The 57,671-nt window shown below is 46.4% G+C and carries 46 protein-coding genes (1 of these 46 running past the window's edge); 31 read left to right on the plus strand and 15 right to left on the minus strand.

Annotated features, from left to right (window positions below):
* The coding region (locus H595_RS0120580; protein WP_037054653.1) for a helix-turn-helix domain-containing protein at positions 1 to 231 on the minus strand (231 nt) is incomplete at its 3' end.
* 200 nt (positions 232 to 431) lie between these two features.
* On the opposite strand from H595_RS0120580, the gene H595_RS24825 reads away from it, so the two are divergent.
* From H595_RS24825 to H595_RS0120595, 3 genes are all read left to right on the plus strand, one after another.
* Complete coding sequence (locus H595_RS24825; RefSeq protein WP_027672811.1) at positions 432 to 692, plus strand: PLDc N-terminal domain-containing protein; 261 nt, start codon at positions 432 to 434, stop codon at positions 690 to 692.
* A 116-nt stretch (positions 693 to 808) separates the two neighbouring features.
* Entirely contained in the window at positions 809 to 1,165 is a 357-nt protein-coding gene (locus H595_RS0120590; RefSeq protein WP_027672812.1) for a VOC family protein, read from the plus strand.
* Positions 1,162 to 2,295 (plus strand): alpha/beta hydrolase, encoded by a 1,134-nt coding sequence (locus tag H595_RS0120595; RefSeq protein WP_027672813.1) that lies wholly within the window; start codon positions 1,162 to 1,164, stop codon positions 2,293 to 2,295. The genes H595_RS0120590 and H595_RS0120595 overlap by 4 nt, the downstream gene beginning before the upstream one ends.
* A gap of 163 nt (positions 2,296 to 2,458) precedes the next feature.
* On the opposite strand, the gene H595_RS0120600 is transcribed toward H595_RS0120595, so the two are convergent.
* Positions 2,459 to 5,656 (minus strand): M1 family aminopeptidase, encoded by a 3,198-nt coding sequence (locus H595_RS0120600; RefSeq protein ID WP_027672814.1) that lies wholly within the window; start codon positions 5,654 to 5,656, stop codon positions 2,459 to 2,461.
* A complete protein-coding gene (locus H595_RS0120605; RefSeq protein WP_027672815.1) occupies positions 5,643 to 6,512 on the minus strand; it encodes an ABC transporter ATP-binding protein in 870 nt (289 codons plus the stop codon). Before H595_RS0120605 ends, H595_RS0120600 begins: the two co-directional genes overlap by 14 nt.
* Positions 6,513 to 6,574: 62 nt before the next feature.
* Here H595_RS0120605 and H595_RS24345 point away from each other — a divergent pair, with 62 nt between their 5' ends.
* From H595_RS24345 to H595_RS0120620, 3 genes are read left to right on the plus strand one after another with little or no spacing between them, the layout of a single operon-like run.
* On the plus strand, positions 6,575 to 6,730 hold the full coding sequence (locus tag H595_RS24345) for a hypothetical protein (RefSeq protein WP_169338573.1): 156 nt from the start codon (positions 6,575 to 6,577) through the stop codon (positions 6,728 to 6,730).
* Between the two features lies 1 nt (position 6,731).
* Positions 6,732 to 8,234, plus strand: a complete 1,503-nt coding sequence (locus tag H595_RS23275) for a sensor histidine kinase (RefSeq protein ID WP_051220039.1) — start codon at positions 6,732 to 6,734, stop codon at positions 8,232 to 8,234.
* The gene (locus H595_RS0120620; protein ID WP_027672816.1) at positions 8,228 to 8,905 is read left to right on the plus strand and encodes a LytR/AlgR family response regulator transcription factor; all 678 of its coding nucleotides are present in this window, start codon (positions 8,228 to 8,230) and stop codon (positions 8,903 to 8,905) included. The genes H595_RS23275 and H595_RS0120620 overlap by 7 nt, the downstream gene beginning before the upstream one ends.
* A gap of 90 nt (positions 8,906 to 8,995) precedes the next feature.
* On the opposite strand, the gene H595_RS0120625 is transcribed toward H595_RS0120620, so the two are convergent.
* Entirely contained in the window at positions 8,996 to 12,250 is a 3,255-nt protein-coding gene (locus tag H595_RS0120625) for a S41 family peptidase (protein WP_027672817.1), read from the minus strand.
* 155 nt (positions 12,251 to 12,405) lie between these two features.
* Here H595_RS0120625 and H595_RS0120630 point away from each other — a divergent pair, with 155 nt between their 5' ends.
* From H595_RS0120630 to H595_RS0120650, 5 genes are all read left to right on the plus strand, one after another.
* Complete coding sequence (locus H595_RS0120630) at positions 12,406 to 13,098, plus strand: tellurite resistance TerB family protein (protein ID WP_027672818.1); 693 nt, start codon at positions 12,406 to 12,408, stop codon at positions 13,096 to 13,098.
* 217 nt (positions 13,099 to 13,315) lie between these two features.
* A complete protein-coding gene (locus H595_RS23280) occupies positions 13,316 to 13,630 on the plus strand; it encodes a hypothetical protein (RefSeq protein WP_037055758.1) in 315 nt (104 codons plus the stop codon).
* A gap of 91 nt (positions 13,631 to 13,721) precedes the next feature.
* Complete coding sequence (gene secD / locus H595_RS0120640) at positions 13,722 to 15,575, plus strand: protein translocase subunit SecD (RefSeq protein ID WP_027672819.1); 1,854 nt, start codon at positions 13,722 to 13,724, stop codon at positions 15,573 to 15,575.
* Between the two features lie 10 nt (positions 15,576 to 15,585).
* Positions 15,586 to 16,527 carry a protein translocase subunit SecF gene (gene secF, locus H595_RS0120645; RefSeq protein WP_027672820.1) on the plus strand — a complete coding sequence of 314 codons (942 nt, stop codon included), beginning with the start codon at positions 15,586 to 15,588 and terminating at the stop codon, positions 16,525 to 16,527.
* A 100-nt stretch (positions 16,528 to 16,627) separates the two neighbouring features.
* Positions 16,628 to 17,893 carry an Nramp family divalent metal transporter gene (locus tag H595_RS0120650; protein ID WP_027672821.1) on the plus strand — a complete coding sequence of 422 codons (1,266 nt, stop codon included), beginning with the start codon at positions 16,628 to 16,630 and terminating at the stop codon, positions 17,891 to 17,893.
* Between the two features lie 25 nt (positions 17,894 to 17,918).
* Here the strand turns inward: H595_RS0120650 and H595_RS23285 are convergent, their stop codons facing one another.
* Positions 17,919 to 18,860 (minus strand): sugar phosphate nucleotidyltransferase, encoded by a 942-nt coding sequence (locus H595_RS23285; protein ID WP_051220040.1) that lies wholly within the window; start codon positions 18,858 to 18,860, stop codon positions 17,919 to 17,921.
* Between the two features lie 149 nt (positions 18,861 to 19,009).
* Positions 19,010 to 19,375 (minus strand): DUF3718 domain-containing protein, encoded by a 366-nt coding sequence (locus tag H595_RS0120660; RefSeq protein WP_027672822.1) that lies wholly within the window; start codon positions 19,373 to 19,375, stop codon positions 19,010 to 19,012.
* Between the two features lie 182 nt (positions 19,376 to 19,557).
* Between H595_RS0120660 and paeA the strand changes: the two genes are divergently transcribed.
* On the plus strand, positions 19,558 to 20,862 hold the full coding sequence (paeA, locus tag H595_RS0120665) for a polyamine export protein PaeA (protein ID WP_027672823.1): 1,305 nt from the start codon (positions 19,558 to 19,560) through the stop codon (positions 20,860 to 20,862).
* A 25-nt stretch (positions 20,863 to 20,887) separates the two neighbouring features.
* Here paeA and H595_RS23290 read toward each other — a convergent pair whose 3' ends face one another.
* Together H595_RS23290 and H595_RS0120675 are read right to left on the minus strand one after the other, a co-directional pair.
* Positions 20,888 to 21,541 carry a DUF5610 domain-containing protein gene (locus H595_RS23290; RefSeq protein WP_169338574.1) on the minus strand — a complete coding sequence of 218 codons (654 nt, stop codon included), beginning with the start codon at positions 21,539 to 21,541 and terminating at the stop codon, positions 20,888 to 20,890.
* A 76-nt stretch (positions 21,542 to 21,617) separates the two neighbouring features.
* A complete protein-coding gene (locus H595_RS0120675) occupies positions 21,618 to 22,970 on the minus strand; it encodes an MATE family efflux transporter (RefSeq protein ID WP_027672824.1) in 1,353 nt (450 codons plus the stop codon).
* 121 nt (positions 22,971 to 23,091) lie between these two features.
* On the opposite strand from H595_RS0120675, the gene H595_RS0120680 reads away from it, so the two are divergent.
* A complete protein-coding gene (locus tag H595_RS0120680; protein WP_027672825.1) occupies positions 23,092 to 24,288 on the plus strand; it encodes an MFS transporter in 1,197 nt (398 codons plus the stop codon).
* On the opposite strand, the gene H595_RS0120685 is transcribed toward H595_RS0120680, so the two are convergent.
* Positions 24,229 to 24,984 (minus strand): pseudouridine synthase, encoded by a 756-nt coding sequence (locus H595_RS0120685; RefSeq protein WP_027672826.1) that lies wholly within the window; start codon positions 24,982 to 24,984, stop codon positions 24,229 to 24,231. The two genes, H595_RS0120680 and H595_RS0120685, sit on opposite strands and share 60 nt — an antisense overlap.
* 441 nt (positions 24,985 to 25,425) lie before the next feature.
* Between H595_RS0120685 and H595_RS0120695 the strand changes: the two genes are divergently transcribed.
* From H595_RS0120695 to H595_RS0120720, 6 genes are all read left to right on the plus strand, one after another.
* Positions 25,426 to 25,950, plus strand: a complete 525-nt coding sequence (locus H595_RS0120695) for an RNA polymerase sigma factor (RefSeq protein ID WP_027672827.1) — start codon at positions 25,426 to 25,428, stop codon at positions 25,948 to 25,950.
* Positions 25,943 to 26,434, plus strand: a complete 492-nt coding sequence (locus tag H595_RS0120700; RefSeq protein ID WP_027672828.1) for a hypothetical protein — start codon at positions 25,943 to 25,945, stop codon at positions 26,432 to 26,434. Before H595_RS0120695 ends, H595_RS0120700 begins: the two co-directional genes overlap by 8 nt.
* Before the next feature lie 9 nt (positions 26,435 to 26,443).
* Positions 26,444 to 27,418: a DUF4097 family beta strand repeat-containing protein gene (locus H595_RS0120705; protein ID WP_027672829.1), complete on the plus strand. Its 975-nt coding sequence runs from the start codon at positions 26,444 to 26,446 to the stop codon at positions 27,416 to 27,418.
* A 169-nt stretch (positions 27,419 to 27,587) separates the two neighbouring features.
* Positions 27,588 to 28,052 (plus strand): nuclear transport factor 2-like protein, encoded by a 465-nt coding sequence (locus tag H595_RS0120710; RefSeq protein WP_027672830.1) that lies wholly within the window; start codon positions 27,588 to 27,590, stop codon positions 28,050 to 28,052.
* A gap of 59 nt (positions 28,053 to 28,111) precedes the next feature.
* Positions 28,112 to 28,939, plus strand: coding sequence for an alpha/beta hydrolase (locus H595_RS0120715; RefSeq protein WP_027672831.1), 828 nt, complete (start codon positions 28,112 to 28,114; stop codon positions 28,937 to 28,939).
* Complete coding sequence (locus H595_RS0120720; RefSeq protein WP_240474962.1) at positions 28,920 to 29,411, plus strand: GNAT family N-acetyltransferase; 492 nt, start codon at positions 28,920 to 28,922, stop codon at positions 29,409 to 29,411. Before H595_RS0120715 ends, H595_RS0120720 begins: the two co-directional genes overlap by 20 nt.
* A gap of 202 nt (positions 29,412 to 29,613) precedes the next feature.
* Here the strand turns inward: H595_RS0120720 and H595_RS0120725 are convergent, their stop codons facing one another.
* Complete coding sequence (locus H595_RS0120725; protein WP_027672833.1) at positions 29,614 to 30,720, minus strand: phosphoribosylaminoimidazolesuccinocarboxamide synthase; 1,107 nt, start codon at positions 30,718 to 30,720, stop codon at positions 29,614 to 29,616.
* A 315-nt stretch (positions 30,721 to 31,035) separates the two neighbouring features.
* On the opposite strand from H595_RS0120725, the gene H595_RS0120730 reads away from it, so the two are divergent.
* Complete coding sequence (locus tag H595_RS0120730; protein WP_027672834.1) at positions 31,036 to 32,343, plus strand: DUF4397 domain-containing protein; 1,308 nt, start codon at positions 31,036 to 31,038, stop codon at positions 32,341 to 32,343.
* A gap of 78 nt (positions 32,344 to 32,421) precedes the next feature.
* On the opposite strand, the gene H595_RS0120735 is transcribed toward H595_RS0120730, so the two are convergent.
* Entirely contained in the window at positions 32,422 to 33,891 is a 1,470-nt protein-coding gene (locus tag H595_RS0120735; RefSeq protein ID WP_027672835.1) for an OmpP1/FadL family transporter, read from the minus strand.
* Between the two features lie 305 nt (positions 33,892 to 34,196).
* Here H595_RS0120735 and H595_RS0120740 point away from each other — a divergent pair, with 305 nt between their 5' ends.
* The 8 genes from H595_RS0120740 (at position 34,197) to H595_RS0120780 (ending at position 49,312) form a co-directional block, all read left to right on the plus strand.
* The gene (locus tag H595_RS0120740; RefSeq protein WP_027672836.1) at positions 34,197 to 35,270 is read left to right on the plus strand and encodes an efflux RND transporter periplasmic adaptor subunit; all 1,074 of its coding nucleotides are present in this window, start codon (positions 34,197 to 34,199) and stop codon (positions 35,268 to 35,270) included.
* A gap of 44 nt (positions 35,271 to 35,314) precedes the next feature.
* Positions 35,315 to 38,593 carry an efflux RND transporter permease subunit gene (locus H595_RS0120745; RefSeq protein WP_027672837.1) on the plus strand — a complete coding sequence of 1,093 codons (3,279 nt, stop codon included), beginning with the start codon at positions 35,315 to 35,317 and terminating at the stop codon, positions 38,591 to 38,593.
* Positions 38,590 to 41,643, plus strand: coding sequence for an efflux RND transporter permease subunit (locus H595_RS0120750; RefSeq protein WP_027672838.1), 3,054 nt, complete (start codon positions 38,590 to 38,592; stop codon positions 41,641 to 41,643). The genes H595_RS0120745 and H595_RS0120750 overlap by 4 nt, the downstream gene beginning before the upstream one ends.
* A gap of 221 nt (positions 41,644 to 41,864) precedes the next feature.
* A complete protein-coding gene (locus tag H595_RS0120755) occupies positions 41,865 to 42,443 on the plus strand; it encodes a TMEM165/GDT1 family protein (RefSeq protein WP_027672839.1) in 579 nt (192 codons plus the stop codon).
* Between the two features lie 143 nt (positions 42,444 to 42,586).
* Positions 42,587 to 42,937, plus strand: a complete 351-nt coding sequence (locus H595_RS0120760) for a DUF4870 family protein (protein WP_027672840.1) — start codon at positions 42,587 to 42,589, stop codon at positions 42,935 to 42,937.
* A gap of 131 nt (positions 42,938 to 43,068) precedes the next feature.
* Positions 43,069 to 44,784, plus strand: coding sequence for a dipeptidyl-peptidase 3 family protein (locus H595_RS0120765; RefSeq protein WP_027672841.1), 1,716 nt, complete (start codon positions 43,069 to 43,071; stop codon positions 44,782 to 44,784).
* Between the two features lie 276 nt (positions 44,785 to 45,060).
* Positions 45,061 to 46,182 (plus strand): efflux RND transporter periplasmic adaptor subunit, encoded by a 1,122-nt coding sequence (locus tag H595_RS0120775; protein ID WP_027672842.1) that lies wholly within the window; start codon positions 45,061 to 45,063, stop codon positions 46,180 to 46,182.
* A gap of 37 nt (positions 46,183 to 46,219) precedes the next feature.
* The gene (locus tag H595_RS0120780) at positions 46,220 to 49,312 is read left to right on the plus strand and encodes an efflux RND transporter permease subunit (RefSeq protein ID WP_027672843.1); all 3,093 of its coding nucleotides are present in this window, start codon (positions 46,220 to 46,222) and stop codon (positions 49,310 to 49,312) included.
* A gap of 42 nt (positions 49,313 to 49,354) precedes the next feature.
* Here the strand turns inward: H595_RS0120780 and H595_RS0120785 are convergent, their stop codons facing one another.
* Positions 49,355 to 50,002, minus strand: a complete 648-nt coding sequence (locus tag H595_RS0120785) for an energy-coupling factor ABC transporter permease (RefSeq protein ID WP_027672844.1) — start codon at positions 50,000 to 50,002, stop codon at positions 49,355 to 49,357.
* A 174-nt stretch (positions 50,003 to 50,176) separates the two neighbouring features.
* Between H595_RS0120785 and H595_RS0120790 the strand changes: the two genes are divergently transcribed.
* Positions 50,177 to 50,557, plus strand: coding sequence for a BlaI/MecI/CopY family transcriptional regulator (locus H595_RS0120790; RefSeq protein WP_027672845.1), 381 nt, complete (start codon positions 50,177 to 50,179; stop codon positions 50,555 to 50,557).
* The gene (locus tag H595_RS0120795; protein WP_027672846.1) at positions 50,550 to 51,749 is read left to right on the plus strand and encodes a M56 family metallopeptidase; all 1,200 of its coding nucleotides are present in this window, start codon (positions 50,550 to 50,552) and stop codon (positions 51,747 to 51,749) included. The genes H595_RS0120790 and H595_RS0120795 overlap by 8 nt, the downstream gene beginning before the upstream one ends.
* A gap of 108 nt (positions 51,750 to 51,857) precedes the next feature.
* On the opposite strand, the gene H595_RS23295 is transcribed toward H595_RS0120795, so the two are convergent.
* Positions 51,858 to 53,813 carry a methyl-accepting chemotaxis protein gene (locus H595_RS23295; protein ID WP_051220041.1) on the minus strand — a complete coding sequence of 652 codons (1,956 nt, stop codon included), beginning with the start codon at positions 53,811 to 53,813 and terminating at the stop codon, positions 51,858 to 51,860.
* Positions 53,814 to 54,141: 328 nt separating this feature from the next.
* Between H595_RS23295 and ybaK the strand changes: the two genes are divergently transcribed.
* On the plus strand, positions 54,142 to 54,609 hold the full coding sequence (gene ybaK / locus H595_RS0120805) for a Cys-tRNA(Pro) deacylase (RefSeq protein WP_027672847.1): 468 nt from the start codon (positions 54,142 to 54,144) through the stop codon (positions 54,607 to 54,609).
* A gap of 49 nt (positions 54,610 to 54,658) precedes the next feature.
* Here the strand turns inward: ybaK and katG are convergent, their stop codons facing one another.
* Positions 54,659 to 56,881, minus strand: coding sequence for a catalase/peroxidase HPI (gene katG, locus H595_RS0120810; RefSeq protein ID WP_027672848.1), 2,223 nt, complete (start codon positions 56,879 to 56,881; stop codon positions 54,659 to 54,661).
* Positions 56,882 to 57,089: 208 nt separating this feature from the next.
* On the minus strand, positions 57,090 to 57,671 hold the 3' portion of the coding sequence (locus H595_RS0120815; RefSeq protein ID WP_240474963.1) for a diguanylate cyclase. It continues 819 nt past the right edge of the window; only the last 582 of its 1,401 coding nucleotides appear in the window; the start codon falls outside the window, past its right edge; the stop codon is at positions 57,090 to 57,092.

Below are 57,671 nucleotides of genomic sequence, written 5' to 3' on the forward strand. Positions count from 1 at the left end.
CGGTATCCAATCCGGCTTAGCCGCAGCAATCCGTTCCATCAGATACGTCTTGAAGGGGTCAAGTTTTGAAGCCCGATCAGCACGTTCACTATAGGCTGGCGTTTTAGCAATATCCCGCAGATACTTACGAACAGTATTGCGTGATACATGTAATGTTTTGGCGATAGCACGAATGCTTTGGCCTTGTCGGTGCAACACATGGATTTCCACTAATAACTCCTGAGTCAGCATTAAAATTACACCGCCTTAATTCAATTAATGTCGGCGGTAATTTTGCCTCAGGTGGGTCAATTTTAAATTGTCGTTAGTGGGTCAGTTTTACATTGCCGGTGACAAAACAGAATGGCTTGGGTAGTAATGCTGTGTGCTCAAGAGAGTTTTCTAAAGATTCGTTGTTTGCTTACATGAAAATTTATAAGTAAGAGGTATTTATGGACATACTTTTTTTGTTTCTTTTGTTTTTCTTTATTCTCAATGTACTTCCTTGGGTTACAGCGTTAATGTCAAAGAAGGCCTCTGGTGAAAATAAAATAATCTGGTTCTTAATTTCCTTTTTCCTGTCATGGCTTGGGTTTATTGTCTATTACTACCTCGTAGTTAAACCTGAGTGGAAAGCACGAATGGATGAAAATAAACCCACGAGGATTTTGAGAAATGATAACGGTATGCCTATAAAAATGTATTTAAAATGATGTACTTAATACGGCAAAACAAAAAATACCAGCGCGCACATAGCAAGTAACGAAAATATTGCGGACAGCGGCTAGCAACAGGTGCTTGCCGCTTTATGGATGAATAGGAACAACACATGTCAGGGCCAGCGCAAAACGGTGTTCTTATCTATTCTGGCGATTTGAACAACCTATCAGAGTTTTATGAGAAACTTTTTGGTATGCGAGTTGTTCGCAAAACCAATGATTTTATTAGCTTAGAAACGAATGGCTTCAACTTAATCATTCATGTACCACCATTCGATATTTCGACTAAAGCCTTCAGCCCCATTAAGCTTTTCCTCACAGTAGATGATATGACTATGTCGCGTGAGAAGGCTGTTAAATTAGGTGGCCAATCATTCGAGGGCGAGTGGAGCAATCCAATATTTAAAGTATCAAACATCGCAGATCGTGATGGTAACCACATTCAACTTCGTGAGTTCAACAAATGAAAAAAATAACCGTAAATTTAATACTTGTGATGATGTGTTTTTTTCACTTTAGCGTTTTTGCTGCTGAAAAATTTGGCAAAATTGAACAAACGACTATTGAGAGCGAAATTTTAACTGAAACGCGCGAGTTGGTTGTGTACCTGCCAGCGGACTATGAAGAGTCAACGCAATCGTTTCCGGTTTTATATATTACAGACGGTGACATACAAGGACCTCATACCGCTGCAACGCTAGATTATTTATCAAAGTTTGATGTAGCACCCAGCATGATAGTGGTTGGTATCGTCAATCCAAGACATAAGCGGGCAGAGGACCTAACATTAACGAAAGACAGTAACGAACAGTCTAAAAGTGTGGCCGGGGCCGATCGTTTTCTTAGCTATATTGAACAAGAGGTTATTCCATTCATTAAAAGCAGCTATCGCACCTCAGCTTACCAGGCATTATCTGGTACATCGCATGGCGGCCAATTTGCAGTAAATGCCTTAATTAAACGCCCAAATTTGTTCAATGGTGTTATTGCGATAAGCCCCTCATTGTATTGGAACAATAAACAACTACTGAATTTAGCTGAAGAGGCGCTTAAAAATCAGGCGCTAAAAGGGCGTTTATTCATGTCTATTGCGAATGAAGAACCTACTATGACTGAACCGTTTCAACAGCTGGTTGAATTAACTAATAGATACCCAAGTAAAAACCTAAATGTGTTAGTAAAAACCTTTAGTGATGAAAGCCATAATTCAACAACATTGCTGGGGCAATATTATGGTTTAAAACATTTATTTCCAAATTGGGCAATACCTGAAACACCGCAAACGCTGGCTGATCTTCAAGCTGTTTTTAAGGCCCGTTCGGCGCTACTCAACCAAACATTGGTGATCCCAGAAGATAGAGCCGCTGGATATGGCCAGTGGTTACAATACCTAAACCGGCAAGAAGATGCGTTGGCGCTGCTTAAGTGGAATATTAAAACGTATCCGCGATCGTTAAATGCGCATAGTGCGTTAATAAAAGCCTACTTACATTTTAATTTGCCGGATGCGGCTAAAGCAGCACTTGAAGCTGCATTAAAGTCGGTAAGTGAACTTAGCACTGAACAAAAAGAGCAGCTTGAAGGCTTATTTACCTAACATTAAGCTTAAGCAATGTGGCCAGAGATATTGATTTCATGTGTGTTGTTTAACGCTAGCCTTGAGTGATTAAAAACTGTCGTGCAACATTATTAATGGCCGATAAAACCGCTGCAGGGCAGCGGTTTTTATTTAAGTGACAGCTCAAAGAGCGCGGCGCTGATTATTCTTCAACTGCTGCCACTTGTTGCAGCAGCTTAATATCTGTTCCCAGTAATAACGCATCAACCAGTTGCTGTTGTTTCGCATCGATTAAGCTTTTCAGTGTCCGCACAAAGTCCATCGACGTGGCAGGAGTGTTTGGATACGCATGTTGTTGCCACAACAATCGAAGTGCATGGCTTAACACATCATCACCTAATTGCTGACGTAGCATGGCAAAGACTAAGGTCGCGCGTGAATACATATCATGCTGCTCTGTCGCATCCACTAATGCTTGCGTTTTAACGCTGGAGCCTATCATCGCACGTTGAAAGCGCTGCCGTTCATAATCAACAAGTGCTTGCATGGCCTGGCTGCCATAGCGCTGCTCAATTAACACCAGTTCGATGTATTTCGCCAAAGACTCCACCAGAAAGGCGCGGTCTTCCAGTACTCCATTGCCTAAATCATGGCCAAACCATTGATGCGCGGTTTCGTGTACCGCCCGTCGATAGCGTTGATCGAATCCTGCATCTTTTGCCGGTGTTGCGAGAAAACCCAGCTGATAGTCAATCATGATCATCTGGGGCAATGCATAGCCACTGGGGCCCACGCTGGGCGTTGCCAACAAGTTCAGCCGCGATCCCCGATATGGCGTAATGTGTTGTGCCATCCAGCTCAATGTATCTTGCATCGCCAGCATATTAAGCCTTGCCGCCGCGTTTATTTCCGGGCTGTAAACCGACAGCGTGACATTATCGTGCTGCTCAGTGAGCACCGTATTGCCAGTGGAATACCAGGCTGCGGCATGTCTAATGGGCGCCATAGTGTGATACTCGGCATAACTGCGGTCCTGTTGTTGCCATTGCTTAACCAGCTCCCCTTGCGCTAGTGGTGTTTGCGAGGCATCGGTAGATACCACTGAATGCAACGTTACCCAGTCGTAACTGGCGTGGTTTGCGTCTGGCTTAGCGAACAAGGTTGATGGCTTGGCCAGATTAAGCGGCGCTAAACCATAACGCTGGCGCAGCTGTTTATCGCGAAGGGTGTACTTCGGTTGAAACCCAACTGTGGGTAACAATGGAAAGCCACGTATATAACTAAACGACGGTTTGACAAATTGTGGTGTTACCGCTGGCCAATGCTGTGGTTGAGTGAATGTTAAGCGCGAGCGCAAATGCACCGTGCTGCCCGGGGTGAGTGGGTTTGCTAATGTCAGCGTGTATTGGCTAAGACGTTTATCATAGTGCGAGGTGTAAGCAACAGATAGCTCAAGTTGCTCAATCGGCGTTGCCGTAGCATGTCCAATAAGGAGTTTATCGATAGTCTTTGTTGTTCGGTTTTCCAGGGTGTAATTCAGCACAAAAACCGCGTTACCAGCTTGCGGAAAGAAATCCACATTGGCGTCAATATGGCTGATAACAGGTTGAGCGGCTGACTCCCAGGCGGCGTAGTGTTGTTCGTACTCTGCACGCCATTGCTGGCGCAAATCTGAGCTCATCAGTGGTCTTTCATCGATGATGTGATTATGTAAATTAATGCCGGTGATTAATGCAATAAGCATAAACACCGCAGAACTGAACGACAGTCTGCGATGTTTATGATTAACCAGCCCAGTGCTGCGGTGTGACCACTGCCCCGCCAGCCATAGCAAGGCTATGGTTAACACTATCCAGAATGTCATAAAGGGCCAGTACACTGATTGGCTTTGCTCTAACCCCCAAAAGGCATCGGCCGGTTGCAGTGGCGACGCAGCAATATTCCACAGTGTGTGGGTAAGGCCTAATTTTCCACTTAGCGGCGTGTATTTCATTAGTAGTATGCCTGCACACCAAGCCCCTGCGATAAGCGGTGAGCGGCAAATGCTATGAAAAACGCTAAACAGTGCCCCCAGCAGCCATAACGATAAGGCAACCTTGCTCAATTGCGCCGGATATTGCTCAAGTCTGATGTCACTGTTGGCGACTAGTTCAGCCGTAATACTGCCAACACCACTGAGCAACATCAGTAATAAAATAAGCCCACTCAGCGCAATAATGTTGCTGGCAATCAGTATGCCGGAGCGCACGGGTGTTGCCGAGATCAGTTCAGCCATGGCGGTTTGCCGGTTATACCAACTGACTTGCCACACCCACAACGCGATTAAAAAGCTACCGAGTAATGGCAGAACATCATCAGTAATGCGATTTAGCGCATCCAAACTAGTGGCACTGATAACGGATAGTGGCTCTGCATAGTTAATACCCGACAGTACCTCATTGAACATAATGAAGGTCCAACCAAGCAGGATAAGTTGGTTCAAGCGCTGCTTAAGCATAAATAACAGTGCCATTCGCGTAAGTTGCCCTAGTTGCCATGCTGCTTTTGGCGTGGCAGTTACTGTTTGGTAATGCCTGTTTAGATTGGCTGGCTGTTCGGCCTTGCCAGGCATTAGTTTAACGCTGTTGCGTTGGGGTTTAAGCCTGAAACTGAGTACAAAAAGCCCGATAGCCAGCAGGCAGTAGAACAGTCGGTTTAGATAAAAATGCCCATCGCCATAAAGATCTGGTGCCGTGTTTGGTGCAATGTTGTTATACATAGCGATCAGGGGCGTATTGCCAAATGGGTCCAGCAGACGCATTGCATCAAACAACCACACAGAGCGAATGCTACTGCCGGCTAACATGGGGGCGCCAGTCAGGCTTGCCAGCACCAGATACATTAGCCATAAGCTGCAAAATATTGCATAGATCACCACGACAGACTTAAAACGTTGGGCGGTGTAGCATGCTAATGCGGTAAAAAACGCGCAGGCTGGCAGGGCCATTAACGCAAAACCCCAGAGGGTTAAGGCCAACAGTAGCGGCTGAAAACCGTATTCCAGGCTGAGCGTAATCCACATAATAAAAAAGCCAAGCAGCATGAGGCCGGCACAGAGCAAACACATGACAATGAAACGATACAACAACCGGTGCAGCGGACTTTGCGGTGTCACCAAAATTAACTCTGACATACTGTGAGTGTGATCACGTAAAAACACTATTGGCGCCAGAGCGCCGCATAAAAGCGGCAGGGCCATCATCAACAGCGTCATCTGCAGAACTTGCAATCGTTTGTCGGCTAAGGTGTCAATTCCACCCATACCTTCAGCAAACACATAGGCGACAAGCGGCAGTAGCACAAAAGCTAGCCACACCACGGGTTGCCTGGCTAAATAGCGCCATTCGTTATAAAACATCATTAGCATTTACCTTGTGTGATAACTCAAAAAAATAGCGATCTTGCAGGCTGGCAACGACGGGGATGGCTTCATCACAAGGTTGTAGCTCACTTAGCAGGCGGTATACGGGCAAACCAAAGCGGTAACTTTCACTGAGAACGGTACTGCTATCTGCTGGCCGCACCGGACTTTGCCAGATCCGTCCTTGCAGCGGTGCTATCAAGCTTTGTACTTTGCCACTTTCAACAATTCGGCCGGTGTTAATGAGTGCTACAAACGGGCATAAATTTTCGATGTCTTCAACAATGTGGGTAGAGAGCAAAATAAGTTTGTCTTTACTGATATTCACCAGCAACGCATGCAAACGCTCACGCTCTGCGGGATCGAGCCCTGCGGTGGGTTCATCCATGATTAACAGGTGAGGGTCGCCTAACAAGGCTTGGGCAATGCCAAACCGCTGGCGCATACCACCAGAAAATGTGGCGACATTTTTATTGGCAACGCTGCTAAGATTGGTTAGTTCAAGTAAGGTTTCAATTTGCTGCTGTTGTTGTGCTTTGTCGTTAATGCCCTTTAATATGGCCATGTGCAACAGCATTGCATAGCAGCTCATGTGCGGATAAACACCAAAATATTGTGGCAAGTAACCCAGCTGGCTGCGCAGGGCCATCGGCTGTTTTAGTGTATCAATGTCGCCAAAGTGTATTTGCCCTTTATCCGGCGTTTGCAAGCAGGCGAGTGTGCGCATTAGGGTAGATTTACCGGCACCATTTGGCCCTAACAAACCCACCATACCTGTGGGCAACTGCAGATTAATATCACGTAACGCTTGGGTACCGTCTGCATAAGTAACACAGAGGTTGTTTATTGATAGCATGGCTTTTTCCTTCAGAATCGTGGTTCAGCATAGGCAGCCCGATACCCGCCAACAAGCACACTATGACGAAACCCCCAGTGATGATGATGAATGAATCACACCGCTTATTTATCTGGAAAATGCTCCTTTTGTCAGTGATATTGGTGTTTTGTCATGTAATCGATGACAACTACCGTATTTGCAGTCAGGCTGGCGGTATTGTGCGCCAAGGAGACTAAGATGCAATTTCAGTTGTCAGTTAGGTTTAAACAACAGTTAACCGCCATCATGGAGAATCAGCTGGGATTAATCGCGGCGTTGTTACTTGAAACATCAATTCGCAATTTCTCTGTGCATAGCCAAAGCGCGGTGGTATTTATCACAACCTTTCTCCAGCTGGTGCTGCAAAGCGCACCGTTGCTGCTTGCTCATTATGTCGCATTTCAACCATCGAAACGCTATGCAGCGGTAATCTGGTGTATTGGCTTTATTGTTTATCCAATGCTGTGTTTTATGTTGGCTGACATGAGTCTTGTGTATGCAAAATGGACACTGTTCGAGATGCAAGCCTGGCTGTTTTTAACCATCGCGAGTATTGGTTTTGGTTTAAGCCAGCTATTGGCCAGAAGTCATGGCAGCCGTTATACCCTGTTTATATCAAGGTTGTTCTCGCTGAATTCAGTGCTGTTGTTGATGATGGTTGTCTGGGCGGTGATGATGGCCGGTATCTTTGCTTCAACCGATGATCCGCTACGAAATCAACCGCTACAAGCCGTTATTCGCAGTGACACTGTTATCATGAATTTTGAATTGTTTATGCAATACTTGTGGCAGTTTATAGTAATAGGTTCGACTTTTTTATTCGTCTTTTGGCTAAACCGCTATGTGCTGATCCGTCGAATATTGGCCCGTAGCGGTGTGTTTGCCTATGTCGCAAGTTGCCTGATTAGCATTATTGTGATGACGCCAATATTGTGTGCTGTGGTGTTATGGTTGCCGCTTAATATTCCGGAATTTACCCTTATACCGTCGCAAGACTACAATGTCTTTGCGCCGATTAATTTTCGCGTTTGTTTTTTCGTTTTAGCGATCAGTGCACCCATCATTTTGGCGTTTGAACGACAACAGCAAGACAAGGCCTTAGCCGAAATTGCCCAGCGCCAAAGCCAGACTGAACTACAACTGCTGCAGCAACAAGTTAACCCACACTTTTTATTTAATACCTTGAATAACTTATATTCGCTAACATTAACCGGTTCTAAGCAAGCGCCCAATCTGGTGTTGCAATTAGCCAACTTGCTACGTTATACCGTATACGAAGGTCAACAGCAGCGCGTAACACTATCGCAGGAAATCCGGTATTTGCAGGATTTTTTGGCGCTGCAGGCGATCCGCAGCCCGGATAAATGCCAACTCAGCACATCGTTCCCAGACCAAGCAGATAAGTGGAAAATAGCGCCGTTATTGTTGATTACCTTGCTTGAAAATGCGTTTAAACATGGCGTTGAACCTAGCCAATCGCCATGTACAATTAATCTAAACATTTCTGTTGAGAACGGCTTACTGCTGATGCGCTGTGTTAATAGTTTGCCTGACAAAGCCATTTCGCATGCTCCAGGCATCGGGCTTGATAACCTGAAGCGGCGCATGGCGTTACTCTATGGCGGAAAGCACCAATTTATGGCGCAACGACAAGGTGCATTTTGGTGTGCCGAGCTAACAATGGAACTAGAGCCATGTTAAACACGGTCATTATCGATGATGAGCCGCTGGCCCATAACGTGATTAAACATCATTTAAATGAGCGTGATGATATTGCAATAGTAGCAAACTGCTACAACGCGACTGAGGCCCTGAGTTATCTTGCTCACCACCGGGTTGATTTGATCCTGCTGGATATCAATATGCCGGAATTAAGTGGGATCGACATGCTCAAAGTACTGAGCAATCGGCCCCATGTGATTATTATTAGCGCCTATCAAGAGTATGCTATTGATGGCTTTGCGCTGGACGTGGTCGATTATCTGTTAAAACCGGTTAGCGCTGAACGTTTAATCGAGGCGTTAAACAAAGTGCATCGTCGAATCGATGTTCCTGTTTCACCGTTAAATGCTTATCTTATGCTTAAAGTTGATCGCGAAAAACGTAAGTTCCTGCTGGGTGACATCACCTGGATAGAAGCTTACGGTAACTACGTAAAAGTATGGCAAGGTGAACACATGACGCTGGTTAGCAGTTCGTTAAAACGGCTGGTTCAACAGCTACCACGGCAGCAGTTTGTTCAGGTTCACAAGTCATTTATTGTCAACAGAGATAAAGTGGTTGCAGTGGACAATGATCATGTTCGAATTGAAGGGGGACTTGTCGTTAAAGTAGGGCGATTGTTTAAACAATCTCTGGTTGGATTGCTGTAACCGTGCGAATGCGGCGCCGTAGACCATTTTAATATGTTAATCATAAAAAAACCGCTGCAGGGCAGCGGTTTTTTGCATTTAGGCGACAGCTTACATACCTAGCTTGGTCGGCATGGCCGGGGCTTTGGTATGGTCTGCTGGTGGGTTAGCTTTTAGTTCGCTAAGCGTATGCTCGATAGCGCGATCCAGCTGTACGTCTATGCCTTTGTTTACGGCGATAGGGTCTAGCTCTACCTCGATATCCGGCGCGACGCCTTCGTTTTCTACCCGCCATTCATTATCTGGTGTATAGAAGCGGAAGAACGGTACTACATGGAAGCCGCCGTCGATCATCGGTGGGTTGGTCGAAATACCAATTAGCCCACCCCAGGTGCGGGTACCAATGGTTTTACCTAAGCCTAAGCGCTTAAATGCCCAAGGTAAGAAATCGCCACCCGAGCCAGCATCCTGGTCAATTAGCATAGTTTTAGGGCCATAAATACCGCCGCCTGGAGTAGAGAACGTTAAACCATCACGGTCTTTCCAGCCGGATAAAAACGCCCGGCCGAGAGTTTCGGTAATGTAATTCGCTGCCTGGCCGCCACCGTTTTTACGCTCATCAATAATAACGGCGGGCTTGTCTGTTTGGGCGAAAAACATGCGGTTAAAGAAGTAGAAACCACCGCCTGCGGTATTGGGCAGGTAAACGTAGGCCACTTTGCCATCGGTTTTGTCTGCCACGTACTGCCGGTTGCGTTCTACCCAGTGCCATAAACGCAGTTCACGCTCATTCGCCACCGGCTCGACGGTAATATTGCGACGGTTTTTGCCCTTGGCATCGTCAGCCAGGGTTAGTACCACTTGCTTGCCCAGTGTGTTGTCGAAAAAGGCGTAAATGTTGTCGTTCGCGCTAAGTTCCTGGCCATTAACTGCCAACAAATAATCACCGGCTTTGGCACTGGCACCCGGGGTAGCAAGCGGTGCTTTTAAAAACGGGCTCCAGCGATCGCCCTGATACACGGTTTTAAACTGGTATTTGCCATTGCTAATTTGGTAATCGGCCCCGAGTAAACCCATTTTGCTGGACACGCCAGCGTAGACATCACCGCCACCAATGCGGTTATGGCCTACTTGCAGCTCGGCAATCATTTCAACTAACACATCGTTTAAGTCTTCGCGACGCTGCACATGAGCCAGCATTGGCTGGTACTTATCATAAATCGCTTGCCAATCAATGCCGTGCAGCTTGGCATCGTAGAAATACTCTTTTTGCATGCGCCAGGCATCATTGAAAATTTGTTGCCACTCTTCTGCCGGGGTAACAAAGCTGCGCACATCGCTTAAGCTAACCGGTTTTGCATCCAGTTTGGCGCCGGCATCTGACACTTGCAATGCGTTAGGCATATTCAGCAGTAAGATTTTTTTGCCATCATTACTCAGGTTATAGCTGGCTATACCTTCTTTAACTATTTCGGCTTTTAGCTCTTCAAAATCAAAGCGATATAAGGTGCCGTCATTGTCGTCGTTGCCAGATGGCTCGTTACTAATACCCGGCTGCACGCGCTCAACGTAAAACAAGGCACCGTCGCTTGCCACCGCAAGGCTGTCGTAGTTACGTTCGGCAACCGGCAGGCCGACAATACGGTCTTGCAAGCCAGTAAAATCCAGTTGTACTGGTTTCACAGCCGTATCGTTTTCTTTGTCTTTTTTCTTGTCATCTTTTTTGTCGGTCTTTTTCTCTACCGGTTCATCACCGTCTTTTGGCAGTAACGGTGATTTACCTTTGGCCGACAGCACATAGGCATAAATCCCTTTTCGTACCGGGCGCTCTTGGGTAGATAAATCTAATCCCACCTGCGACGGACCGGTGTTAACCGAGGCAGTAAAGTACAGGTAGTCCTGGCTGAATACTGGGCTTTCGGCATGGCTCATACCGTCGGTAATCAGCGTGGCTTTGTTGCTGTTAAAGTCGAACAGCTTAATTTGGCTAAAGTAGTTTGCACCACTTAACGTATAGGCCAGATAGCGGCTGTCGGGCGAGAAGGACACTTCAAAGCCGCCGCGCCGCTGTGAAGTATCCAGTTTTTGGCTGCGCTTACTGGCAATATCAAAGGCGTACAGGTTTAAATGGTTATCGTGATAGACAATACGCTTGCCATCAGGCGAAAAACTTAACAGGTTGAAGTAGCCGGTATCTGCCAGTTCAAACTGCTGCGGTGCGCTTAAACCATCCTGGCTTTGCAGCACCAGCTGATGCTTATTGCCTTTATCCGAAATATAGGCAACCTTGCTGCCATCCGGGCTCCATAGGCCGTCAAATTCACGCACGCCACTGCTTTGCGTTAAGTTGCGCGTACTACCATCTTTTACCGGTACGGAAAATACATCTCCACGGGCACTAACTACAACCCGTTGGCCTGTAGCGGATAACCGTGCTGAGGTTAGGGTTTTACTGGCGTCTTTCCACTGCGGGCGTTTTTGCTCTGACTGGGTATGAATAGTAATGCTAAGCGGGCTAACCTTGCCGGTTTTAACGTCAAACTGGGCTAAATATCCACCCGCTTCATAAACAATAGTGTCGCCAAAACCAGCGGCACTTTTTAAATCCCATTCGGTACTGGTGGTAAGCTGCTGCACTTTTTTATCGGCATAGCGGTAGAGGTTAGTGGCTTTGTTGTCTCTGTCGGACAGGAAATAAACGTTGTCACCAAGCCAAAACGGGTTGAAATCGTTGGCATTGGGGTGGGGGATCTTTTCCAGCTTTTGCTGGGCTAAATCAATAATCCACACCGGTGGTGTGCTGCCACCGCGGTGCAGGCGCCAACCGCTTGGGCCACTGTAGGCCATATTATTAGGCCGGTAAGCCAGTTTTTTACCATCTGCCGACAAGTCACCTTCATAGGCTACGGCTTGCATTAATTTATCTTCAAAGCCACCTGTTACCGGTACTTCGTATAGCTGATTGCTGCGGCTATTTTCAATTTCACGGTTTGAGGCAAACAGAACCTTTTTACCATCGGCGCTAAAGCCGTTTACCACGTCGGCACCCGGGTGAAAGGTTAGCCGGGTAGCGCTGCCACCGGTTGCGGGCATGATGTATACGTCGGTGTTGTTATCAAAACTGGCCGAGTAGGCAATCCATTTACCGTCGGGGGAAAAGTGCGGTGCAAATTCGCTTGCCGGGTGGTTGGTAAGCTGGCGTACATTGTTGCCACTGCGGTCACTAAGCCAAATGTCGCCACCGTAGACAAAGGTTAAATGCTCGGCTGAGATATCTGGCTCGCGCAGTAAGCGGGTGCCGTCACTGGCAAAGGCTGAGCCGGTTGCCAGTGCGCAAAACAAGGCAAGATAACGTGGTTTAAACATGAGAGATCCCTGTTGTTATGGTGCTAATTCGACAACAAGTAAAGCACATTAACCCAGTAGGGCAAAACATCAGGTTGTAACAGTTAATGTCAGCAGGGAATTTTTTAGCTTATGCCGGGTCAGACGCTGTTAGATAAACGAATAAAGGTGCTGCGATGAATACAAAAGGTTTATTGGATCAGTTGTTTAAACAAGGTGCTGATTTGTTAGCGGGTAACACAAGCCACGCGTCGTCTGGTAAGAATGATAACAGTGGTGGTGTAAGTGGTTTCTTAGCAGGCAGAGGCGGGGCCGCGCTAGGTGGAGGCGCCCTTGGCTTGCTGCTTGGCAGTAAAAAAGGCCGAAAAATGGGCGGTAAGATATTAACTTACGGTGGTTTAGCTGCGCTGGGCGTAGTGGCATATAAAGCTTACGGCAACTGGCAGAAGCAGCAGGGTAGTAAGGTATCGCAAGCCGAGCCACAAACCGTAGATAGGTTACCCGCACCACAAGCAGAGCAGCACTGTCATGCCATTTTACGTGCCATTATTGGTGCGGCTAAAGCAGATGGCCATATTGATGATCGCGAACGGGATCTTATTGATAACGAAGTTGCCCGACTTACGTCAGACGGTGCGTTATTGCACTGGTTTGACGCTGAGTTGAAAAAACCGTTAGATCCGACAGAGATTGCCAGTAGTGCAACAACCCCCGAGATGGCAGCCGAAATGTATCTGGCCAGTGTGCTGGTGGTGGATGAAGAAAATTTTATGGAGAGAAGCTATTTAACTGAACTGGCTCGGCAGTTAAAGCTAGAACCAGCATTAAAAGCAGAGCTAGAGCAGCAAGCCCGGCATGCGTCAGGGTAAAAATAACCCTCTGCAATAGGTATATTCCTGAACGATACAGCTTGTTTGTATAAATTATCAGCGAAAAGCGATAGCCGGTGCTACTTAGCCGGCTGGCTTTGTGTACTTACTGATATTTTTCTGCAGCTAAGGCTTGTGCTGTAACACACTAATGCCCATTATGCTTTAACGTTGTACTGCTTAGCAGCGCACGATAAAAAGTAGCAAATGAGGTGTTATGCGCTGGCTAAGTAGTGTCGCCATACTGTTTTATCTAAGTTTATTGTGCATGCCACAAGCGTTGGCCGTGCATGATGTGCGCTTATCGCCGCTGGCAGACTCACAACTTTATGCTATTACACCAACGCTACCACAACCGATACTGAGCACGCTGCAGGATATTGATGATGCACCTGTCGCGTTGTTGCCAACACCACTTACCGTTACACAATACGCTGATTTTCCGGTTATTTTGGTCGTTCTGGTGCAAGTTGGCCGGCTATTCACTTTTTCAGTTCAAGCGCGGGCTCCACCGCAACTTTCCTTCCCTTAACGCTTAATCCAGCTACAAGCTAGCTGTTTATGTATTTGCTTTTCCGGTAAGGCGACGCTTTACCGGCTAAGGCTATGTGAAGGAAAAAATTATGTTAAATAAAAACCCGCTTTGGCGCTATATCCTGGTGTCGGGCATGTTATTACTGGCACTGCTGTATGCGTTGCCAAACTTATATCCGCAAGATCCCGCCTTAAATATCAGCGCAACACGCGGCGGTGTTATCACCGCGCAAACCCAGCTTGCATTGGAGCAACATTTTACGGCTGCAGGTATCGCGTCAACTTCTGACATGCTTAGCAACGGTCAACTGTTGGTACGTTTTAACAGCACAGAAGATCAACTGCAGGCCCGTGATATCGCCACTACGCAACTGGGTGATGATTACATCACTGCGTTGAATCTGGCAGCTGCCACGCCTGACTGGTTAACCGCGATAGGCGCATCGCCAATGAAACTGGGGCTGGACTTACGCGGCGGCGTGCATTTTTTATTGGCCGTAGACATTAAAGCCGCGCTGGACAAAAACCTGAATGATATGGCGCAAACCTTTAGGGCTAACTTGCGCGAAGATAATATCCGTTACCGCAGCATTGAAGCAGAGCCTGCCACTGGCCAGGTTTTGCTACAGTTTCGCACTGCTGAAGAGGTAACCAAAGCAGAAGCCGCACTGAAGCAACGTGACCGAGCCCTGATATTTAACGCCGATGTTGCGGCGTTGAGCCTGCAATTCAGTTTTAGCGAGCAACAAATTATAGACATTCGTGATTATGCTATGGAACAAAACATTAGCATTATCCGCAACCGCGTCAATGACATTGGTGTGGCAGAGCCATTAGTGCAGCGACAAGGTTCGGACCGCATAGTAGTGCAATTGCCGGGTGTGCAAGATACGGCGCAGGCAAAAGAAATTTTGGGCGCTACTGCGTCATTGGAATTTCGCCTGGTAGATACCGAGGGCGATATTAGTGCCGCCATTGATGGCAGAACTCCACCGGGATCTGAGTTGTTTTATAGCCGTGATGGCCAGCCGCTGTTGTTGGAAAAGCGTATTATGCTGACCGGCGATCATATTAGTGGCGCCATGTCGGGCTATGATGACTACAGCCGGCCACAGGTCAATATTAAACTGGACACCAAAGGCGGCGTTATGTTGTCAGCAGCCAGCAAAGATGCGGTTGGCCGGCGCATGGCTTCCGTGTTTACCGAATACAAGCCCGGTGCCGAGATTGCCGCTGACGGCAACCGGGTTCTGGTGAAACAGCAGGAAGTCATAAACGACGCTACCATCACCACGCGATTAGGGCGGGACTTTGCCATAACCGGTATCAACACCCCGGCAGAGGCGCAAAATCTGGCAACCTTACTACGAGCCGGCGCACTGATTGCACCGGTGCAAATTATTGAAGAACGTACCATAGGGCCAAGCCTTGGTCAGGAAAATATTGAGTTGGGGCTTACGGCTATCGGTTGGGGCATGGCAGCGGTGCTGGTGTTTATGGCGCTGTATTACAAAGCCTTTGGTTTAGTGGCGAATGTGGCTCTGCTGGGCAATTTGGTACTAATAGTCGGTGTTATGTCGCTGATCCCCGGTGCCACATTAACCTTACCTGGCATGGCTGGCATCGTGCTAACCGTGGGCATGGCGGTAGATGCCAACGTCCTTATTTTTGAGCGTATTCGCGAAGAGCTGGCTGAAGGTAAGTCGGTGCAGCAAGCCATACATTTGGGCTACGACCGTGCTTTTGCCACTATTGCCGACTCTAACATTACAACCTTATTAGTGGCACTGGTGCTGTTTGGTGTTGGCACCGGGCCGGTAAAAGGCTTTGCGGTGACACTGGCCATTGGCATTTTAACGTCAATTTTTACCGCTGTAGTGGGAACGCGCTTAGTGGTTAACGCAATTTGGGGTGGCCGCCGTTTGCAGTCATTACCAGTATAAGGAGCTCAGCATGCAGGTATTTAATCTTTCACAACCGCTGAATTTTATGCGGTTAAAGTGGCCAGCAGTAATGCTATCGATACTACTTCTTATTGGCTCTTTAGCCTCGTTTTTCATCAATGGGATTAACTGGGGATTGGATTTTACCGGTGGTACGGTGATTGAAGCCGGTTTTAGCCAACCCGCAGATTTAGCTGCCGTGCGCCAAACGCTTAACAGCGCCGGTTATGGCGATGCTGTTGTGCAGTTGTTTGGCACCAGCCGTGATGTGATGATCCGTATACCGCTGCGCGCAGAAATTGCTCAGGCCGTGGTTGGCGACACAGTATTACAGGCACTCAATGCGCAGCAGGCCGAACCGGTAACCATGCGCCGGGTCGAGTTTGTTGGCCCAAGCGTCGGTGAGGAGTTAAAACAAGACGGTGGCCTGGCCATGCTTACGGCCCTGGTCGGCATATTGCTGTATGTCGCTTTGCGATTTGAATGGCGCTTGTCGGTGGGGGCAGTCGTGGCGTTGGCACATGATGTGATCCTGACGCTGGGCTTGTTCTCAGTACTGCAACTGGAGTTTGATTTAACCGCACTGGCAGCAATATTGGCGCTAATAGGCTACTCCATCAACGATACCATCGTGGTGTTTGACCGTATTCGGGAGACATTTCGCAAGCTTCGTGATGTTAGTACTGACGAGGTTATTAATAGTGCTATTACCTCAACACTAAACCGCACGGTGATTACGTCACTAACAACCGTGTTGGTATTAATTGTGTTGTTTTATCTTGGTGGTGCGTTAATTCATGGTTTTGCTACCTCGCTGTTGTTTGGTATTGCGGTAGGTACCTACTCCTCTATTTATGTTGCCAGTGCGATTGCTGAAATTCTCGGTATCAGTAGAGAGGATATGTTACCACCAGCACCCGTAGCGGAAGACGGCGAGGGCGCTGTGCTGTGATGTCTTAATGTTAAATCCGCCACGGCTACCATGAACATTTGACCCGCTGGCGCTGCCTTATGCTAAGGTAGCGCCATGGTTATTTTATGTGTCATGCCTTATGCAAAGTACTAAAAATCATAACAAAACCTTGTTTGGCCCCGCTGCTTTAGTTACTGCGGCGTTTATTGGCCCGGGGACGGTGGTTACGGCTTCACTGGCCGGTGCTAACTATGGCTATGGTCTGGTTTGGGCGCTACTGTTTTCGGTGTTCGCTACCATGGTGTTACAGGAAATGGCGGCCAGGCTGGGCATTGTTACCGGGCGTGGGCTGGGTGAAAACCTGCGCGAACTGGTGCAGCATCCTCTGCTGCGTTGGCCATTGTTATTGTTAGTGGTGGCGGCAATGGTGCTGGGTAATAGTGCTTATCAGGGCGGCAATATCAGCGGTGCCGGGCTGGGCGCCGATGCGGTGTTTGGCGATAGCGGCTTGTTATTGGCATGGAAAGCCCATACCGGGCTTAACCTTTGGGCATTGCTAATCGGGGCTGTTGCGGCCTTGGTGTTATGGTTTGGTCAGTACAAGCTGATTGAACGCTGTTTAATTGCGTTAGTGTTGCTGATGAGTCTGGCGTTTATTGGCACTATGTTACTAACAAAACCGGATATACCAGCACTGTTACAAGGTGCGTTTTGGCCGGTGATCCCAAGCGGTGCAGTGCTAAGTGTGGTGGCATTAATTGGCACTACTGTGGTGCCTTATTCGTTATTTTTACATGCAGCTGCATCAGCGCAAAAATGGCCAAAAGCGACAATATCCACAGCCGACGCCTTACACGCTGCGCGGCAGGATATTGCGCTGGCCATTCCACTGGGTGGTTTAATTTCCATCGCTATTGTGTCCACCGCTGCAGCGGCTTTTTTTGGCCAACAGCAACCGCTGGAGAATGTGACCCAGCTAGCGCAGGCACTTACCCCGTTATTTGGCAGTGCCGCTACCTGGTGTTTGGCGCTGGGGTTAATCGCAGCGGGTTTGTCGTCAGCCATTACTGCCCCGTTGGCGGCGGCCTATGCGTTATCGGGTATTCTGGGTAAACCGTTAAATTTAAAGCAACCGGTGTTTCGTCTTACCTGGTTGCTCATTATTATCAGCGGCGTCTTGTTGTCTTCACTGGGTATTAAGCCGGTCAAGGTTATTTGGTTTGCTCAGGTCGCTAACGGTATTTTATTGCCGTTGATTTGCCTGTGTTTGTTGTTGGCAATGAACCACACCATGCTGGGCAATTATAAGAATAGCCGTTGGCAAAATGCGCTGGGTATCATGGTGTTACTGGTAAGCCTGGTGCTTAGTGGCCGCAGCCTGGCCTTGGCGTTTGCCCTGGTTTAATAGTTAACAAATTGATATCAACCGGCTAAAAATAAAGCGGATGAGCTAAATCCAGGCTATTTCTTTGCAGTTTGCTGACACAGTGTTTAGTGTTTGATTTGGGTAACTCTGATGCAAGAATCGGCCATAACTGCGTGTTACCCTCAAGCCATTCGGGGTGGTGTAGAATATCCAGTTTACTTTGGAAATAGGCTGACAGCGTACCGACATCTTGCCAATACTGGGGCAGGCTTTGCTGGCCGGGAATGGTGTTATTGCTAAAGTCGTATACACAGGCTTGTTGCTGGTTAAATAGTTTTGGCAGGATGTCATGGCCAAAATCGTGAGGTTTATCTGAAGCAAGCTTGGCTAAAAGTTGACACAGATAGTTAGCATTAAATAAATAATTACCCATCGACGCAAGAGCATAACCCGGCTTGTTTTTTATCTGCTTAATGTTACCACTCGGTTTTTCAGCAAAGCCACAAACTCTTTGCTGCTTGTCGGTTGTAATAATGCCAAATTGATGAGCATGCGAGACCGGTACGGCGACTGCGGCAACGGTAACGGCTGCTTTATGGTGTTGATGAAACGCCAGCATCTGGCGATAATCCATTTTATAAATATGATCAGCACTTAGAATGGCAATAACATCGGCGTGATAGTGTTGAATAACGTCAAGTAAGCTAGCGACGGCACCGGCTGTACCTTGCTGAAGATGCGATGGCGCCTGATGCACTTTTAACTGGCCATCACGGTTAAAGCGAGGCTGCCAAAAGGTGTTTAAATGCCGGTGTAAAGCTGCAGGGCGGTATTGTGTTAGCACCATGACCTGGTGAAAGCCAGAGTGCCATAAATTACTTAACACAAAATCAATAATTCTGCGCTGGTACGCAAAAGCTAGCGCAGGCTTACACTGTTTTTGTGTCAGCGGCCTTAAACGGCTACCTGTGCCGCCCGCCAATACGATGCTAAGCAATTTACACACAAGCCGCTCTTACGATGTAAACAAGGTGTAGCAAGCTTAGCTGATAACTTCATAGTTGGTTTGATATATATCAAATGAAAAGCGAACATAAAAAAGCGCCATAACGGCGCTTAAGTTAGTTAAACATTTTCAGCCCGGCAACCAGCAGGCTATTCACCAATGCGTGTACGTATTTCGTTTACCAATGGCGATGAAGCAAAGCCATTTGCATCAGCCCATTGTGGATAATCAAACGCGGCTAAGGTTTTAGACGGCATTTGTTTTACAATAAAGGTACCTGATTCATAGGCGTCACTTCTAATAGCGAACTGCAGCATATTTTCGTTGTTGCAGGATATGCTATCAAAAATATTGCGTAGGTTTAGTTTATTATCTGACAACAGCTTACGTAGCTGATTGCGGTTATCGTCTTTAACATAACCGCACATAGTGCCTGCCAATTGTTCATTTGCTTGCACCGTAGACAACGAAGAAACTAAGAATAAAGCACTAACACAGAGTACTGTTTTTAACATTGGATTCTCCAATTAAAGGGGGTTGCTGCAAAATTATAGCCAAGCTTTTAGGATGAGGAGTAAAAAAAAAGCATTATACGATGAATATTTTCAGATAGTTAGCAATGTTTAGCGACAACAAGCGCTATAATAGCGACGTTTAAGTAAGCTGCGTCCGTTGCGAAAAATGCCAAGGAGATACCATGACTACGCTGGAATATATACTGCTGATGTTGTTGCTGGTGAGTAGCAGTGCATTTTTCTCCGTATCTGAAATTGCACTAGCGGCATCTCGCAAGATGCGGTTGCGTTTAATGGCCACCGAAGGCGATATTAATGCCGCCAAGGTGCTGGATTTGCAGGAGCATCCAGGCAATTTTTTCACTATTGTCCAAATTGGTTTAAATGCGGTAGCGATTTTGGGTGGTATTTTAGGTGAGTCTGCCTTTACCCCTTATTTTACCGCCTTATTTTCATTGTTTTTTAGCCAGATCTTTGCCGCTAATGCTGGCTTCGCGGTGTCAGTGTTCTTTGTTACAGCTTTATTTATTTTGTTTGCCGATCTTATGCCAAAGCGCCTGGCCATGATTGCGCCAGAAAAAATTGCCACCCGAGTGGTGTCGCCAATGCTGTTTCTTATTACTGTATTCAAACCCTTAGTCTGGTTATTTAATAGCCTGGCCAACCTGTTTTTCAGTTTGTTTAATGTGCCAACGATGCGCAAAGATGATATTACACCCGACGATATCATTGCCATGATGGAAGCTGGCGCGCAAGCCGGTGTATTGCAAGAGCATGAACACCAATTGTTGGAAAACGTGTTTGATATGGAATCACGTACAGTAACATCGGCTATGACGGCGCGTGAAAGCTTAATTTTCTTTACGCTGAATGAATCACAGGACAACATTAAAACGAAACTTGCAGAGCATCCGCATGCTAAATTTTTGGTGGTGGATGGCGTTTTGGACAAAGTCATTGGGTACGTTGATACGCGTGATATCTTGCTGCAGGTGCTGCACGATCAGCCTATTTCATTAAAAAAAGAGGGTATAGTACGGGCACCGCTGATTATTCCTGACACCTTATCGCTTTATGAAGTTTTAGAGCACTTTAAATCAGCCGGCGTTGATTTTGCCATCATCATGAATGAATACGCCTTAGTAGTAGGCATAATAACCCTGAAAGACGTAATGAGTATTGTGATGGGAGAACTGGTGAGCTCAGAAGAAGAGCAGATAGTGGCTCGTGATGCGAACTCCTGGCTGGTTGAGGGGTTAACGCCGTTACAAGATGTGATGCGGGTGTTGGATATTGATAATTTCCCTAACCCCGAGAGCTATGAAACTATCGCCGGTTTTATGATGTTTACGTTGCGGAAAATTCCAAAACGTACCGACTTTGTTTTGCACGGCGGCTATAAGTTTGAAGTGGTTGATATTGATAGCTATAAGATTGACCAGCTGTTGGTCACCCGTTTGGCAAAAATTGAAGCGGCTGAAAAGTAATAAGCTATCAGCCGCCGGATAGCGTTTAGGCTTTTGGGTTGTTGATGACGTTATTGGTCTTGTCAGTTAGTTCATTTTCAACTGGCTTATCACTGCCGTTATCATCTTGCGCTGGAGGATTGGCGGCCAGCTCAAGCATTTTTTCTCTAAAGTTTTGCAGCCCTTGCATTACCAGACCATAGGTCTTGTCTACATCAGATTCAATATCACCTTCAAACACCTTCAAGCTGGTTAAAATATCCTTGGCGTCTGCAAAGCCTTTTTCAATGCCTTCGCTTATCAAGCTCATAAAGTTGTCTAGCCGCTGTTCTTCAGCTGTGTCGGGGTCTAGATCTTTATAGCGGCTATAAAATGCTGTGGCGTAGGCCGTTATGCGATCTGCCGTGGCTTCAGGCGAGGTATCAATCCCCGAGTCATACACTTTTTGCGCTGCGTTTTCGCCCAACACTGGCTCTAACTCGGCATTGATACCCTCTAAAGCGGTTTTAAATAATAAACTTAATGAATCGTTGTTACTGCGCAGCGAGACTTCTTCATTTGCCCGCAATATGGCCACATTCTGTGCTTTTTTCGCCTGGGCTTTATCGCTCTCGACCGGAACCTGATCGGTTTTTACGGCGTTAGCATTTCGCTTGTTAATGCCGACGACAGAGGCATTGTTGCTGGAAGTGATCGACATAGTGCAGCTCCTGATTAATCTGGCATATAAACACTGAGTTGAGTATAGCCCGTTACTGCATATCGGCAGCGACGGGCTAAACATTAGCTGATTTTAATCGAATACCAAAAAAGAGTTGTTGCCGCCATTGCTGAAGCAGGTAATAAGCCAGTATGACACTGCGTAAGGCCATAAATACACATAATGCAGCCCACAAAGCATGGTTTTGCCAGTGCGAAAGCAGGTAAAAACACAGCATAAACCCAAGCAAAGCTAACAGCATACTGTTGCGCAGTTGTTTGCCTTGAGTAGCACCAATAAATACGCCATCCAATAAATACGCCCAACTGGCGACCAGCGGTAGCAGTATCATCCAATTTAGGTACTGAGCCGCCTGTTGTTGCACGCTAACAATACTGGTTAACAGCGCAACAAAGTTATGGCCAAGCAGCGCATAGCTCAGGCTAAAGAGCAACGACAGGATAAGACACCATAGTGCAAGAATGTCAAGATTGGCGCTGAGTTCGGTTACATTATTACGGCCAATAGCACGGCCGACCAAACTCTCTGCAGCATAGGCCAGGCCATCCAATGCATAGGAGACCAGCATTAAAAAGCTCAGTAGTACGGCATTAGCGGCGACAATATTGTCGCCATAGGTAGCGCCCTGAAAGGCAATAAAGACAAACACGGCTTGTAAACACAGGCTGCGTAAAAAAATATCCCGGTTTAATGCCAGCAGCTGACGACTGCCTTGTAAGTTAAAAGCACGCGGTTTAAGTGCTGAAAATATTTGCGCACCAGCACTTTTGTGTAGTAAATACATCGCCAGCAATAACGTCGCATAATCGGCCAGTACCGAAGCCAAAGCAACACCCTCAGTGGTCCAGTCCAACCCCATGACAAACAACAGATCAAGTACAATGTTGATAATGTTGCCCCACAGTAACATCCACATGGGGTAACGCGCATTTTGCTTGCCAAGAAACCAGCCCATAAGTACTAAATTAACCAAGGTGGCGGGAGCACTCCAAATCCGAAGTTTAAAGTAAATAACCGCTTGTGATGTCACGTCGGTGCTAGCGTCACTAAAGTAGATAAGTAATTGCGCTATGGGCTGCTGTGCGCACAACAACACGATACTAAGAACTAATGCCAGCGAAATGCCTTGTTGTAAACAATGGATTGTTTCAGCTTCGCTATTGCGACCATGCGCCTGAGCGGTAAGCCCTGTCGTACTCATGCGTAAAAAGCTAAATAAAAAATACACTAAGCTGATCACGCTGCCACCCAGTGCAACCCCGCCCAAATAGCGTGCATCATTTAAATGGCCAACGACGGCAGTATCAACTAAGCCAAGCAGCGGTACACATAGATTAGACAGCACCATCGGCAGCGCTATAGCCGCAATTTGACGTTGGCGCGACAGATTAAAAAACACCGCCAGCATACGAGACAACCTTAAGCTAAAACGCTGATGATACAAGCTGTGATAACCTAATGCGACCTTCTAAGCGTAGTCAAATGGCTTTATACTAAGCGCTCGGTGGTTTGTTGTCAGGGTGAAATGTTTGATTGAGTATAAAAGCCCGGCGTTTTATCGTGCCACCTTTGCCTTGTGTCTGGCGGCAGTGGTGGTATTTGCCAACCTGCATTTATTACAGCCTTTACTGCCGGTGCTCAGTCGCGATTTTAATCTTACGCCACTTCAAACCAACTGGGCTTATACCATAGGTACGCTTAGCCTCGGCTTATCGCTTTTAGTCTATGCGGCGTTGTCTGATGCCTGGGGCCGGAAAAAACTGTTGCTGTTTACTCTTTCTGGCATGACATTGACGACATTGGCATTAACACAGGTAGAAAGCTTTACTGCTTTGCTATTGTGGCGCGCGCTTCAAGGCATTTTTCTGGGTGGGTTACCGGCCATTGCTATCGCCTATATGGGCGAGGAGTTTACTAAGCCTGCGGTGGTCGCGGCAGTGGGGTACTACATCAGTGCCAATTCGCTGGGCGGCATCAGTGGGCGTTTAATGGCTGGCGCGCTGGCCGATATTGGGCATTGGCAATGGGCATTTGGGCCGGTAGCATTACTTAGTCTGTTAAGTTGTTATTTTGTCTGGCGTTTTTTACCCAGTGCGGCGCGTTTTAGTACCAGGCATTTTAGCGCTAAGCAGGCGCTTACCGATAATCTGTATCACCTTAAGCAGCCCTTACTGTTGCTGACATTCCTGATTGGTGGTTTAAATTTCTTTATTTTTCTAAATCAATACACCTATATTTCCTTTGTCCTTTCAGACACGCCTTACTCGCTCAGTAGCGTTTGGATTGGGCTGCTATTTGTAACCTATTTTACGGGCACTTTAGGTTCAGCCTTGTCAGGCAAGGTTGCGCTGAAAATAGCGCCGCCACTGGGCATGGCCGCTGGCGTGGTGATATTGATGTTGGGTACTTTATTTACCTTACATAGCAGCTTAGTTAGTATTGTTCTGGGCTTTTTTATTAACGCTTTTGGCTTCTTTTTATGCCACTCGTTAGCCAGCAGTTGGGTTAATCACTGCGCTAGCCGCGCTAAAGCCAGTGCCAGCGCATTGTATCTGGTGTTTTACTATGTTGGTGCCAGCACCGGCGGCATTTACCTGCAGCCCTTTTGGCAGTGGTTAGGTTGGCAAGGTGTGGTTATTGGCGCAGAGCTAATGTATGGCGTGACACTATTGCTCTGTATCTGGCTGTACGTTAAGGCGAAGCGCCTGCAATTGCTGAAGTTCTGATGCGGTAAGGTCGCGCATAGCACCAACGGCTAAATTACCCAGTTCAATACAGTCTAGGCGGATGCGTTTTAGTGCAGTAACTTTGTAACCACAGGCCTTACTCATATAACGAATTTGCCGATGTAGGCCTTGTGTCAAAGTAATGTGGAATTGTTTTTCGCCAAGGGCAATCACGTTACAGGGGCGGGACTGATAGTGCCGTTCACCCAGTTGCCAACTTACACCTGATGCCATTTGCTGAATAAACTGTGCATCAATGCTTTTATCCGTCTCTACCAGATAAGCTTTTTCATGCAGAAAATCGGGATGCATTAACTGCTGGCTCAGGGCACCATCGTTAGTGAGCAGCAATAAACCGCTGGAGTCTTTATCCAGCCGGCCAACAGCAAATAACCGATGTGGTAAATGGTGTATTAGCTGATAAAGGCTAGCAGGGTTGTCAGCTTTGACATTGCAGTCTATCCCTACAGGCTTGTGGTACAGCACGTAGTGTAAAGGAGGCGGCGCAGCTAACGGCTGTTGGTCAATACAGACAAGGTCGTGTTGTGACACCTGTAGCGTGTGTCCTGCCAGTGTATTATTAACGGATACTCTGCCAGCGGTAATAAGACGTTCTGCAGCACGGCGGGAGCAAAAGCCGCTGTGGGCAATCCACTTTGCAAGCCGATGCTGTTCTGCTTGTTTATGTTGTGTCACAACGTTTACTCATTTCAAGGTAAGCTGGTAATGGTAACTGATCTGTCGCAAATAAATCATTGTGTTGTAACAAAATAGCGTAATACTGCAATGGCCTTCAACGGCAATTTGTTCCTTCTTACGTGCACTGCACGTAGAAAACTAGTGCTTTTTCTTCAACCGGGTTTTACCCGGTTTTTTTTCGCCGGATAATCCAGCTTCATCAAAGCTTCCCCAGACAGTAACAAAACTGAAATCAATTTCGCGCATAATGGTTGCAGTTACACCTTCCTTCCTGGATTATTTCAGCACTATTTAGTGTCGGGAGCTAAGCTCCCGAATTTCTTTTTTAAAAAAATTTTACTCACCTTTAAACCTTTCGAATTACCCTACCGACTAAGCTGACAATACAAACAAAAAAGATGTTCTGAATAAGATATTCCGAACCCACTAAGGGCGTTTATGGCAATGGAGATTGCGCAGGCAATCGCGGCAGCAAAAAACGGTGATAAGCAAGCATTTCATCATGTTTATCAGCAGTTTGTCGGTCGGGTGTATGCTATTTGCTGGCGACTTTTGGCAAACAGGCAAAAGGCGGAAGATGCCTGTCAGGACGTGTTTATTAAGGTTTGGCAGCAGTTGCCTGCTTTTCGTGGCGACTGCAGTTTTGCGACCTGGTTACACAGTATTGCCACCCGCACAGCAATTGATGTGTGGCGCGGTGAAAAATATCTGCGTTTAACCGACAGCAGCGACATACAGAACGAGCTTATCGAGCAAACAGTTGGTTGCAGTAGTGAAGATATGCCTTTAGAGCAGGCCATACAGCGCATACCGCCGCAAGCGCGTGCCGTATTTGTTCTGTTTGCGCTGGAAGGTTATCAGCATCAGGAGATTGCCAGCCTGCTTGGCATTAAAGAGGGTACCTCTAAAGCGCAGTACTTTAGAGCCAGACAATTGTTACAGGAGTGGTTAGCTGATGAATGAACAGCAACTTGACCAGGCTATTAAGGGCCTGACACAGCAAATAACACCCGAACGTAACTTGTGGCCAGAGATTGAAAGTCGGCTGATATCACCCGGCAAGGCTGGGAAATCCAGGCGATTGATAAGAGCATTGGCAACGGCAGCCATGTTGGGTTTGGTCAGTGTAATGGGCTGGCAACTTTTATTGTTACCTTCCGCACCTGAGAGCAGCCTGGCGAAAATGCCCACAGCAGAGCTGATGCTATTGCAAGTGTTTGAGCAGCAAAAAGCCCGCCAGTTAAGCCAAATGGCAGAAGTAAATGAGGGGTTTGATAACTGGCAGCAACAATTGCAGGTATGGGACCAGGCCATAGCGCAGGTGCGAGGGGCACTACTATTTTATCCGGATGAACCGCAGCTTTTAGCGCAGTTGCAACGCTTATATCAGCAGCAGTTGTCGTATATTCAGCGGGCGACACTGCACCACAATTCAGTGATCAGTTAGGAGTAATTTATGCTTACATTAACAAAACCATGGCAGGTAGCGCTTACGGCGCTAATGCTGTTAAACATCAGCTTACCGGCGTTTGCCGACTCGCGTGAAACGGTTGACGAAAGTCGCAACGTGGCCGGCAATGAAAAAATCTATCTCGAAGTTATGAGCGGTGAGATAGCCATTAAAGCTGTAAACAGCAACCAGTTTAAGATTGTTGGAAAACTGGATGAAAAGGCCACCGGTTACACGCTGGAATCAGCAGACGGTTTTACCCGCTTTGAAATGACCATGCCACGCCAGGTGAATTACCGCGGCAACGAAAAATCAAATGCCGCTGACTTACGTATTGAAGTACCCATTGGCAGCAGCGTTGAATTTAAAGGTGTAAACAGCGATGTGAGCCTCAGCGGCATTACGGGTGGCAGCAATATAGGCACGGTGAATGGCACCATTGCGGCAGTAGAGCTGGCAAATTTGGTGCAGTTAAGTACAGTAAATGGTGAGATTAATAGTAAAGACAATAGTGGCCAAATAACGCTGAGTTCAGTCAACGGAAAAATAACTGATGTTGGTTCATCTGGCCGGTTGGAGTACAGCGTGGTAAATGGTGAGGTCAAAGCCAGAACCAATGCCGAGGAAGTGACGGTAAGCACGGTAAACGGTGATGCTAAACTGAAAATGACCAGTACAACACAGCTGAAATTAAGCACCGTTAACGGCGAGATTGAAGCAGAGCTCGCTAACTCGGTTAGCCCACGCATCAGCGGCAGCAGTGTCAGCGGTGATATTGAATTAAAGCTGGATACGAATGTTAGCGCCCGGTTTGATATTAAAGCCTCAGCCGGTGGCAGCATCGATAACAAACTTAGCAGCGACAAAGCTACTAAAGCCAAATATGGCCCAGCCCGCAGCCTGCAGTTTACATTGGGCAGTGGTGATGGCAGCGTAGAGCTAAACACAGTAAGCGGTGATGTCGAGCTGGATAAGTTGTAAACCGTATAAAAAGTCACTTTTCCTGTAAATAACAAAGGCCGCTATAGCGGTCTTTGTTATTTGTTGCATCAAAGGCTAATTTAGAAAAAATGATTGATTTTCATTTAGATAACAGCATAGATTGGATTGATAAATTACATGCTTTGAATAAGTAGATATGGAGCTTGCTATGAAACATAAGTTACTTGCTGCGTTTGCAGTATTTTTGTCACTATCGGTAACAGCTGAGACAGAAATAGACTTAAATGCTTTTGCACAGCAGTATTTTAAGGCGATGGTGGCGACGCAGGCACCTGATGCGACAACACAGGATCTGGAAAACTACCTGGCGCTTTTAACCGATGATATCGGCCATTCACATTTACCTTATGTTACTGACGATTCGCGCCAGCCTGATGGCAAACAAGCGATGCGAAAAGGCATGACGTTTTATTTAGGCGCCCACACCGAACATAAAGCCGAGCTGTTGGATGTGTTTACCTTTAATCAGTCGGCCATCGCCATTCGCTACAGTAACAGCGCCAAAGGTATTCACCCGCAGCATAAGCAAGCCATTTCTTACAGCCAAGTTATGATGGAAGTATTGGAGATGGAAAACGGTAAGGTTGCAGTAATCCGTAAGTATCATCAGTAATATGTATTTTTCCGCGCATGGTTGCGTTAAAAATTGCCGTTACAAATAGGGTTAAGCAAATGAAATTATTATTAGCGGTTTTGCTGCTATTTTGCGTTGAAGCAAACGGCAATACCGCTTACGAAATACCGCGCAGCGCGGTTATTGAGCTTAAAGAGCAATCCAGCAGCCGTGTTTACCCGCTGTTTATTCAACTGCCCGCTTCTTATAACAAACAGCCGGATAAAGTGTATCCGGTAATTTATCTGGTTGATGCGCATTACAGCTTCCCGCTGATAAGCGGCGCGACACGTTTTCCGATGAACAGCGGCGTCATGCAGCAGGCAATTATTGTTGCTGTATCGTATGAGCAAGGTTCAAAAGGTGCCAGCAGCAGAATTCGCGATTACACACCGTCAAATGCTAAAGCGTGGCGGCAGGAAACCGGTAATGCCAGCGGCCATATGGCCTTTATCCGTGATACGGTTTTTCCGTTTATTGAGCAAAACTACCGTGCCAGCAACACTAACCGCACTTTTGTCGGCAACTCGTTAGGCGGCTTATTCGGCACTTATATTTTATTTACTGAGCCAGCGTTGTTTGCCAACTACATACTTGGCAGCCCGTCAGTCTGGTTTGATAATAATATGATTCTGGCGGCGTCGGTGGTTAAACCCAAGGCGGCTACCAGGGTGTATATATCTGTTGGGGAATACGAGACACCGGCTTACGGCGAAGGCCAGGATATGCTGGCCGGGGCTAAACAGTTAACAGACAAAATTCGGGCACTTAACAGCGGTAATATTGACTTGCGATTTTCAGTTGTATCTGGCGCCAGTCATGCCACGGCCTTTCCAACTACTGCAATTCAGGGGCTGGATTGGATTTATGGCATTAAAAAACAATGACGATTATACCGATGCAGTGGTGGTATGCGGAGGAACTCGCGCCGAGGGAGGTATTACAATGAGCAACTTTACAGAAGACAACAGTTCTGAGTTCGCGGATCAGGCAAAACAGAAAATAGCCGAGTTTAATGCGCAGCACTGGGATGCTAGTAAGCGCCAGGCATTGGGGCTTAAGCAATTAAATGCTTTTGGTGAACTGGTCGCGGCATTAGCCGGGCGCACTTTTGGTAACTGGTTTTATTTAGAGTCGTTCTGGCTAGCCGAGACTGAGCGCGGTAAAGGAATTGGTAGTGCTATGCTGGCAAGCGCCGAAGCTATGGCCAAAGCGCGTGGTTGTCGTTTTGTTGTTTTGGATACTGTGGAGTTTCAGGCAAAACCGTTTTATCAGCGCCATGGTTATCAGGTTAAGTGGGTGCAACAGGACTACCCCTTTGCCGGTGGGGCCAAATACTTTATGACTAAAACGTTGTGACATTTGTCTTTCAACATGACGCGGTTTACCCCCATGAATACACCATAAATCATCCTTGAGGCTCGATTGAAAAGAACTCCTGTCCTTTTCCCGTCGGGCCAGCTTAGCTGTCCAAATATGTTCCTGACATATTTGTCCGGCCATCCATGGCCTCCACGGTTGATTTAGGGCATGCCGGTCATGCTGAGTTTAAGCACCGTTATCAGTTGTTAATTAAGCCGTAGTGTTTATCCAGCACGTCGATAATTTCAGCTTTAGGGTTATCCGACAGGCTGATTTTTTTACCAATTACTTTTTCTGCAATGCCTAAATAAGTGTGGGAGATATCCATCATCACGCTCGTGGGCAGCGCGTTGTCGCGCGCCAATGCTGCGCGCTCTGGCATGCGGTCTTTATTTAACAGGATATCCGGCTCGGGGAAGTGGTTTAGTAACCACTGGCGGAAGCCTTCTTTTGATTGCTCAACGATGTTGCCACTGCGCCAGCTTGCACCGTCCCATATACGTGAGCTATCGGGTGTGCCCACTTCATCCATATAAATGAGTTTGTTTTGATTATTGGCATCTTTTACATAGCCAAATTCAAACTTGGTATCAACAAACATCTGGTCTAATTTAGCCAGTGCATCACTGATAACGCCAAAGCCTTGCTTTAACAACTTTTCGTACAGGTCAATATCTGCAGCCTGTTCAAAGCCAAAGGCCGCGCTATGACGCTGAATATCGGCGCGGGAAATATTAACGTCATCCGCCTCGGGCACACCATCAAGGCCAGTGAGAATGCCTTTAGTAGAGGGCGTAATTAAAATTTCCGGCAGTTTTTGATCTTTCTTTAGGCCCTCTGGCAAGGTAATACCACAGAACTCGCGCTCGCCCTTGCTATAGGCGCGCCACATTGAGCCGGTAATATACTGACGGGCAATGGCTTCAATTTTTACCGGCCGGGCTTTTTGAACAATCCAAACCAGCGGGTGCGGAATATCCAAAATATGGCTGTCGGCTAAGCCATGTTGCTTAAACAGCGAAAACCAGTGATTAGAAATGGCATTTAGCGCAGCGCCTTTGCCCGGAACGCCATTTAAGCCGTTCTCGCCATGCCAGATGCAATCAAATGCAGAGATGCGATCGCTAATCACCATGATAGCCAGCGGCGTGTCCATAGCAACAGGGTAGTTTTTTTCACGAATAAGCCGTGCGCTGTCTGCGGCCGTTAACCAGTAAACACTGCGCACCTTGCCGGAATGTACCGGTAAATCTGTACGAATTGGCAAGTCATCGTTGACTGCCAGAACCTGAGTTGCAAAAGTCATCTTTACGTCTTCTGAGGCTGAGAAAGGCGCGCAGAGTTTAGCAGATTCTATTGCTTAACTGAATCGGTCTGCGTAATGAGCGCAGCAAGATTATCCTTTTTGCCGGTGGCGCTAAATACTTCATGAGCAAAAAATCATCATAAAAAAACGGTGTTAAAGTGATTAAGTTCAATCAATATTAATGCTTTATTGTAATTTGGTTTTTTACTTTGTCATTAAGTGTAACCAACTGTTTGAAATGGTGAAACAGCATAGAGTTATCCCAGTGAAGCCCTTACCCTGAGGACGTTAAATACTACCCTTCGGAAGGACTTCATGAAATTAGCTTATATATCTTCACTTGTGCTGTTAACAACTATGTTGGCAGGTTGCGGTGGCAGCAGTAAAGACGAGGCAACGGCAGAAAGTTATCTGCAATTTTATAATGGTGCGGCAATAGCGGGCAATACACTGTTAAAGGCCGGTGATACAAGTATTGGCAATGCAGCTTACGGTGACGTTAGCTCGCTGGTTGCATTAGAGGCTGATACTTATGCCGTTAAGTTTGTGGATGTGGCATCTACAGATGACTTGTTAGAGGAAAATGTTGCGCTAGCCAAAGACATGAAAACACTGTTTATCCTGACACAACAAGACCAGCAGTATGATCACCTTAGCCTGAGTTTTAAGCGCGATGCTGAACTGGAAGATAAATTTAATCTGCATATAGCTAATTTATCGGAGCAATATCCGCAGTTAGATATTTATATTGGTGCTGAAAATACCAGTTTTTCAGACGCTGAGTTACTTGAATCACTTAGCCTGCACGAAGTAACAACGGAAGCAAAAAGTCGTGATCTTGGTAAGTTTAACCTGTACCTGACTGAAGCCGGACAGACGACGCCAATTTTTACGGCGCAGTCGGTACACTTTGCTTATGAAAATACTTACGTCATGATTGTGCGTGATAAGCATGGCCCGCTTGCCGAGCAGTTATCGCTGGATATTGTACTGAATTCATCTAGTGTTACTGCCTACAACAATGTTGATGCCAGTGCGCAGTTCCGCCTGTACAACAGTTTGGATCAAAATATACAGCTTGCCTTGGACAACACCATTGTGGCCAGCGTTGCGGCTGGTCAAATGGGGGCTTATGTGAGCAGCGAGCAAGGTGATTACAGCCTGTCGGTGCGTACTGAAAATGGTGATGTGTTATTAAACAGTGCCTTGCTAAGCTTGGCTGCTGGTGATAGCAAAGCGGTGTTGCTGTATAACAATGAAGCCCAAGCGGCTGAAGCATTAACGGTACTAGAGCGTGATACGCCGCAACTTCAAGCGCATGATGTGCTGGTGGCTAATCTGGTGCCGGATTTTACCAAGCTACAGTTTTATTTTGTCCGTCAAAATGAAACCATTAGTACGGCCAAATACAGCATTAAAAACCTGGAATTTAAAAAGCAGCAAAGCATTAACTTACCTAAAGATGACTACGCTATTGCATTGGTTCAGGTTGCGGACAATGGCAGCACGACCTTGTTGGATAAAACACCCAGCATGATGTTAGAGCCAGGGGTTCACTATTCACTGTTGGCAGAAAAAGATGACGCCGCACCATCAGGATATCGTTTAAAACTGGTGCAGTAATGAACTTGTAAAATAGTTTAATAAATAAACAAAAGGCGATCATCAGATCGCCTTTTGCGTTATCAACGTTAAAGGAAGTTAAAAGCTGTAGCTGGCGCCAAGCGAAAACAATTGGCCTTTATTGCGGTAGTCGGCTTGATAACCGCTTTGATAAAGCCGCTCATTTTGCACATTATATTCGTGTTCATTCACGCTAACGTCACCAGTAAACAAGTAACCGTACGCAATATCAAAACTAAGATGCTGATTTAACTGCCAATGTGTACCTACAGTAATCCATAAACGATCGTCAGTAGGAATGCGGGCCGTTTTGTGGCTAGTTGATATAGGGTTTTCATCATATGCCATACCGGCTTTTAGCGTAATGTCAGGTTGGTATTGGTAGGTTGCTCCAACAGCAAAGCCCCACACGTTGTGCCAATACTCTGGAATGTAGCCAATTTGCCCTTCGTTGTTCAGGTTTGCTGCAGTTTGCGTATTAAGCGAAATACTCGGATTAGTGTCGTTACTGACAATATCGATGCTCTGAAACTCACTCCACTGAGTCCAAACTGCACTAAATTGCACTGACAACGCCTTTGTCAGCTGCTGATCAACACTAAATGCCGCTGATGCGGGAGTTGTTAGCGCCAGTTGACTGGCTTCCGTTAGCTTACTTTGTGACGCCAGTTTACCCGTGGATAAATCAATAGCAGGCAGGTGAGGGGCTACAACCATGAAATTAGGATTACCGACCACATTAGCTCCGGTAATCGGGGCGTTAGTAATGACAGAGTCGCCTTTTAAATTAAAACGAATTGCGGAATGGTACATCAATGCCAGGAGTGTGCCGTCAAGCGGCTCTGCATGAATGCCTAACGTATAGCCAAAAGCAATATCATCGCCTTCTACTTCATAATGACTATTGCAGTAAGCTGCGTTATACACAGGTGCACCGAACATAGCATTTGTTGTTTGTTCGCCTAGCTCACACAGGCCGCTGTGATCTTTGTACTTTGATAAGGTACCCGCGGCACGGTTAATTGAGATACCAGCACCGACAGACCAATGTTTATTCAGGTTATAGCCAATGGAGGGTTGTAAGCTTAGCACCTGAATAGCTGTTTCATCGGCAAAATAGCGACCGACAAAGTCATTATCGTAATCTGATGACAGACCAAATGGCACATAAAAGCCGATACCCCAGCTTACGTCATTGTTGATTTTATCGGCATAAAACACAAAAGGGACCAATTCATTTAAACTATTTGCGCCTTCGGTACGACCAACTACTGATTGGCCGTTAGCGCTTTGTGCTTGGGCATTACCGTAATTAGTTTTAGCGGTAATCAGCGATAGGCCGCCAGTTAATTGTGTGCCATCAAGCTTTGTGATGGCAGCCGGGTTTGAGTAAACCAGGCTGGCATCAGTAATTTGTGCACCACGACCAGCATAAGCATTGCCCATGCTGCTGACGGATTGTTCGAATAATTTATAGCCTTCAGCCTGTGCCGACAGACAAATAAGCGCAGAAAATACGGCAAGCGAAATAGCAGTTGTTCTAATCATATACATACCCCGTTGAATGTAAAACGCGGCAGTATAAAAGAGGTCGTACCTTAGAGTACATACTCTAGAATGTAAGTGCTGATTGTTTAGTCGTTAATGTAATAAAAGCATGTTTTGCTAAAGTGGTTTATATGACTAATAGTTAGTATTTTTAACTAAGTTAAAAGTGACCATTGAATAATGACACTTATTATATTTTTACTATGCCATTGAAATTGTTAGCTTTAAATATTTTTGTAACGATGGCATAGCAGCTGCATTGTCTGTGTTAACTTGCTTAAATACTGTTTTCCAAAGGAAGAATCATGAAAACGTCATCCCCTTTCAAAATGACCATCGTCGCCATGCTCGTTGCCAGTAGTATGCTGTTAACGGGGTGTAATCAAGCCAATAGTACGACGGCTACAACGACGGCAGAGGCTATTGCAGCCATTCCGGTGGAAGCGGTGCTATCGCGTAACGGTGAGATCAGCAGCAGCTACCGTACTACCAGTACACTAGAAGCGCGCGCTGAGGCTGAAGTGATCAGTAAAACCACTGGTATCGTGCAGCGCATATTTGTTGAAGAAGGTGACGCCGTAGAAGCGGGGCAATTGTTAGCACAACTGGATAATGAGCGTCAGCAGTTTAATCTGAATAAAGAAAAAGCTGAGCTAAGCCGGTTGGGAAGTGAATTAAAGCGCATGGAAGAAATGTATCAACGTCAGTTGATCAGTGCCGATGTGTTTGAAAAATTACAGTGGCAACACGATGCGTTAAAAGCTAGCGTAGATTTGGCTGAATTGGCATTAAGAGAAACCGAAATTCGTGCCCCTATCAGTGGCGTGGTGGCACGCCGATATGCCAAGGTTGGCCAGCTGGTTAATCAACACGCGACACAATCATTGTTTTACGTGGTCTCTAATCAACAGCTTGAGGCCGTGGTGTATTTACCCGAGCAGCAGCTGGCACAAGCCCATATTGGACAAAAAGCGCTAATGCAGTTTGCCGGTATGACGGCCTTTAACGCTGAATTAGTGCGTATTTCACCTGTGGTAGATGGCCAGTCGGGCACAGTGCGTGCCGTGTTAAAAGTAGCGAATAAACAGCAACAACTTAAACCTGGCATGTTTGCACAAGTGGAGTTGCAATTTGATGTAAAAGCTGACGCGTTGTTGCTACCTAAGCGGGCATTAATGACTACAGATAACACTCAAACCGTGTTTGTCGTAAATGATGAGAATAAAGTCAGCCGTAAACCGGTGCAGCTTGGATATCAATCAGATAACACCGTTGAGATTTTATCTGGCCTGAGCTTGGGCGATAAAGTGGTTATAGCCGGGCAGTCAGCACTTAAAGATGATGCGTTGGTGAATGTGGTTGCCGTTCGCGAATTCTAAGTCAGGCTTTTATAACAATAATTATATGCACAGGACTTGCTGCTATGAAACTGGTTGATACTGCTGTGACCCGTCCGGTCACAATATGGATGTTTACATTAGGAATTTTATTATTTGGCTTGGTAGCTGCGGGGCGTTTAGCGGTAAACCTGTTACCTGACTTATCTTACCCCAGCTTAACCATTCGCACCGAGTTTGTTGGCGCCGCCCCTGCTGAAGTGGAGCAATTGGTCAGTAAGCCAATTGAAGAGGCCATAGGCATTGTTAAAGGGGTTCGCAAGGTGCAGTCGGTATCTCGCTCAGGCCGCTCTGATGTGGTGATGGAGTTTGACTGGGGCACTGATATGGATATCGCGGCTCTTGAGGTGCGCGAAAAACTGGACGTGTTATTTTTACCGCTCGAAATTGAAAAACCTCTGTTGCTGCGGTTCAACCCTAATTTAGACCCGATTGTGCGTTTTGCATTAAGCCGTGAGGCCACTGAAGGCGCGTCGCTTAACCCCGCTCAGCTTGTTAGTTTACGTACCTTTGCTGAAGAAGATTTGCGTCGTCGGCTAGAGTCTTTACCTGGCGTGGCTGCAGTGCGACCTGATGGTGGTTTAAGCCAGGAAATACAAATTCTGGTTGATGCCGAAAAACTCAGCCAGTTACAGCTGGATATTAGTCAAATTAGTGAGCGCTTGCGGCAGGAAAATATTAATCAATCAGGTGGCCGGTTAGAAACATCAAGTTATGATTATCTGGTTCGTACGATCAATCAATTTGCCGACCTTAAACAAATCGAAGACTTATATATTGCCCAGGTGGGTGATAGCCAAATTCGTTTAAAAGATGTTGCCGAAGTACGCGACAGCTTTGTCGATAGACAAAGTATTACCTATGTTGATGGCAAAGAAGCGATTGAGGTGGCCATTTATAAAGAAGGCGATGCCAATACCGTACAGGTCGCAAAAAACCTTATTGGTCAGCTTGATACCTTAAAGAAAAGCCTGCCAGCGGGCTATACACTGACATTAGTCTATGACCAGTCAGAGTTTATTGAACAAGCCATTAACGATGTGAAGTCGGCAGCGCTAGTGGGCGGATTGCTGGCGATGCTAGTGTTATACCTGTTTCTACGCAATATATGGGCGACGTTAATCATCTCTATTTCCATTCCAGTATCTGTTATTGCAACATTCAATTTGATGTACGGTCAGGGCATTACGTTAAATATGATGAGCCTGGGCGGCATTGCATTGGCGGTTGGCTTGCTGGTCGATAACGCCATTGTGGTGTTAGAAAATATTGCCCGTCACAAAGAACAGGGTAAAGACCCTTTTACGGCAGCAAAAATTGGCACCAGCGAAGTGGCGATGGCGATTACGGCATCAACATTGACGACTGTGGCAGTATTTTTTCCTTTGGTATTTGTTGAGGGCATTGCGGGGCAGTTGTTCCGTGATCAAGCGCTTACTGTGACGTTTGCCTTGCTAGCGTCTCTCGTGGTGGCGTTAACGTTGATCCCCACCATGGCGGCACGCGAGGGACGGGTTGCGGCTCACGATAATTTTACCCCACCTGTGGCAGATGTAAAAACACCTAAGCGCTGGTATTACTGGCTTACCTGGCCGTTCGTTATGATAGGCCGTGGCATCCGCGGGATATTTTTACTGCTGTTAAGTGCATTTACTTTGGTGTTTCGTCTTATTAGCCGGCTGTTAAGTCTGATATTTAAGCCGGTATTAAACATCGTGCAATGGATGTTACAGCTATTAGAGCGGGTGTATCGCAGAGCCTTACAAGCCGCATTGGCAGCAAAAGCGCTAACCATCACGTTGACACTATTGATTGCTGCAGGTTGTTTTAGTTTACTTCCCCGCTTAGGTGCAGATGTGATCCCCGCGATGAGTCAGGGAGAATTTTATGTCGAAGTACAATTGCCCGTTGGCAGTGCGATAGAGCAAAGCGATGAGCTGCTGAAGGCATTAGCCGGTATTGCTGCAGAGCAAAGCATCGTTAAACGCAGTTATGCCCAAGCAGGTACTGGCGCACAAATGACGGTAGACCCGAGTATTGGTGGCAGCCATTGGGGCAGGCTAAATATTGTACTTGCCAGTGAAGCTACCGATGCCGATGAGCAACAATTGATCAGCCTGTTGCGCGATTACCTGGCAGCAAAGCCGGATGTGTTGGTGAAAATTGACCGGGCACAACTGTTTAGCTTTAGTACCCCGCTGGAAATTGAGCTGTCGGGTTATGAGTTAAAACAATTGAAAACAGCAGCCGATGCGATGGTTAATGCGCTGGAAGCAGAGCCGGGCTTTAGCGATGTTAAAACCAGCCTGCGTCAGGGACAGCCTGAAATTACGCTGTATTTTAATCATGATTTATTGTCGCAGTTAGGCATGACATCGCACGATGTGGCAAAACGTGTCGCAGCCTATATTGGTGGTGAAGTCGCCGGACAATATTCTGTTAATGATCGCAAAGTCGATATTCGTGTGCGTTTGTCTGAACAGTACCGTCAGTCTGAGCAGCAATTAGCGCAGCTTATTATCAACCCAGGGAGTGACAAACCGTTGCCACTGTCTGCTGTTGCTGAAATACAGCGTGAAACGGGCCCCAGTGAAATTACCCGCATTGGCCAGCAACGGGTAGCTGTGGTTAGTGCTAATCTGGCATCAGGTGATTTAGAACAGGCTACTGCGTTGGCAAAACGGATATTAGCGCAGCAGAGCATGCCCTATGGCGTAACAGCTGCGGTAATGGGCCAAAGTGAAGAAATGCACCGGGCTTATACGTCATTGACGATGGCATTGTTGCTGGCGGTATTTTTAGTTTATCTGGTTATGGCATCGCAGTTTGAAAATCTGCTGCAGCCGCTGCTTATCTTATTTACCGTGCCTTTAGCGGGTGCTGGCGCCGTATTGGGGTTGTGGCTAACGGATACCCGGTTGTCGGTTATTGTATTCATCGGTTTAATCATGTTGGCCGGTATTGTAGTAAACAATGCCATTGTGCTTATCGACCGAATCAACCAATTACGTGGCGAAGGTATCGCTTTAACGCAGGCTATTATTGAGGCCGGTGCCAGCCGTTTACGTCCGGTGTTAATGACCACGCTCACCACAGTGCTGGGGTTATTGCCGATGGCCATTGGCGGCGGTGATGGCAGTGAAATACGGGCACCTATGGCAATTACCGTGATTTTTGGTCTGACTTTGGCCACGTTATTAACGCTGTTGTTTATCCCGGTACTTTATGGGTTGGTTAGTCGTGACACCATTGCAGCACGCACCGAAACCAGTGCTGGCGCAGTGAATGCGGAGACGTCGCTATGAGCCAGCAACCGCTATGGTTAACGCGTTTTGCCCTGACGCGGCCGGTAACCATTTGTATGATGTTTTTGTCGATGCTGGTGTTTGGCATTATAGCCAGTCGCATGTTGCCACTGGAAAAGTTTCCGGGCATCGACATTCCGCAAATTTTTATTAATGTGCCTTATAACAACGCCACACCAACTGAAATTGAGCGTTTAATTACCCGGCCAATTGAAGAGGCGTTAGCCACTGTGTCTGGCGTAAAACAAATGCGATCCTGGTCAAATGAAAACAGTGCCGAGATTTCACTGGAGTTTAATTGGGAAGAAAACATCAACAGCAAAAGCATTGAGGTACGGGAGCGTTTAGACGGCATACGTCATTTGCTACCCAAGGATGTTGAGCGTGTGTTGGTGTTTCAGTTTAATACCAATGATATGCCTATCTTCCAGCTACGCATTTCCAGCGAGCGTGATCTCGCCATGGCTTATGATTTATTGGAACGCCAGATAAAGCGGCCGCTGGAGCGGGTGCAAGGGGTATCAAAAGTTGAGTTGTATGGTGTAGAAAAACGTCAGGTGGTGATACGGCTGAACCCGGATAAGATGCGGGCGCTTAATATTGATGCGATGCAAATTGTTCAGGTGTTGCAGGCGAATAACTTTGCAATGACCGCTGGCGAGCTGCGTAACCAGTTCGAAAGTATTTTGGTCAAGCCGGTGGGCGAGTATAAACTGCTGGAACACATTGCATCATTGCCACTTAGGCCCGGCTTAAGTTTACGCGAAGTGGCGACGGTTGAACTTGAATTGCCCAAACGCGAAGACGGTCGTCATTTAGATCAAACTTATGCAGTGGGTTTAAACGTGTTTAAGGAGTCTGGTGCTAATTTGGTAGCGGTGGCTAAAGAAGCCATGAAAGTGGTTGAAGCGGCCAAGAGTGATCCTGCGTTTAATGGTATCAGCTTATATGTAATGGACGATATGGCTGATGGAGTAACAACATCATTGGCCGATTTATTAAGTGCCGGTGGGGTAGGCGCCTTATTGTCTTTTGCCGTGCTGTATTTATTTCTTCGCCACGTGGGAACCACCATGGTGGTTGTACTTGCGGTGCCGGTATCTATCTGTATCGCGCTAGGGGTGATGTATTTTCTGAATTACAGCCTTAACATTTTAAGCATGATGGGGTTAATGCTGGCCATTGGTATGCTGGTAGACAACGCCGTGGTTGTTACGGAAAGTATTTTTCGGGAACGAGCCTTAGGGGGGGATGTTAAAGCCGCAACCGCCAGAGGTGTTCGGCGAGTGAGCCTGGCGGTTGTTGCCGGAACCGCTACTACCGCCATTGTATTTTTACCCAATATTGTTGGGCAAAAAATGCAATTAACCATTTTCCTTGAACATGTGGCGATAGCGATTTGTCTATGTCTGGCTGTTAGCTTGCTGCTGGCGTTAACGCTTATTCCTTTGTTAACCACCATGCTAAAGGTGCAACCGGTGAAAGAGGTGCAATCCGGGGCAGTAGAGCGTGGATACCGCCGCGCCTTGCATTGGGTAATGTATCATCCTCTCTGGTCTACCCTGATTGCACTGGTGTTATTGGCCAGTATTGCTATTCCTATTGGCATGGTATCCGGCGGCGATGACGATGATGAGTCCAGCGACAGAATTTTTCTTAACTACAACATACAAGGTAACTATTCCAAAGATGAAGTTGAGGCTGAAGTCAACATTATGGAAACGTACTTGTATGCCAATAAAGATAAGTTTGATATCGACTCTGTTTACAGCTATTACCGTGCAGGAGAGGCCAATTCGATATTAATTTTAAAAGATCCTATTTCACAGCCTTTAATGCAATTAAAAGAATCCATTCGCAAGGACTGGCCTGCACTGGTAAGGTCAAAACCCTCCTTTGGCTGGGGCAGTAACGGTGGCTTGCAGGTACATTTACTGGGTAATTCTACCGAAGTGTTACTGGAACTGGCAGACGAAATAGAACCAATGCTTGCTGCGGTAACCGGCCTGGAGGATGTCAGCTCTGAAATTGCCCATGGCCAGCAAGAACTGCAAATTTGGTTAAATTTACCGCAATTGCAGCGCCATGGTTTAAACGCTCAGCAACTGGCCAACGCGGTGTCACTGGCACTGCGAGGCACTAACTTACGCACCTTTAGGAGCGAGGAGCAAGGCGAGCTGTTAATGCGTGTGTTGTATGATGAACGCGTTAGCCATTCTGTAACCGAGCTGGCTGCGCTACCGATATTAACCAAAGACAATATCGTCATAAGGCTTGAGCAGTTGGCCGAGCTTAAGTTTGCGCCACGTTTAGATAGGATCCAACGCTTTGATCGCCAAACGGGCATTGCCATTAGGATGAATTTAGCCAAAGACTATAAAATGGATACCGCGCGTGAGGATATTACAAAAGTGATGGACCAACTGACCTTGCCACCGGGCTATCGTTGGTCTTTTCAGGGCAGTTTTCAGCGTCAAGACGAGTCACAGCAAGTGATGATGATTAATATGTTGTTGGCCGTAGCGATGATTTATATTGTGATGGCGGCGCTATTTGAGTCGTTATTATTGCCAACTGCGGTTATTGGCTCGTTACTGTTTTCGTTGGTAGGGGTGTTTTGGGCATTTTTGTTCACGGGTACCACCATGGGCATCATGGGTATGATAGGAATGCTGGTGCTAATGGGCATTGTGGTTAACAACGGCATTGTACTGGTGGACCGTATTAACCAGGACCGACAAGAAAACCCTGACGCCCCGTTAAAAGCGCTGATTATTAGTGCCAGCGAGTCGCGTTTGCGGCCGATATTAATGACGGTTGCTACTACTGTATTGGGGTTGTTACCGCTCGCAATGGGCGGGACCCAAATTGGTGGTGATGGGCCAAGTTATGCGCCTATGGCTATCGCCATAATCGGTGGCTTGCTGTTTTCTACGCTTACCAGCCTGGTGTTAGTGCCGCTAACATACTGGGGGCTTATTAACCTTATCCAAGGTTGGAAGCATTGGCGAGCTGAATCACGGCGATTGGCGGATAAAGTCTTTAATTGAAACTTTACTCTGGCGTGTATTGTATTTACACTGCACGCCAGCCTTAAGGGAGTAATCTGCAGCGTTTTTTTAGCTGCGCTCTGGTCAACATACTTGTGCCTCAAGCACATGGTCAGAGCGTCAATGCAAAAGCATTGATTGATGAGACTTAAGACACATTAGTGGCCCAATGCGGGAGTCGCTACTGTGTCTTTTGTTTGTTTCCCGCTTAGGTACTGTTAATGGACGCTTTCCTGTCTTCTTTCACTGCTGTTGCCATTGCTGAAATTGGTGACAAAACTCAGTTATTGTCATTGTTTCTTGATGCCCGATTTCGTGCTAAAGGCGCTATTATCGCCGGTATTTTAGTGGCTACCTTATTAAATCATGCGGCGTCTGCCTGGCTAGGGGTATGGTTAAGTCAATTTATTCCCAGCGGCTGGCATCAATGGTTGCTTGGTGGTTCTTTTATTGCGGTGGCGTTGTGGCTGCTTATCCCGGATAAAGACGACAGTGGTGACACGGGTGTACTAAGATTTGGTGCCTTCTTTGCCAGTTGCGTATTGTTCTTTTTAGCTGAAATTGGTGACAAGACACAAATTGCCACGGTTATTTTAGCCGCCAGTTTTGAGCAATCGGTATGGCTGGTGATTGTTGGCACTACCTTGGGTATGTTGGCGGCCAATGTGCCAGTGGTTTATGCCGGAAGTTGGTTGCTGCAAAAAGTCTCTTTGCAATGGGCACGGCGCAGTGCGTGTGGTGTGTTTATAGTGCTGGGAATTTATATTATCTGCTCCGAGCAGTTGGTTACGCCAGGTTAATTAAATGTGTTGTTGGCTGAAGCCATTGATTAATATTGTTTTAGCGGTTATTTTGCTAAACGGAACCGGGGTGTCTGCTTAACATGGAGTTGACGCTGGTTTTAACAAAAAAACAATATCAGCAGTATAAAGGAGAGAGTGTCATGAATGACATTAATGCACAGCCGGCAGTAAACAGCTCAACAGCAAAGCTGGTTTATATTTTGTATTTGGTAGGGATAATTTTTGGTGTCACCGGTATTGTCGGTGTGGTTATGGCTTATATTAACAAAAGCGATGCCCCAGAATGGCTGCAGAGTCACTATCGTTTTCAGATCCGCACGTTTTGGATTGGTCTGGTTTATATATTAGTTAGCGTTGTGTTAATGATGGTTGTCATTGGTTGGTTGACATACCTGCTATGGATTGTATGGCTCATTATCCGCAGCGTAAAAGGGATGAAACAACTTGAAAAGCAAGAAGCTGTTCAAGACGAAAAAACCTGGCTGTTCTAATTCAGTTAATTTTAAAAAAGCGAAGCCTAGGCTTCGCTTTTTTATTGTTTACAATTGGGCTCTTGCAACCAGCGGGCGCTTTACCTACCCTAAACCCATTAGTTTCTTGATAATAATAACAGGATTACAATATGCGCTATAACGCCCTTTGGCTTGCTCTTACGTTAGCTGGAGCAACAACGCTTTTTGCTTGCTCCCCTACAGAAAATAATGGCGCTCCACAAAGCGATGCTGCTACGCAAAATGCGGCGCAACATTCTGACGCTTCTCTTGCTGCCAGCTACAGCTTGTTGCCTGACTTTGAAAAGCGTTTAGACATTTATCACACGGTTGACCTTACCGCTGATTTGTCCTCACTGAGTACTAATCAACAATTGATGTTAGCAAAGCTGATTGATGCAGCAAAAATTATGGACGACTTGTTCTGGCGCCAGGCATTTGGTCAGGACAAAGCGGCATTTCTTAGCCAACTACCGCAAGGGAAAATACGTCAGTTTGCCGATATTAATTATGGCCCTTGGGACAGATTAAAAGGCGATGAAGTATTTTTAACCGGGTTTGATAGAAAAGCGCCTGGCGCGCAGTTTTATCCGGCGGATATGACCAAAGCGGAATTTGAAGCAGCCGATTTTGCCGATAAGACTGGGCTTTATTCAGTTGTGCAGCGTGATACAAGCGGAAAGCTACACACTGTGCCGTATTCTGTAATCTATAAAACAGAGTTAGAAGCGGCAGCGAAGCTGTTAACTGAGGCGGCTTTATTAGCACAAGACAAAGAATTTGCCAGCTACCTTAATTTACGCGCACAGGCACTGCTGACGAATGAATATCAGCCGTCTGATTTTGCCTGGATGGCAATGAAAAACAACCCGATAGAGCTGGTTATTGGCCCCATTGAGACATACGAAGATCAGCTGTTTGGCTATCGTGCTGCCTTTGAAGCTTATGTGTTGGTAAAAGATTTAAGCTGGAGCGAGAAGTTAGCCAAGTATGCAGCAACTTTACCGGCACTGCAGCAAGGCTTACCGGTTGCTGAAGAATATAAGGCGGAAACCCCCGGAGCGGATGCTGATTTAAACGCCTACGACGTTATTTATTATGCGGGGCATTCCAACGCGGGGTCAAAAACGATTGCTATCAACCTGCCAAATGACGAACAAGTGCAATTGGAAAAGGGCACGCGGCGTTTGCAGTTAAAAAATGCTATGCAAGCCAAATTTGATCACATAATGCTACCCATAGCAGAGTTACTGATTACGCCAGAGCAACGTAAGCATGTCACCTTCGACGCCTTTTTTAACAACACCATGTTCCACGAAGTAGCACATGGTTTAGGCATTAAAAATACCATTAACGATAATGGCACTGTGCGGCAGGCATTAAAAGAACATGCCTCTGCATTAGAAGAGGGCAAGGCTGATATTCTTGGTTTGTATATGATTACGCAACTAAAGCAGCAGGGAATGTTGCAAGAGGGCGCACTGGAAGATTATTACACCACCTTTATGGCAGGCATTTTTCGCTCGGTTCGGTTTGGCGCTTCCAGTGCACACGGTAAAGCAAATATGATCCGTTTTAACTATTTTGCCGAGCAAGGTGCTTTTGTGCGCAATGCCGATGGCACATACCAGGTTAACTATCAGAAAATGCAGGATGCAATGGCATCTATGTCGGCGTTAATTTTAACCTTACAGGGCAATGGCGATTATGATGGTGTGGCGGCATTGGTTGCTGACAAAGGCATCATTAAAGCGCAACTGGCAGATGATTTAACTCGTTTGTCTGCGGCAGATATTCCTGTTGATGTGGTATTTAATCAAGGTAAAGCCGTATTAGGGCTTAAATAAATACCGATCCGTAAATAAAGCAGGCTAGTTGCGGTGTGCCTGCTTTATTTGTTCCATTTTTAGTCATAAACTTATCACGGTTTTGCTGTAAACTACCTGTCGTTAGAATTTCTCTGATCTTGTTAAAGGTTTGCACTGTAATGATGCAGCCACCCTGATGTCAGCATCACATATTGTTGGTGTTCGGTTGTAATGTTCGGGCAAGCGTTACCTGTTGCTCATTGCATAACAGCGATGATGCTAATAGCATTTTTTACGTACTATCTGGTTGAATTTATGAATAAAATTAAAGCTTTTTTTCTTGCCATTTTACTACTTCTTGTAGTGTTTGCCGTTCTGGCTGGCGTAAAAGGTAACCAAATTGCCATGATGATTGCATCAGGTGAGCAATTCGTACCGCCACCGGAATCTGTAAGTGTGACGTCAGTAGAGCGGCAAAGCTGGAATAATCGTTTTTCAGCAACGGGTACGGTACTGGCAGACGAAGGCGTGATGATATCTGCTGAAGTGTCTGGCAAGGTTAAGCGTATCATGTTTAAGAATGGTGCTTTTGTTGAAGCAGGTACGGTGCTTCTGGAACAAGAGTCAAGCAACGAGCAGGCTCAGCATCGGGCGGCATTGGCCAGGCTAACGCTGGCGCAACAAAATTATGATCGCCTGGTTGAGCTACGTCGTGACAAAATCGCGACCCAAAGTGAAATTGATACCAGCAAACAGCAGTTAGATTCTGCTCAGGCTGATGTAGACAGTTTGCGTTCAACACTAGAGAAAAAGATACTACGAGCCCCATTTTCTGGCCGTTTAGGCATTCGCGTGGTTGATGTTGGTGCCGATTTACAACCCGGCGCTGAAGTGGTATCGCTGCAGGCCAGTCATACAGTAAGGGTTAACTTTCCTGTTCCACAACATACACTTAGTCAAATTACGATTGGATTGCCGGTAAGTATTAGTCTTAATCAAGGCAGTGTAACCGTTAACGGTGAAGTGAGTGCTATTGCTGCAGAATTAAGCAGTGTCAGTCGAAATGCGATTGTGCAGTCGGTGTTGGATAACAGTGACAAAGCACTCGTTCCTGGTATGGCCGTTGCCGTAGATGTAACACTGGCACAGCCGTCAGAGGTGTTAGTGGTGCCAGCGACGGCGCTCATTTATGCACCATACGGTGACACTGTCTTTGTTGTGGAAAAAGCCAAAGAAGGTCAAGGGTTAGTGGCACGGCAGCAATTCGTTCGTTTGGGTAAGTCGCGTGGTGATTTTGTTGAGATCCTCGAAGGTGTGAAAGCTGGTGATGAAGTGGTGACCTCCGGTGCATTCAAACTGTTTAACGGTCAAAGTGTGATTAAAACTGACAGCCCAGCGCCAAAGTACAGCACTACACCTACACCGGCTGATGCCTGATATCGGTTAGTTTGAAAAGTAACGTATTGAGATAATTATGAAATTTACCGATATTTTTATTAGAAAACCGGTACTTGCCATCGTAGTAAGCCTGTTGATTTTATTAGCAGGTTTCCAGTCGATGAGCGATATGACCGTGCGACAGTATCCGCGTTCGGATATTGCTGTGATTAAAATTACCACCGTGTACATTGGCGCCAATGCTGAGCTGGTACGGGGCTTTATTACCACACCCATAGAGCGCGCTATTGCTTCTGCAGGCGGTATTGATTACATCGAGTCGCAAAGCACTATGGGTGTGTCTACAGTCACAGCTCATTTACAGCTGAACTACGACCCACTTAAAGCGATGACGGAAATAAGTGCCAAGGTTAATCAGGTGCGGGGCGAACTGCCACCAGAATCTGAGTTACCGTCTATTGCGGTTGAAGCTGCAGATAGCCAGTTTGCCTCGGCTTATTTGAGTTTTTCTTCGGATATTCTTGAACAAAACCAAATTACTGAATTTTTGAGCCGTTCGGTACAGCCGCGTTTAATTGCGATTGCTGGTGTGCAAAAAGCCGATATTCTAGGTGGCCGTACTTTTGCCATGCGAATTTGGTTGAAGCCTGAGCAAATGGCTGCGTTTAAGGTAACGGCCTCTGATGTTCGCAAAGCATTAAGCGATAACAATGTGCAGGCGGCTATAGGCCAGACGCGTGGCGCCTATACCCAGGTTAATTTGCGCGCCAACACAGACATGAAAACCGTTGATGAATTCAGGCGCATAGTGCTGCGCCAGAATGATGACGGTGTAGTTCGGCTTGCAGATGTGGCAGACATTGCATTAGGGGCTGACGATTACAATACCAACGTTAACTACTCTGGCGAGACCGCGGTATTTATGGGGGTGTTTGTTTCACCCACAGCTAACTCCCTGGATGTAATTAAAGCCGTTACAGAAGAGATGGCGCTGATCCAGGCGGAGTTACCCTCCGGTCTCACCGGCGAAGTGTCTTACGATGCTACCAAATACATTCAGGCAGCCATTGATGACGTGCTTAAAACACTGGCTGAAACGCTACTGATTATTGTCATCGTGATCTTTTTGTTTTTAGGTTTTAGTCGCTCGGTGTTAATCCCTTTGGTGGCCATACCTTTATCACTGATTGGTGCGGTATTTGTTATGAAGGTATTTGGTTTCTCGTTAAACCTGCTTACCTTGTTATCCATTGTACTAAGCGTAGGCTTGGTGGTGGACGATGCCATCGTAATGGTAGAGAACATTGAGCGGCATATACAAGATGGCTTAAAACCGTTTAAAGCCGCATTGGTAGCAGCGAGAGAACTCGGCGGGCCTATTATTGCGATGACAGTGACCCTGGTTTCTGTTTATGTGCCTATTGGTTTGCAGGGCGGCTTAACCGGCACCTTGTTCCGTGAATTTGCCATTACACTGGCCGGAGCGGTAACTATTTCGGCTATTGTGGCTATTACATTGTCGCCAATGATGGCGTCGAAAATGCTTAAACCGCATAGCAGTTTAAAAGCGCCTCTGGATGGTATTTTTAACCGCTTTAAGCATTTTTACAGCCGGCAGTTAGATAAAAGTCTGAATAACCGTATTGGCGTTTACGTGTTCTGGATTGGCATCAGTGCGCTTTGCGTGCCGCTTTATAGCATGTCACCAAAAGAGCTGGCACCAACGGAAGATCAAGGGGTTATTTTCGGTATTGTTGACTCACCGGCAAACTCAACGGTTGATCAGTCTTCCTTCTATGGAAAGGCGGTAAATGAAGCCTTTATGTCGGTAGAAGAGACCGACTTTACCTTTCAAATTACCTTTCCAACCGGCGGTTTTGGCGGCATGGTTACCAAGCCATGGGATGAGCGCAAGCGCACGGTATTTGAAATGATGCCTGAGGTGCAGCAAAAACTGTCTGCGATTGCAGGGGTACGTATTTTACCTATTACGCCGCCTGCCTTACCGGGTGGTGGGAATTTCCCGGTTGAATTTGTAATCTCTTCTACCGCAAACTCGAAGGAAATATACGACTACGCCTTACAGCTGGAAAAAGTGATGCGTGAAAGTGGCATCTTTCCGTTTCAGCTAATCGATATGAAGGTTGATCAGCCCGAGTATCTGCTGAACATTGACCGCGAAAAAGTGGCTGATTTAGGCCTGAATATGCGTGATGTGGTTAGCGATTTTGGCACGTTGCTAGGCGGCGGCTATGTTAACCGTTTTAATATGGCCGGACAAAGTTACAAGGTTATACCGCAAGTAAAACGCAGTGAGCGTTTAACACCTGATAGCCTGCTGGAGTTGTATATTACGGGGCCGGCGGGAGAAATGATCCGCGTCGATCAAATAGCCAGCTTAAGCCACAGCACAGTGCCGCGCAGTATCAACCGTATGCAACAGCTTAATGCGGTTAAAATTAGCGGTGTTACCATTAAACCGTTAGATGAAACGCTGCAATATCTGGAAACTGAAGCGAAGAAAATACTGCCTGCTAGTTACTCGATTGATTATACGGGTGAGTCGCGGCAGTTAAAGCGCGAGGGCAATACCTTCTTGCCAGCGTTCTTATTGGCTATCACGATGATCTTTTTGGTGCTGGCAGCACAGTACAATAGCTTTCGTGACCCTATGGTTATTTTGCTGGGTTCAGTACCAATGGCGTTATTTGGTGCCTTGGTCTTTACCTTTTTAAAAATACCGGCGCCGATGCCGCATTTTACCGACGCATTTACCAGCACGTTAAATATTTACTCGCAAGTAGGCCTGGTAACCTTAATTGGTCTGATTGCCCGAAACGGCATTTTGGTAGTGGAATTTGCCAATAAGTTGCAAGAGCAGGGCAAAGCCAAGTTGGATGCGATACGTGAAGCGTCAGTACTGCGCTTACGTCCGGTAATGATGACCAGTCTGGCAACCATTGCAGGCCATACGCCACTGATATTTGCCACAGGTGCCGGTGCTGGAGCACGTAATTCTATTGGTATTGTACTGGTGCTTGGAATGGCTATCGGTACCATATTTACTTTGTTTGTGCTGCCTTCGGTGTACATGCTGATAGCTAAAGATCACAGCAAAGATAAGCTTGCAACACAAGATGACAGTGAACTGGATACAGAATCTGCGTAATTCGCGGTGATACCCTTGAAAGCCTGGCAAATCACCAGGCTTTTACTTATCCGCTGCCAAATATTCCCGGTCGTAAAAGGTACGCAGCCAATGAGGTCGGTATATCGCCATCAGGGTGATGGCACTGCCATTTAATAATGCTTCAGGAAACCAGATTAATAGTGCCAGTTGCCAGTAATTGTCTATTATTTCAGTCCAACTGTACCGGCCCTCCAAGCCAAACCATAGCGAAGTCAAACTAATTTGTAACACTATGGTAAGTGCGGCGGCGATAAAGCCAGCGACAAAAATATATACGAATAAGTGTCGGCTTAAATAACGGTAGCTAGCTAAAAACAGCAGATAGCTGAATAAAGCGGGCAATATGATACTGATTAGCATAAATAAACCGCTATCCTGCCAGGGTAGTTTGCCAAAGCCAACTAACAGCACAGTAGGTAGCAGGCAAATCCAGATTGCAATGCGCCAACCATGGCTTAGCACTAGCGTAGTTACCAGCAGAAAATGCAGGTTTAAGCCCTCTTTTATCCCCGCTTGTATGCTCCAAAATAATGATAAAGCGACCGCAGAGGCTAAAACCAGATGCTGATAATCGGTTTCTTGTTTAAGTTTAGGAAAAAACTCACGAGGGTAGTGATAGAGCATAAGTGCCACAGTCAACAAGAAACCGGCCATTTGCCAACTTGTCATGGTTTGTTATTCCTTCTCCTGTAGATGCAGTTAGTGTAACGATACTAGCGTGTTCAGTCATTGTTGTTATGTTTTAGTGGGAAAATAGCGAAAAAAGTACTGAGTAAAGCTTGTGCATGTTGATTACATCTGTAATAGTATGTGTATTACAGATGTAATCAGTGAATAAAACTTATGATTGAAATAAGCAATGCAGAGTTAAGTGTTATGCAGGTAGTGTGGCAGCGACAGCCGCTTAGCGCTAATGACGTTATCGCAGGGCTTGGCGATGATAACGACTGGCATGAGAAAACCGTTAAGACGTTGCTAAACCGCTTGGTAAGCAAAGGTGCCCTGGGATTTAATAAAGATGGCCGCGCCTATTTGTATTATCCGTTAATAACCGAGCAGGATTATCAGCTGCAACAAAGCCGTTCTTTTGTCGATCGTCTTTTCGCTGGCAAAGTTGCCCCCTTGGTGGCGGGGTTCGCCAGCCAAAACAAGCTTAAACCTGATGATGTACAGCAGCTAAAGCAACTTATTGCAGACTGGGAGCAGGAGCAAAATCATGACTGATTTCCTGCTACAACTGACACTGCCATTATCGCTATTATTGTTGCTGTTGCTGGCGGTACAAAGATGGTTGCTTAACCTGTTTGGCGCCCGAACGGTTTATGCACTGTGGGCGCTAGTACCGGTCTTTTTGCTGGCAATACTGTTGTTACCCTTATTGCCTGTCAGTATTGATACCGCTGCCATTAAGCGCTATCAGGTGGGCATGCAACAACTTGCGGACACGGTACAAAGCAGTAACTGGCTATTTTGGCTCTGGTTTTCCGGTGTTATGCTTTGCATTGGTTGGTTGCTACTGAGCTATATAAGCAGCAGCGCCTTGTTTAACCGCGCTAAGCCGGTAAAAATTAGCACTGTTTCCGTTAATTGTCGCCAGGCAGATTCTAACTCAGGGCCTTATATCACCGGTTTAACTACACCCCGTATTTTGCTTCCCAATGACTTTTTTCGTCGCTTTGATGCTTCCCAGCAACAGCTTATTTTGCAGCATGAGCTAACGCATTGGCGCCGAGGCGACTTGCACCTGAATTACCTTGCGCTTGCTTTAGTCAGCCTGTTTTGGTTTAACCCGCTGGTGTGGCTGGCATATCGTGATTATCGCAATGCTCAGGAATTGGCCTGTGATGCGTTGGTGACCCAAGATGCCAGCAAGGCAGAAAGAATTGCTTATGGTTACGCCTTACTAAGCAGTACACAACAATCGCCATCATACTGGTGGCCGCTTACTCATCATTACGGAGACTTTAACACGATGAAACAACGTATTATGCAATTACAACGGCAGCACGGTTTAAGTAAAGCTATAGTGCTTGGCGCCGTGGCGCTGGTGATTGGCGCTACATTATTGCTACAACAACCGGTTTTGGCCGGCGTTAGTAAAACGCAACAGCTAACTGCGGTTACGCGCATTGAGCCGCGTTATCCAACGCAGGCGGCAGAGCAAGGTATTTCAGGATATGTACAAGTTAAATTTGATGTGGATGCGCAAGGAAAAGTGATTAATGCCAGCGTGATAAAGTCCTATCCGGAGCAGGTTTTTGATAAGGAAGCGATACGTGCATTACAGCAGTGGCAATATACGGCTACAGGTATCGAGCATAAAGCACAGCTAGTACAGCTAGATTTTGAATTGGATGTAGTGCAAGCGGATATGGAGCGTATTAGTGTGACACCGCCCGCACCGAAAAAGAGCTGATGCAATAACAAGTGCAATAAAGCAGAACCGACATTGCAGTGCCATAACCTGGTGCTGCTTTATTGCATTTAAAACTAACCCGGTAATTAGGTGCGTAACTTTGCGTGTTTAAGCCAATTTAAATTGTTTAATCATGCTGTTTAAGCTTTCGGCAACTTCTGCCACCTGGCGACTAGACGAACTGGTTTCATGCGAGCCTTCCAGATTCTGCTGTCCAATATCACGCAAGCTCACCAGACTTTCATCTATAGATGCTGCTACCGTTGCTTGTTGCTCTGTTGCAGCACTCACAGATAATATTTGCTGATTTACATTGTTTACGGCATTAACAATTTCCCGAATGCTTTTAGCAACAATATTGATGCTCTGTTTAGTTTCGTCAGCACCGAGCAGCGAGTCATTAAATTGACTGACTGCATTAGCAGATTGGGTCGAGACATCTGCAATCACCTTTTCAATTAAATGTGTTGATTCTTGGGTACGACGAGCAAGGTTTCTTACTTCATCGGCAACCACGGCAAAGCCACGGCCAGACTCACCTGCTCTGGCAGCTTCAATGGCAGCATTAAGTGCCAGTAAATTAGTTTGCTCCGCTACGCCACGAATAACATCAAGTAATGAGGTAATACCTGAAATATTGTCGGCCAAGGCATTCATGCTTAAATGGCTTGCTTCAATTTGCAGGCTAAGTTTTTCAGTGAGCTGTTCCGAATGCTCCAGCTCCTTCATGCTGTTTTGGCTGGCTTGGTGCGCATCACTTACCTCATTGGCAACGTCAGACGAGCGCGCAGAGACTTCTTTCACGGTTACCGCCATTTGATTTACTGCGGTAACAATGGTATCGAGCTCTGACGCTTGTCGAGTTAAGTTTTGCTCAGTAGTATTTGTTACGGTGCTGAGCTCTTCCGCCGTTGCAGCTAGTTGCTCTGAAGTTACGCCCATTTGCTGCATCATATTGCGCAAGTTATGAATCAGGTTATTTAGCGCTCCGCGCAAGCTGGTTGGTGCTGCATCATTGATATCTAAGGTTAGGTCACCTTTTGCAACCTGTTGCATCATATGCTGCATTTCCGACGGTTCCCCACCAAGAGGTCGCATAACGGTGCGAGACACATACCAACCAATAATACAGGCAACGGCAATGGCGATAAAAAGCTCAAACAAGCTAATTATGAGTAATTGATTAATGGGCTCATTAATTTCTGCTATATCTATTTCTGCTAATAAGCCCCAGGTAACACCAAAAAAATCCACTGGGGTGTAGGCTGACAAAACCGAGTTATTATTGTAGTCAATAACCTCTTCTACCCGTGTTTTACCTTGTAGTACGGCATCTGATGCCTGTGTATCAACTCCATTTTTAGTTACTGTGCCAGTGAAAGAGGCGGAAATAGAGTGGCCGATAGGGTCAAGATACGAGTCTGAGCGCATGCGTTTATCTGGACCAATTAAATACGTTTCACCGGTTCTGCCCATACCAGTGCGAAGTTGCATTAAGGCATTAATGCTATCGATAGAGAACTGTGTTGCAATTATCCAACGTTCCCCGGCAATAATTTTTGGCACACCAACAAAAGCGGCCGGAGCATTATTTGACGGTGCATAAGGCGCAAAGTCTGCTGAAGCAAACTCTTTGTCACTGTATTGTAAATCGCTAAACAATTTACCTAAGCCACTATTTTTGAATGGCCCATTCGCCAGGTTAGTTTGATAATCTGCCTCGCGGGCAGCAGTGTAAATAACATCACCAGAGGGTGATATAACAAAAATGTCGTAAAAATGTAATTCACTATTGAGTTTGTTCAGTAACTTATGCATTTTATCCGACGTGACATTTTCAAAGTCCGCCTCAATAATATCGGCAATAGCATATAAATTATCTTTGACACTAACCAACTGTGATTCAAGCTGTGCTTTTTTAATATCTCGTATCGAAATCAGCCGTTGTTCATTTTCGTGTTCTATTTCAGTAATGGTCGATAAAGTGTTAACAAATAGCGACAGCGTTAATGGCACTAACACTGCACCTATAACCAACGACATTACCCGAAAACGGAATTTCATAATAAATACCTATGTATAAATGATAACAATGGACCAACACATACACCGCTGCTTTAATTGATTAAGTTTTTGCAATGTCGTCGCTATGCCGTTACCAAGGTTAAGTCTTACTGGTTTCACCTTGTACAGCGTGAGACTTTTAATTCGTGAAAAGTGTTATTGTCGCTAAGGACCTAAATGTCTTATATGTCTCTTTTTTGTATTCTGTTCGATGCTCTCGCTTTTGTCAATGGCAAGATGTGAGAATTATTCAGATGTGCTTTAAGTGTAGTTTACTTAGCGATTAAGACGTGTCATAGCTTAAACATACCTATAAAAGGAGTAGACGATGACCCCGGCAATTGATTTGGCTAAACAGCAAGGTATCGCCTATCAGGTGCATCAATATCAGCATGATGCGGCAGCAGCATCTTATGGTTTAGAGGAGTCAGAAAAGCTTGGTTTAGCGCCTGAGCAGGTGTTTAAAACCCTGGTCGTGCAGCTTGATGGTAAACAGCTGGCGGTTGCGGTGTTGCCGGTAAGTCAGCAGCTCAATATGAAGTTGATGGCCAAAGCCTTGGGCGCAAAAAAAGCTGAGATGGCTAATTCGCATGATGTGATGCGCTCAAGCGGCTATGTGCTTGGCGGGGTAAGTCCGCTGGGACAAAAGAAACGTTTGCCTACGGTAATAGACAACTCAGCGCAGCAGTACGGCACTATTTATGTCGGTGCAGGGCGGCGCGGGCTGGAAATTGAATTGGCCGCGGCAGATTTATGTCAGTTACTGCAGGGGCGTTTTGCGCCCTTGGCTCAATAAAAACGGGCACTGTAATAGTGCCCGTGTGATTATTTTGCACGCTTAACGGCTATTTCACATCAAATCGGTCGGCGTTCATGACTTTGTTCCATGCTGAGACAAAATCACAAACAAATTTCGCTTTGGCATCGGTAGAACCATACACCTCGGCAATAGCCCTTAGCTGTGAGTTAGAACCAAATATCAAATCCACCCGGCTTGCATGCCATTTTACTTGTCCGGTTTTACGGTCCCGGCCGGTAAACGTTTGCGCGTCTTTTGCATCTGGCGACCACTGCGTATTCATATCCAACAGGTTTACAAAGAAGTCATTATTCAATGTGCCCGGAGTTTGGGTGAATACGCCATGCGAAGTGTTGCCATAGTTTGCATTTAGCACCCGCATACCACCAACCAATACGGTCATTTCTGGCGCAGTTAATGTTAAAAGCTGTGCTTTGTCTAATAACAATTCCTCTGCTGATACGCTGTAGCGTTTGGGCAGGTAGTTTCTAAAGCCGTCAGCAATGGGCTGTAACACGTCAAAAGACTCAGCATCGGTTTGCTCGTCGCTGGCATCAGTGCGCCCTGGCGTAAACGGTACGTCGATAGTAACACCAGCGTGTTTAGCGGCTTTTTCAATGGCGGCAGCGCCAGCTAATACAATGATATCGGCCAGGGATATTTTTTTGTTACCAGATTGCGCTGCATTAAAACTGTGTTGCATACGCTCCAATACTTTAAGCACTTTTTGTAATTGCTCAGGTTGGTTTACCTGCCACTCTTTTTGTGGCGCCAAACGAATACGGGCTCCATTGGCACCTCCACGGTTGTCTGAACCACGAAAGGTAGATGCCGAAGACCAGGCGGTGTACACCAGCTCTGCAATAGTTAAATCGGACAACATTATTGTTTTCTTTAACTGCGCAATATCGCTGGCGTTAATTAGCTCGTGGTCAACTGCGGGCACCGGATCTTGCCAAACTAAATCTTCAGCTGGCACTTCAGGCCCTAAATATCTTGCTTTAGGCCCCATGTCACGGTGTGTTAGTTTAAACCAGGCACGAGCAAAGGCGTCGGCGAACTCTGCCGGGTTATTATGAAAATGCGTCGATATTTTGCGGTATTCCGGGTCTTCACGCATAGCCATATCGGCGGTAGTCATCATGATGTTAACTTTGATGTTGGCATCTTCAGCATCTGGCGCATGATCTTTGTTGGCCAGATTTTTTGCCGCCCATTGGTGCGCGCCAGCCGGGCTTTTGGTCAATTCCCAGTCGTAGCCAAAAAGTACATCAAAGTAGCTGTTATCCCACTGTGTTGGGGTTGGCGTCCATGCGCCTTCGATACCACTGGTAATGGTGTCACGGCCTTTACCGCTTTTATAACTGCTTAACCAACCAAAACCCATATCTTCAATAGCACCTGCTTCAGGTTCTACGCCAACGTGCGCAGCATCTCCCGCGCCGTGTGCTTTGCCAAAGGTATGGCCGCCAGCGGTAAGAGCGACAGTTTCGTAGTCGTTCATTGCCATACGGGCAAAGGTTTCGCGCACATCACGGCCTGAAGCTAATGGGTCGGGTTTGCCATCCGGGCCTTCGGGGTTGACGTAAATCAGGCCCATTTGTACTGCTGCCAGCGGGTTTTCTAAATCACGGTCGCCCGAATAACGGCTGTTCGCTTTATCGCTAGTGGCTAACCATTCTGTTTCAGCACCCCAATAAATATCTTCTTCCGGCTCCCAAATATCAGTGCGGCCGCCACCAAAACCAAAGGTTTTAAAGCCCATTGATTCCAGCGCCACGTTACCCGCCAGAATAAATAAATCTGCCCAGGATAATTTGTTGCCATATTTTTGTTTAACCGGCCATAACAGTCGACGAGCTTTATCCAGATTACCATTGTCTGGCCAGCTATTTAGCGGAGCAAAACGTTGGTTGCCGGTAGAGGCACCCCCTCTACCATCGGCGGTGCGATAAGTACCTGCTGCGTGCCAGGCCATACGGATCATAAAGGGGCCATAGTGACCATAATCTGCCGGCCACCAATCTTGTGAGTCGGTCATGATATGCGCAAGATCGTGTTTCACTGCCGCTAAATCGAGGCTGTTAAAGGCATCGACGTAGTTGAAATTCTCACCTAGCGGGTTTGATTTAGTATCGTTTTGATGCAAAATTTTCAGGTTCAGCTGATTAGGCCACCAGTCCATGTTTTTTGTACCTCCGTTACCAATACTGGTGTTACCGCCGTGCATCACCGGGCATTTGCCGGCTGAGTTGTTGTTATTGTCCATATCTTACTCCTTGCAATGAGGGGGCTAGGGGAAACGTATGTCCCCACTTTGATAGTGCCTAGACTATAGACCTGAAGAACACACTGCGAAAGCCAATTAAGCCTATCGTGTTAATCGGTTTTTTGAATTAGCGCTAATGTAATTAATTAAATTATGTATGCGGTTTGTCCGTCGTCCAAGCAGATAGTTCAAGCTGGTTTTTGCTACGTTATGCCAAACACACCTGGTTTCTGCCAGCCTGCTTAGCGTGATATAGCGCCTTGTCAGCGCGTTCAAAACAGTGCAGTAAGTGTTCGTCAGGCTGTTGTTCGGCAACACCAAAGCTGCAGCTTAAACTAATATTATTGCTGAAGTTGTACTGCTTTATGGCACTGGCTATTCTGTCGCACAAAGCTTTGGCTACGTCTGCTTTTGTATGTTGACAAAAAATAACGAACTCTTCGCCGCCCCAACGGGCCACTTGATCTTGTTCGCGTATTTGTGCACGAAGAATTTCAGCCAGCTCACGTAAAATGGCATCGCCGGTAATATGCCCGTGGTTGTCGTTTATCTGTTTAAAAAAGTCGATATCAATTAGCACCAGGCTAAAGTCTTGTGTATGTTGTGCTGCTCGTTGTTGCGTTACACTGATGGTCTTGTCAAAGAAGTTTCTGTTGTATAACCGTGTGAGCGGGTCGTGAGTGGACAAAAACTCCAGCTCTTGGATGGCAGATTCTAGCTCGGCTCTAGTATGCTCGAGCTGTTGATTCTTCTCCTGTAGTCGACGATAAAAATAGCGGCTTCGGTAGTT

This window comes from Rheinheimera baltica DSM 14885, from assembly GCF_000425345.1.
Classification (GTDB): Bacteria; Pseudomonadota; Gammaproteobacteria; order Enterobacterales; family Alteromonadaceae; genus Alishewanella; species Alishewanella baltica.

Excerpts from the sequence above, each read along its gene's own strand:
- H595_RS24825 (WP_027672811.1), top strand. The coding sequence starts at position 432 with ATGGACATACTTTTTTTGTTTCTTTTGTTTTTCTTTATTCTCAATGTA.
- H595_RS0120590 (WP_027672812.1), top strand. The coding sequence starts at position 809 with ATGTCAGGGCCAGCGCAAAACGGTGTTCTTATCTATTCTGGCGATTTG.
- H595_RS0120595 (WP_027672813.1), top strand. The coding sequence starts at position 1,162 with ATGAAAAAAATAACCGTAAATTTAATACTTGTGATGATGTGTTTTTTT.
- H595_RS0120600 (WP_027672814.1), bottom strand. The coding sequence starts at position 5,656 with ATGATGTTTTATAACGAATGGCGCTATTTAGCCAGGCAACCCGTGGTG.
- H595_RS0120605 (WP_027672815.1), bottom strand. The coding sequence starts at position 6,512 with ATGCTATCAATAAACAACCTCTGTGTTACTTATGCAGACGGTACCCAA.
- H595_RS24345 (WP_169338573.1), top strand. The coding sequence starts at position 6,575 with ATGACGAAACCCCCAGTGATGATGATGAATGAATCACACCGCTTATTT.
- H595_RS23275 (WP_051220039.1), top strand. The coding sequence starts at position 6,732 with ATGCAATTTCAGTTGTCAGTTAGGTTTAAACAACAGTTAACCGCCATC.
- H595_RS0120620 (WP_027672816.1), top strand. The coding sequence starts at position 8,228 with ATGTTAAACACGGTCATTATCGATGATGAGCCGCTGGCCCATAACGTG.
- H595_RS0120625 (WP_027672817.1), bottom strand. The coding sequence starts at position 12,250 with ATGTTTAAACCACGTTATCTTGCCTTGTTTTGCGCACTGGCAACCGGC.
- H595_RS0120630 (WP_027672818.1), top strand. The coding sequence starts at position 12,406 with ATGAATACAAAAGGTTTATTGGATCAGTTGTTTAAACAAGGTGCTGAT.
- H595_RS23280 (WP_037055758.1), top strand. The coding sequence starts at position 13,316 with ATGCGCTGGCTAAGTAGTGTCGCCATACTGTTTTATCTAAGTTTATTG.
- secD (WP_027672819.1), top strand. The coding sequence starts at position 13,722 with ATGTTAAATAAAAACCCGCTTTGGCGCTATATCCTGGTGTCGGGCATG.
- secF (WP_027672820.1), top strand. The coding sequence starts at position 15,586 with ATGCAGGTATTTAATCTTTCACAACCGCTGAATTTTATGCGGTTAAAG.
- H595_RS0120650 (WP_027672821.1), top strand. The coding sequence starts at position 16,628 with ATGCAAAGTACTAAAAATCATAACAAAACCTTGTTTGGCCCCGCTGCT.
- H595_RS0120660 (WP_027672822.1), bottom strand. The coding sequence starts at position 19,375 with ATGTTAAAAACAGTACTCTGTGTTAGTGCTTTATTCTTAGTTTCTTCG.
- paeA (WP_027672823.1), top strand. The coding sequence starts at position 19,558 with ATGACTACGCTGGAATATATACTGCTGATGTTGTTGCTGGTGAGTAGC.
- H595_RS23290 (WP_169338574.1), bottom strand. The coding sequence starts at position 21,541 with ATGTCGATCACTTCCAGCAACAATGCCTCTGTCGTCGGCATTAACAAG.
- H595_RS0120675 (WP_027672824.1), bottom strand. The coding sequence starts at position 22,970 with ATGCTGGCGGTGTTTTTTAATCTGTCGCGCCAACGTCAAATTGCGGCT.
- H595_RS0120695 (WP_027672827.1), top strand. The coding sequence starts at position 25,426 with ATGGCAATGGAGATTGCGCAGGCAATCGCGGCAGCAAAAAACGGTGAT.
- H595_RS0120700 (WP_027672828.1), top strand. The coding sequence starts at position 25,943 with ATGAATGAACAGCAACTTGACCAGGCTATTAAGGGCCTGACACAGCAA.
- H595_RS0120705 (WP_027672829.1), top strand. The coding sequence starts at position 26,444 with ATGCTTACATTAACAAAACCATGGCAGGTAGCGCTTACGGCGCTAATG.
- H595_RS0120710 (WP_027672830.1), top strand. The coding sequence starts at position 27,588 with ATGAAACATAAGTTACTTGCTGCGTTTGCAGTATTTTTGTCACTATCG.
- H595_RS0120715 (WP_027672831.1), top strand. The coding sequence starts at position 28,112 with ATGAAATTATTATTAGCGGTTTTGCTGCTATTTTGCGTTGAAGCAAAC.
- H595_RS0120720 (WP_240474962.1), top strand. The coding sequence starts at position 28,920 with ATGGCATTAAAAAACAATGACGATTATACCGATGCAGTGGTGGTATGC.
- H595_RS0120725 (WP_027672833.1), bottom strand. The coding sequence starts at position 30,720 with ATGACTTTTGCAACTCAGGTTCTGGCAGTCAACGATGACTTGCCAATT.
- H595_RS0120730 (WP_027672834.1), top strand. The coding sequence starts at position 31,036 with ATGAAATTAGCTTATATATCTTCACTTGTGCTGTTAACAACTATGTTG.
- H595_RS0120735 (WP_027672835.1), bottom strand. The coding sequence starts at position 33,891 with ATGATTAGAACAACTGCTATTTCGCTTGCCGTATTTTCTGCGCTTATT.
- H595_RS0120740 (WP_027672836.1), top strand. The coding sequence starts at position 34,197 with ATGAAAACGTCATCCCCTTTCAAAATGACCATCGTCGCCATGCTCGTT.
- H595_RS0120745 (WP_027672837.1), top strand. The coding sequence starts at position 35,315 with ATGAAACTGGTTGATACTGCTGTGACCCGTCCGGTCACAATATGGATG.
- H595_RS0120750 (WP_027672838.1), top strand. The coding sequence starts at position 38,590 with ATGAGCCAGCAACCGCTATGGTTAACGCGTTTTGCCCTGACGCGGCCG.
- H595_RS0120755 (WP_027672839.1), top strand. The coding sequence starts at position 41,865 with ATGGACGCTTTCCTGTCTTCTTTCACTGCTGTTGCCATTGCTGAAATT.
- H595_RS0120760 (WP_027672840.1), top strand. The coding sequence starts at position 42,587 with ATGAATGACATTAATGCACAGCCGGCAGTAAACAGCTCAACAGCAAAG.
- H595_RS0120765 (WP_027672841.1), top strand. The coding sequence starts at position 43,069 with ATGCGCTATAACGCCCTTTGGCTTGCTCTTACGTTAGCTGGAGCAACA.
- H595_RS0120775 (WP_027672842.1), top strand. The coding sequence starts at position 45,061 with ATGAATAAAATTAAAGCTTTTTTTCTTGCCATTTTACTACTTCTTGTA.
- H595_RS0120780 (WP_027672843.1), top strand. The coding sequence starts at position 46,220 with ATGAAATTTACCGATATTTTTATTAGAAAACCGGTACTTGCCATCGTA.
- H595_RS0120785 (WP_027672844.1), bottom strand. The coding sequence starts at position 50,002 with ATGACAAGTTGGCAAATGGCCGGTTTCTTGTTGACTGTGGCACTTATG.
- H595_RS0120790 (WP_027672845.1), top strand. The coding sequence starts at position 50,177 with ATGATTGAAATAAGCAATGCAGAGTTAAGTGTTATGCAGGTAGTGTGG.
- H595_RS0120795 (WP_027672846.1), top strand. The coding sequence starts at position 50,550 with ATGACTGATTTCCTGCTACAACTGACACTGCCATTATCGCTATTATTG.
- H595_RS23295 (WP_051220041.1), bottom strand. The coding sequence starts at position 53,813 with ATGAAATTCCGTTTTCGGGTAATGTCGTTGGTTATAGGTGCAGTGTTA.
- ybaK (WP_027672847.1), top strand. The coding sequence starts at position 54,142 with ATGACCCCGGCAATTGATTTGGCTAAACAGCAAGGTATCGCCTATCAG.
- katG (WP_027672848.1), bottom strand. The coding sequence starts at position 56,881 with ATGGACAATAACAACAACTCAGCCGGCAAATGCCCGGTGATGCACGGC.